Source organism: Actinoplanes sp. NPDC049681 (assembly GCF_044465265.1).
Taxonomy (GTDB): Bacteria; Actinomycetota; Actinomycetes; order Mycobacteriales; family Micromonosporaceae; genus Actinoplanes.
In genome coordinates this window covers 266147-322614 of sequence record NZ_JBITLP010000001.1, presented here as the reverse complement: position 1 = coordinate 322614, position 56468 = coordinate 266147, and the positions used below count along the sequence as shown (strand labels likewise).

Annotated in this window: 57 protein-coding genes and 1 pseudogene; 42 read left to right on the top strand and 16 right to left on the bottom strand. The window is 71.1% G+C overall.

All coding sequences use genetic code 11. The features are described 5' to 3' along the window. Nucleotides 1-41: 41 nt before the first annotated feature. Nucleotides 42-1136 (bottom strand): PLP-dependent aminotransferase family protein, encoded by a 1095-nt coding sequence (locus tag ACIBO8_RS01485; RefSeq protein WP_396113121.1) that lies wholly within the window; start codon nt 1134-1136, stop codon nt 42-44. 40 nt (nt 1137-1176) lie between these two features. Here ACIBO8_RS01485 and ACIBO8_RS01480 point away from each other — a divergent pair, with 40 nt between their 5' ends. The 4 genes from ACIBO8_RS01480 to ACIBO8_RS01465 all read left to right on the top strand — a co-directional run bounded on the left by ACIBO8_RS01480 (nt 1177) and on the right by ACIBO8_RS01465 (nt 4321). Beyond that, entirely contained in the window at nt 1177-1614 is a 438-nt protein-coding gene (locus tag ACIBO8_RS01480) for an NUDIX hydrolase (protein WP_396113120.1), read from the top strand. Nucleotides 1615-1666: 52 nt separating this feature from the next. Further along, nucleotides 1667-2398 (top strand): sugar phosphate nucleotidyltransferase, encoded by a 732-nt coding sequence (locus tag ACIBO8_RS01475; RefSeq protein WP_396113119.1) that lies wholly within the window; start codon nt 1667-1669, stop codon nt 2396-2398. Beyond that, complete coding sequence (locus tag ACIBO8_RS01470) at nt 2386-3447, top strand: iron-containing alcohol dehydrogenase family protein (RefSeq protein ID WP_396113118.1); 1062 nt, start codon at nt 2386-2388, stop codon at nt 3445-3447. Before ACIBO8_RS01475 ends, ACIBO8_RS01470 begins: the two co-directional genes overlap by 13 nt. Nucleotides 3448-3613: 166 nt before the next feature. Continuing rightward, on the top strand, nt 3614-4321 hold the full coding sequence (locus ACIBO8_RS01465) for a CDP-alcohol phosphatidyltransferase family protein (protein ID WP_396113117.1): 708 nt from the start codon (nt 3614-3616) through the stop codon (nt 4319-4321). Nucleotides 4322-4324: 3 nt separating this feature from the next. On the opposite strand, the gene ACIBO8_RS01460 is transcribed toward ACIBO8_RS01465, so the two are convergent. Together ACIBO8_RS01460 and ACIBO8_RS01455 are read right to left on the bottom strand one after the other, a co-directional pair. Next, on the bottom strand, nt 4325-5821 hold the full coding sequence (locus ACIBO8_RS01460) for an arylsulfotransferase family protein (protein ID WP_396113116.1): 1497 nt from the start codon (nt 5819-5821) through the stop codon (nt 4325-4327). Beyond that, entirely contained in the window at nt 5818-7023 is a 1206-nt protein-coding gene (locus ACIBO8_RS01455; protein WP_396113115.1) for a glycosyltransferase family 4 protein, read from the bottom strand. Before ACIBO8_RS01455 ends, ACIBO8_RS01460 begins: the two co-directional genes overlap by 4 nt. Before the next feature lie 25 nt (nt 7024-7048). Here ACIBO8_RS01455 and ACIBO8_RS01450 point away from each other — a divergent pair, with 25 nt between their 5' ends. The 12 genes from ACIBO8_RS01450 (at nt 7049) to ACIBO8_RS01395 (ending at nt 20856) form a co-directional block, all read left to right on the top strand. Further along, nucleotides 7049-7909: an Fpg/Nei family DNA glycosylase gene (locus ACIBO8_RS01450; RefSeq protein ID WP_396113114.1), complete on the top strand. Its 861-nt coding sequence runs from the start codon at nt 7049-7051 to the stop codon at nt 7907-7909. A 196-nt stretch (nt 7910-8105) separates the two neighbouring features. Continuing rightward, nucleotides 8106-9665, top strand: a complete 1560-nt coding sequence (locus tag ACIBO8_RS01445) for a sugar transferase (protein WP_396113856.1) — start codon at nt 8106-8108, stop codon at nt 9663-9665. A 48-nt stretch (nt 9666-9713) separates the two neighbouring features. Further along, nucleotides 9714-10925: a sensor histidine kinase gene (locus tag ACIBO8_RS01440; RefSeq protein ID WP_396113113.1), complete on the top strand. Its 1212-nt coding sequence runs from the start codon at nt 9714-9716 to the stop codon at nt 10923-10925. After that, entirely contained in the window at nt 10922-11665 is a 744-nt protein-coding gene (locus ACIBO8_RS01435; RefSeq protein ID WP_396113112.1) for a LytR/AlgR family response regulator transcription factor, read from the top strand. Before ACIBO8_RS01440 ends, ACIBO8_RS01435 begins: the two co-directional genes overlap by 4 nt. 204 nt (nt 11666-11869) lie before the next feature. Next, a complete protein-coding gene (locus tag ACIBO8_RS01430; protein ID WP_396113111.1) occupies nt 11870-12598 on the top strand; it encodes a response regulator in 729 nt (242 codons plus the stop codon). Further along, nucleotides 12595-13623, top strand: coding sequence for a sensor histidine kinase (locus ACIBO8_RS01425; RefSeq protein ID WP_396113110.1), 1029 nt, complete (start codon nt 12595-12597; stop codon nt 13621-13623). Before ACIBO8_RS01430 ends, ACIBO8_RS01425 begins: the two co-directional genes overlap by 4 nt. A gap of 381 nt (nt 13624-14004) precedes the next feature. Continuing rightward, the gene (locus tag ACIBO8_RS01420; protein WP_396113109.1) at nt 14005-15450 is read left to right on the top strand and encodes a DUF4153 domain-containing protein; all 1446 of its coding nucleotides are present in this window, start codon (nt 14005-14007) and stop codon (nt 15448-15450) included. 31 nt (nt 15451-15481) lie between these two features. Next, nucleotides 15482-15871 carry a hypothetical protein gene (locus ACIBO8_RS01415; RefSeq protein WP_396113108.1) on the top strand — a complete coding sequence of 130 codons (390 nt, stop codon included), beginning with the start codon at nt 15482-15484 and terminating at the stop codon, nt 15869-15871. Then, nucleotides 15868-17493, top strand: coding sequence for a cation acetate symporter (locus ACIBO8_RS01410; protein WP_396113107.1), 1626 nt, complete (start codon nt 15868-15870; stop codon nt 17491-17493). The genes ACIBO8_RS01415 and ACIBO8_RS01410 overlap by 4 nt, the downstream gene beginning before the upstream one ends. A 93-nt stretch (nt 17494-17586) precedes the next feature. Beyond that, on the top strand, nt 17587-18408 hold the full coding sequence (locus ACIBO8_RS01405; protein WP_396113106.1) for a hypothetical protein: 822 nt from the start codon (nt 17587-17589) through the stop codon (nt 18406-18408). Nucleotides 18409-18490: 82 nt separating this feature from the next. Continuing rightward, nucleotides 18491-19267, top strand: a complete 777-nt coding sequence (locus ACIBO8_RS01400; RefSeq protein ID WP_396113105.1) for an ABC transporter ATP-binding protein — start codon at nt 18491-18493, stop codon at nt 19265-19267. After that, a complete protein-coding gene (locus ACIBO8_RS01395; RefSeq protein WP_396113104.1) occupies nt 19258-20856 on the top strand; it encodes an ABC transporter permease in 1599 nt (532 codons plus the stop codon). Before ACIBO8_RS01400 ends, ACIBO8_RS01395 begins: the two co-directional genes overlap by 10 nt. Here ACIBO8_RS01395 and trpS read toward each other — a convergent pair. Continuing rightward, the gene (trpS, locus tag ACIBO8_RS01390; RefSeq protein ID WP_396113855.1) at nt 20850-21860 is read right to left on the bottom strand and encodes a tryptophan--tRNA ligase; all 1011 of its coding nucleotides are present in this window, start codon (nt 21858-21860) and stop codon (nt 20850-20852) included. The genes ACIBO8_RS01395 and trpS overlap by 7 nt on opposite strands. A 119-nt stretch (nt 21861-21979) precedes the next feature. On the opposite strand from trpS, the gene ACIBO8_RS01385 reads away from it, so the two are divergent. The 10 genes from ACIBO8_RS01385 (at nt 21980) to ACIBO8_RS01340 (ending at nt 32256) form a co-directional block, all read left to right on the top strand. Continuing rightward, the gene (locus ACIBO8_RS01385; protein WP_396113854.1) at nt 21980-22567 is read left to right on the top strand and encodes a flavin reductase family protein; all 588 of its coding nucleotides are present in this window, start codon (nt 21980-21982) and stop codon (nt 22565-22567) included. A 137-nt stretch (nt 22568-22704) separates the two neighbouring features. Further along, nucleotides 22705-23091 carry a DUF485 domain-containing protein gene (locus ACIBO8_RS01380; protein ID WP_396113103.1) on the top strand — a complete coding sequence of 129 codons (387 nt, stop codon included), beginning with the start codon at nt 22705-22707 and terminating at the stop codon, nt 23089-23091. Beyond that, nucleotides 23088-24758 (top strand): cation acetate symporter, encoded by a 1671-nt coding sequence (locus ACIBO8_RS01375; protein WP_396113102.1) that lies wholly within the window; start codon nt 23088-23090, stop codon nt 24756-24758. Before ACIBO8_RS01380 ends, ACIBO8_RS01375 begins: the two co-directional genes overlap by 4 nt. Nucleotides 24759-24827: 69 nt before the next feature. Further along, the gene (locus tag ACIBO8_RS01370; protein ID WP_396113101.1) at nt 24828-25820 is read left to right on the top strand and encodes an NAD-dependent epimerase/dehydratase family protein; all 993 of its coding nucleotides are present in this window, start codon (nt 24828-24830) and stop codon (nt 25818-25820) included. A gap of 184 nt (nt 25821-26004) precedes the next feature. After that, nucleotides 26005-27270 (top strand): LCP family protein, encoded by a 1266-nt coding sequence (locus ACIBO8_RS01365; RefSeq protein ID WP_396113100.1) that lies wholly within the window; start codon nt 26005-26007, stop codon nt 27268-27270. A gap of 161 nt (nt 27271-27431) precedes the next feature. Next, nucleotides 27432-28628, top strand: a complete 1197-nt coding sequence (locus ACIBO8_RS01360) for an LCP family protein (protein WP_396113099.1) — start codon at nt 27432-27434, stop codon at nt 28626-28628. 16 nt (nt 28629-28644) lie between these two features. Next, nucleotides 28645-28980 carry a rhodanese-like domain-containing protein gene (locus ACIBO8_RS01355; RefSeq protein ID WP_396113098.1) on the top strand — a complete coding sequence of 112 codons (336 nt, stop codon included), beginning with the start codon at nt 28645-28647 and terminating at the stop codon, nt 28978-28980. After that, on the top strand, nt 28977-29777 hold the full coding sequence (locus ACIBO8_RS01350; protein WP_396113097.1) for a glycerophosphodiester phosphodiesterase: 801 nt from the start codon (nt 28977-28979) through the stop codon (nt 29775-29777). The genes ACIBO8_RS01355 and ACIBO8_RS01350 overlap by 4 nt, the downstream gene beginning before the upstream one ends. Nucleotides 29778-29862: 85 nt before the next feature. Beyond that, nucleotides 29863-31269, top strand: coding sequence for an ATP-binding protein (locus ACIBO8_RS01345; protein ID WP_396113096.1), 1407 nt, complete (start codon nt 29863-29865; stop codon nt 31267-31269). A gap of 99 nt (nt 31270-31368) precedes the next feature. Further along, complete coding sequence (locus tag ACIBO8_RS01340) at nt 31369-32256, top strand: DUF5926 family protein (RefSeq protein ID WP_396113095.1); 888 nt, start codon at nt 31369-31371, stop codon at nt 32254-32256. Nucleotides 32257-32507: 251 nt separating this feature from the next. Here ACIBO8_RS01340 and ACIBO8_RS01335 read toward each other — a convergent pair whose 3' ends face one another. Continuing rightward, nucleotides 32508-33710 carry an arginine deiminase gene (locus ACIBO8_RS01335; protein ID WP_396113094.1) on the bottom strand — a complete coding sequence of 401 codons (1203 nt, stop codon included), beginning with the start codon at nt 33708-33710 and terminating at the stop codon, nt 32508-32510. 326 nt (nt 33711-34036) lie between these two features. Here ACIBO8_RS01335 and ACIBO8_RS01330 point away from each other — a divergent pair, with 326 nt between their 5' ends. From ACIBO8_RS01330 to ACIBO8_RS01320, 3 genes are all read left to right on the top strand, one after another. Continuing rightward, nucleotides 34037-34762, top strand: a complete 726-nt coding sequence (locus ACIBO8_RS01330) for a hypothetical protein (RefSeq protein WP_396113853.1) — start codon at nt 34037-34039, stop codon at nt 34760-34762. A gap of 146 nt (nt 34763-34908) precedes the next feature. Continuing rightward, a complete protein-coding gene (locus ACIBO8_RS01325) occupies nt 34909-35379 on the top strand; it encodes a hypothetical protein (RefSeq protein WP_396113093.1) in 471 nt (156 codons plus the stop codon). Between the two features lie 65 nt (nt 35380-35444). Next, nucleotides 35445-35834, top strand: coding sequence for an ACT domain-containing protein (locus tag ACIBO8_RS01320; RefSeq protein WP_396113092.1), 390 nt, complete (start codon nt 35445-35447; stop codon nt 35832-35834). A gap of 140 nt (nt 35835-35974) precedes the next feature. Here ACIBO8_RS01320 and ACIBO8_RS01315 read toward each other — a convergent pair whose 3' ends face one another. Then, nucleotides 35975-36745, bottom strand: coding sequence for a hypothetical protein (locus ACIBO8_RS01315; protein WP_396113091.1), 771 nt, complete (start codon nt 36743-36745; stop codon nt 35975-35977). On the opposite strand from ACIBO8_RS01315, the gene ACIBO8_RS01310 reads away from it, so the two are divergent. Beyond that, entirely contained in the window at nt 36735-37136 is a 402-nt protein-coding gene (locus ACIBO8_RS01310; RefSeq protein ID WP_396113090.1) for a hypothetical protein, read from the top strand. The genes ACIBO8_RS01315 and ACIBO8_RS01310 overlap by 11 nt on opposite strands. A 44-nt stretch (nt 37137-37180) precedes the next feature. Then, complete coding sequence (gene pheA / locus ACIBO8_RS01305; RefSeq protein WP_396113089.1) at nt 37181-38137, top strand: prephenate dehydratase; 957 nt, start codon at nt 37181-37183, stop codon at nt 38135-38137. 159 nt (nt 38138-38296) lie between these two features. On the opposite strand, the gene ACIBO8_RS01300 is transcribed toward pheA, so the two are convergent. The 3 genes from ACIBO8_RS01300 to ACIBO8_RS01290 form a co-directional block, all read right to left on the bottom strand. Further along, nucleotides 38297-39031 (bottom strand): AIM24 family protein, encoded by a 735-nt coding sequence (locus ACIBO8_RS01300; protein ID WP_396113088.1) that lies wholly within the window; start codon nt 39029-39031, stop codon nt 38297-38299. Between the two features lie 54 nt (nt 39032-39085). Continuing rightward, nucleotides 39086-39427, bottom strand: coding sequence for a metallopeptidase family protein (locus ACIBO8_RS01295; RefSeq protein ID WP_396113852.1), 342 nt, complete (start codon nt 39425-39427; stop codon nt 39086-39088). Nucleotides 39428-39490: 63 nt separating this feature from the next. Next, a complete protein-coding gene (locus ACIBO8_RS01290) occupies nt 39491-39919 on the bottom strand; it encodes an OsmC family protein (protein WP_396113087.1) in 429 nt (142 codons plus the stop codon). 66 nt (nt 39920-39985) lie between these two features. On the opposite strand from ACIBO8_RS01290, the gene ACIBO8_RS01285 reads away from it, so the two are divergent. From ACIBO8_RS01285 to ACIBO8_RS01270, 4 genes are all read left to right on the top strand, one after another. Continuing rightward, the gene (locus tag ACIBO8_RS01285) at nt 39986-40648 is read left to right on the top strand and encodes a hypothetical protein (RefSeq protein WP_396113086.1); all 663 of its coding nucleotides are present in this window, start codon (nt 39986-39988) and stop codon (nt 40646-40648) included. Nucleotides 40649-40696: 48 nt separating this feature from the next. Further along, nucleotides 40697-41959, top strand: a complete 1263-nt coding sequence (gene serS, locus ACIBO8_RS01280; RefSeq protein WP_396113085.1) for a serine--tRNA ligase — start codon at nt 40697-40699, stop codon at nt 41957-41959. A gap of 108 nt (nt 41960-42067) precedes the next feature. Continuing rightward, entirely contained in the window at nt 42068-42880 is an 813-nt protein-coding gene (locus tag ACIBO8_RS01275) for a Cof-type HAD-IIB family hydrolase (RefSeq protein WP_396113084.1), read from the top strand. After that, nucleotides 42880-43689 (top strand): Cof-type HAD-IIB family hydrolase, encoded by an 810-nt coding sequence (locus tag ACIBO8_RS01270; protein WP_396113083.1) that lies wholly within the window; start codon nt 42880-42882, stop codon nt 43687-43689. Before ACIBO8_RS01275 ends, ACIBO8_RS01270 begins: the two co-directional genes overlap by 1 nt. Here ACIBO8_RS01270 and ACIBO8_RS01265 read toward each other — a convergent pair. Continuing rightward, nucleotides 43684-44250, bottom strand: coding sequence for a bacterial proteasome activator family protein (locus ACIBO8_RS01265; RefSeq protein WP_396113082.1), 567 nt, complete (start codon nt 44248-44250; stop codon nt 43684-43686). The genes ACIBO8_RS01270 and ACIBO8_RS01265 overlap by 6 nt on opposite strands. A gap of 37 nt (nt 44251-44287) precedes the next feature. After that, complete coding sequence (gene ddaH, locus ACIBO8_RS01260; protein WP_396113081.1) at nt 44288-45115, bottom strand: dimethylargininase; 828 nt, start codon at nt 45113-45115, stop codon at nt 44288-44290. A 67-nt stretch (nt 45116-45182) separates the two neighbouring features. Here ddaH and ACIBO8_RS01255 point away from each other — a divergent pair, with 67 nt between their 5' ends. Then, nucleotides 45183-45641 (top strand): Lrp/AsnC family transcriptional regulator, encoded by a 459-nt coding sequence (locus ACIBO8_RS01255; protein WP_396113080.1) that lies wholly within the window; start codon nt 45183-45185, stop codon nt 45639-45641. A 36-nt stretch (nt 45642-45677) separates the two neighbouring features. Next, a complete protein-coding gene (locus ACIBO8_RS01250) occupies nt 45678-47525 on the top strand; it encodes a beta-propeller domain-containing protein (RefSeq protein WP_396113079.1) in 1848 nt (615 codons plus the stop codon). Between the two features lie 96 nt (nt 47526-47621). On the opposite strand, the gene ACIBO8_RS01245 is transcribed toward ACIBO8_RS01250, so the two are convergent. The 3 genes from ACIBO8_RS01245 to ACIBO8_RS01235 form a co-directional block, all read right to left on the bottom strand. Further along, the gene (locus tag ACIBO8_RS01245; RefSeq protein ID WP_396113078.1) at nt 47622-48707 is read right to left on the bottom strand and encodes a T3SS (YopN, CesT) and YbjN peptide-binding chaperone 1; all 1086 of its coding nucleotides are present in this window, start codon (nt 48705-48707) and stop codon (nt 47622-47624) included. A 164-nt stretch (nt 48708-48871) separates the two neighbouring features. Next, nucleotides 48872-49309: a DUF6457 domain-containing protein gene (locus ACIBO8_RS01240; RefSeq protein WP_396113077.1), complete on the bottom strand. Its 438-nt coding sequence runs from the start codon at nt 49307-49309 to the stop codon at nt 48872-48874. Continuing rightward, complete coding sequence (locus ACIBO8_RS01235) at nt 49306-49905, bottom strand: molybdenum cofactor guanylyltransferase (protein WP_396113076.1); 600 nt, start codon at nt 49903-49905, stop codon at nt 49306-49308. Before ACIBO8_RS01235 ends, ACIBO8_RS01240 begins: the two co-directional genes overlap by 4 nt. Nucleotides 49906-50067: 162 nt before the next feature. On the opposite strand from ACIBO8_RS01235, the gene fdhD reads away from it, so the two are divergent. Next, nucleotides 50068-50895 (top strand): formate dehydrogenase accessory sulfurtransferase FdhD, encoded by an 828-nt coding sequence (gene fdhD, locus ACIBO8_RS01230; protein WP_396113075.1) that lies wholly within the window; start codon nt 50068-50070, stop codon nt 50893-50895. Nucleotides 50896-51140: 245 nt separating this feature from the next. Here fdhD and ACIBO8_RS01225 read toward each other — a convergent pair whose 3' ends face one another. Next, complete coding sequence (locus ACIBO8_RS01225) at nt 51141-52529, bottom strand: DUF4192 domain-containing protein (RefSeq protein ID WP_396113074.1); 1389 nt, start codon at nt 52527-52529, stop codon at nt 51141-51143. A 203-nt stretch (nt 52530-52732) separates the two neighbouring features. Further along, a complete protein-coding gene (locus ACIBO8_RS01220; protein WP_396113073.1) occupies nt 52733-53236 on the bottom strand; it encodes a GNAT family N-acetyltransferase in 504 nt (167 codons plus the stop codon). Nucleotides 53237-53292: 56 nt separating this feature from the next. On the opposite strand from ACIBO8_RS01220, the gene ACIBO8_RS01215 reads away from it, so the two are divergent. The 4 genes and pseudogenes from ACIBO8_RS01215 to ACIBO8_RS01200 all read left to right on the top strand — a co-directional run. Continuing rightward, nucleotides 53293-54174: a fructosamine kinase family protein gene (locus ACIBO8_RS01215; protein ID WP_396113072.1), complete on the top strand. Its 882-nt coding sequence runs from the start codon at nt 53293-53295 to the stop codon at nt 54172-54174. Between the two features lie 509 nt (nt 54175-54683). After that, a complete protein-coding gene (gene moaA, locus ACIBO8_RS01210; RefSeq protein WP_396113071.1) occupies nt 54684-55742 on the top strand; it encodes a GTP 3',8-cyclase MoaA in 1059 nt (352 codons plus the stop codon). Nucleotides 55743-55749: 7 nt separating this feature from the next. After that, complete coding sequence (locus tag ACIBO8_RS01205; RefSeq protein WP_396113070.1) at nt 55750-55992, top strand: MoaD/ThiS family protein; 243 nt, start codon at nt 55750-55752, stop codon at nt 55990-55992. Between the two features lie 2 nt (nt 55993-55994). Further along, a pseudogene (locus tag ACIBO8_RS01200) lies at nt 55995-56468 on the top strand (hypothetical protein); the annotation flags it as partial.

The following is a 56468-nucleotide window of genomic DNA, read 5'->3' as shown; positions in this document are numbered from 1 at the left end:
GTTGGGCCATGAGTGTCGGAAACCCGACAGTCGGGCAGGTATCAGGCGCGCGTCTCGTCGATCGCCTCGGCCAGCCGGCGTACACCCTCGTCGATCTGGTCGACCGTCACGGCCGAGAAGGCCAGGCGTACGGAGTGCTTGCCGCCGTCGAGCAGGAAGTCGCTGCCCTTGACGACGGCGACCCCCTTCTTCATGGCCACCGGGAACAGCGCATCCACGTCGACGTCCTCGGGCAGGTCCACCCAGAGGAAGTAGCCGCCGTCGGGCTCGGTGAAGGTCGCGCCCGGGATGTGCGTGCGGATAGAGGCCGCCAGCACCTGGGCCCGCTCGGCCAGCGCCGCGCTGACGGTCTGGATCGAGCGGTCGATGTCACCGGAGACGCAGAACTGGTGCACGATCGCCTCGGACACCATGCCGGGCGAGATGTACAGGTTGGTGGCCTTCTTGGCGATCGCGTCGATGAGCGCGGCCGGGCCGACCAGGTAGCCGACGCGCACGCCCGGGCACACCGTCTTGGTGAAGCTCGACGCGTGCACCACCGAGTTGTTCTGGTCCAGCGAGAGCATCGAGGGCAGCGGCTCGCCGCGGAAGCGGATGTCGGCGTACGGGTCGTCCTCGAAGATCGTGAAGCCGTACTCGGCGGCGAGCTCCAGCAGCGTCCGGCGCTTCTCCAGGGAGAGCGTCACACCGGCCGGGTTCTGGTAGTTCGGGATGATGTGCGCGAGCTTGGGGCGCAGGCCGTTCTGCAGCAGCCCGCGCAGTTCCTCGACGTCGATGCCGTCCGGCTCGATGGTCACCTGGTGCACCTTGCCGCCCAGGTTCTGCAGGCTCAGCAGGGTGCGGTCGTACGTGGGCTTCTCGACGACCACGTCGTCGCCGGCCTGGACCAGGTGATTGAAGAGGAACGCGTCCGCCTGCAGCGAGCCGTTGGTGACGATGACCTGCTCGGGGGAGACGCCGTGCTTCTCCGCGATCCACTTTCGCAGCGGGATGTAGCCGACGGAGGTGCCGTAGGCGGTCACCCCGGCCGGGTCGGCATCGAAGGCCCGGGCGGCCGCGGCCTTGAGGCCGGCGACGTCGACGATGTCCAGGGAGGGCGCGCCCCTTGCGAATGAGATCAGCTGCTCAGCGGTCATGCCCACAAGCTTACGAGCAGGCTCTATATCATTTTTTCTCGTGTCCGATGACCCCTTGCCCGTCGCCGGTGCTCTCGTCGTGGACGACGACGGCCGCATTTTCTTCCAGCTTCGTTCGCCACAACGCAAGCTTTTCCCGAACACGTGGGACATCGTCGGCGGTCATGTGGAACCGGGCGAAACGGTCATCGAGGCGCTGGGCCGGGAGGTGTTCGAGGAGACCGGATGGCGGCTGAGCGCCGTGCTGAGCGTCGTCGGCGAGTACACCTGGACCGGGGATGACGGGCTGGACCGGCACGAGACGGACTTCCTGGTCAAGGCCGACGGGGACCTCTCCCGGCCGCGGCTCGAGGAGGGCAAGCACACCGAGTTCCGCTGGCTGGGCCCGGACGAGCTGGCGGTGCTGGACCAGGGCGACGGAATGATTCGCCGGATCGCCGAGGACGGCTTCGCAGTCCTGCACACTCTCGGTATATGAACGCACCGCTATCCTCGGCAGGCACCCCCCTCGACTCGGAAGGAACCACCCCATGATCGGTCTGGTACTCGCCGCCGGCGCCGGACGCAGACTGCGTCCGTACACGGACACGCTGCCGAAGGCGCTCGTCCCCGTGGACGGGGACACCACGATCATGGACATCTCGCTGCGCAACCTCGCGGCCGCGGGCCTCACCGACGTCGTCATCGTGGTCGGCTACTGCGCCGACGCGGTCGAGGAGCGCAAGGACGCCTTCGAGCAGAAGTACGGCGTCAAGATCACGCTCGTGCACAACGACAAGGCCGAGGAGTGGAACAACGCGTACTCGCTCTGGCTCGCGCGTGACCACTTCGCGCAGGGCGCACTGCTGGTCAACGGCGACACCGTGCACCCGGTGAGCGTCGAGCAGACCCTCCTCGCCAATCGTGGGCCGGGCATCCTTCTCGCCGTTGACAATGTGAAGAAGCTTGCTGACGAGGAGATGAAGACGATCTTCTCGGAAGATGGCCGGCTGACGAAGATCACGAAGCTGATGGACCCGGCCGACGCCTTCGGCGAATACATCGGTGCCACGATCATCGAGGCGTCCGCGGCCGCCGAGCTCGCCGACTCGCTCAAGACCACCTGGGAACGCGACCCCAACCTCTACTACGAGGACGGCTACCAGGAGTACGCGAATCGCGGCGGCGAGATCCGCGCGGCGACCATCGGCGACATCCCCTGGGTCGAGGTGGACAACCACGACGACCTGGCCAAGGCCCGGGACATCGCATGCCGTTACTAGCCCGCAGCGTCCAGACCCCGCTGCACATCGACGTACGCCGCGGCGCGGTGAGCGACCTCGGCGCGATCCTCGCCGACGGCCGCATCTCCTCCGGCGGCGACGTCGCGGTGGTGGTCGGTCCGGGCCAGGGCGAGAAGATCGCCGACCTGATCCGCCCGTCCCTGGGCTCGGCCGACGTCTACATGACGGCCGGCGGCACGCTGGACGCGGCGATCGAGCTCGGCGCCAAGCTCCGGTCCCGCGCCTACGACGCGGTGGTCGCCATCGGCGGCGGCAAGACCGTGGACACGGCCAAGTACGCGGCCACCCGTTACGCCCTGCCGATGGTCTCGGTCGCCACGAGCCTGGCCAACGACGGCGTCGCCTCGCCGGTCGCCAGCCTCATCAACGACGGCATCAAGGGCTCGTACGGCGTCCACATCCCGATCGCCGTCATCGTCGACCTCGACTTCGTCGAGAACGGCCCGGAACGCATCAACAGGTCCGGCATCGGCGACGTGATCAGCAACATCAGCGCCCTGGCCGACTGGGAACTGGCCCGCGAGGTACGCGGCGAGCCGGTGGACGGCCTCGCCGCCTCCCTGGCCCGCATGGGTGCAGAGGCGGTCCTGAACATGCCGGGCGACATGACCGACGACGCCTTCGTCACCGTGCTCGCCGAGGCCCTCATCTCCAGCGGCCTCGCCATGGCGGTGTGCGGCAGCAGCCGCCCGTCCAGCGGCGGCTGCCACGAGATCATGCACGCCACCGACTCGCTGTTCCCGAACACGGCGTCGCACGGCGAGCTCGCCGGAATGGGGGCGTTGTTCTGCACGTTCCTGCGCGGCGACGAGCGGCGCTTCGCGCAGATGTCCGACTGCCTGGCCCGGCACCAGCTGCCGCGCACCCCGGCGGACGTCGGCCTGGAGCCGGACCAGTTCGTCGAGGTGGTGGAGTTCGCGCCGCGAACCAGGCCGGACCGCTACACGATCCTCGAGCACCTCGCGATGTCCCCGGACGAGACCCGCAGGAAGCTGGCCGAGTATGTCGACGCCGTCGCCGACCGCTGATCCGAGGGGCTCCGCCCGGTCCGCCCCGATCCCGGGCCGCGGTCCGGGGGGCAGCTCCGGAACCGGACCCGTCCTGGGCCGCGACGGCACCGTCGGCGGCCCGGGCCGAGGCGACGCCAGCGGTGCCGTCCCGGGTGGGGCGGAGGGTGGTCCCAATGCGACCACGGTGGCGGGCGCAGCACCGACGGCCGCCGACTATTACGCCGTCAACCGTGGCGGCGGCCTCTTCAGCGAGGCGATCAGCCAGCGCATCGGCGCCCGGATCTCGGTGTTCGCCCACAAGCGCCGGCTCGCACCGACGGTGCTCACCGTCGCCAACCTCGGGCTGAGCTGCCTGGTCTCGTTCGTCGTGGTCGCGGCGGCGGGCCCGGTGGCCGACGGCCGCGTCTGGGCCTGGCCGGTGGGGCTGCTCGCCCTGCTCGGCTGGCAATTCGCGTACGCCCTGGACTGCGCCGACGGCCAGCTCGCGCGAGTCACCGGTCAGACCAGCCCGGCCGGCGGACGGGTCGACGTGCTCTGCGACGTCGCCGGGCAGATCGCCCTGGTGGCCGCGCTGTCGGCGACGGCGGAGGCGCAGGTGCCCGCCACCCCGGCGTGGCTGGTGGCGGCGTTCGCCGGCACCTGGATGGTCAACCTGGTGACCTCCGTGATGCAGACCGGCTCGCAGGCGGCCAGCATGGTGACCAGCCGGTCCTTCCCGGTCCGAGTGGTCAAGCTGGTCCGCGACTACGGCGCGGTGATCGCCCTGGCGGGCGTCGTGCTCACCGTCGCTCCGCATTGGACGATCTTCGTCATCGGCGCCTTCACCCTGATCAACGGGGCGTTCCTGGCAGCCAGCATCGCGTTCGCCGGCCGCCAGTCCCTCCGCGGCTGACCCTCAGACCCGGACCGGGACCGCGGACGACGTGCCCAGCACCTTCCCGGCCCCGTCGAGGGCGTCGACCACGACGTACTCCGGCGTGCCAGTGACCGTCAGCGTCGTCTCGAAGCCGGTCCGGGCCGCCGTGGCCGCCTGGGCCAGCGCGCCCGGCTGACCGCCCGCGCGGGCCCGCCACTTCGCCACCTGCGTGCTGCCGTTCCAGCTGGCACTCACCACCACGTTCCCGCCCTCGACGCGCAGGCCGAGCGCCGGCTGGTCGAGCGGGACGCCGGTCCACTCCGCCCGGTACGCCCGGTACGACTGGTTGTCGAGCGGCAGGTGCCCGTCGAGCCGGACGGTGCCGTCGGGGGCGTACTCGGTGAAGTAGGGCATCTGTCCCCAGCCGATGAACGAGCCGCCGTCCGCGAGCTCGCGGAAGCTGCCCTGTGTCGGCGCCGAGAGCTTCTGCGGATGCAGGAACTCCCGCACGAACGTGACTCGGCGGGCCTGCTCGTCGACCTTGAACACCAGGCCGCGCGACTGGTCCCGCTCCTTGGTGACGCCGGCGCCGTTGTCGAAGACGCTGTACGAGCCGTCGCGCCGCCGGCGGAAGTCGTGCTGCCAGCTGAACCGCGCCCGTTCCGCCACGGCGAAGTCGGACTTCTTACCGCCGATGCGCCACATCACCTGGCCGGTCCGGCGATGAATCTTGTACGTGGTCCAGGTGTGCCGCGACGACACGAGGATGTGGCCGTCCGCGTCGAGGCCGACCGAGTTGGCGTGGAAGTAGTCGTACGGCAGGTGCGCGGAATCTCCCTGCGGCAGCGGCGCGTACGACTCGTCGGGGCGTACGTGGTCGCGCGCCCGCCACTCGAACAGGCGCTTGCCCGTACGGATGTCGATCTCCTGGATCACCCCGTCGTGCAGCACCCCGTCCTTCGGGCCGCCGAGCGCTGACAGGTCGTACGGGACCGGGTCGTACACCCAGAACAGCGCGGTGTCCCGCGGGGTGATCACGAAGTCGTGCTGGTCGGCCTGCTCGCTGCCGGCCGCCCGCACGCGGGTGATCTCCCGGTACGAGGTGTCGACGACGACGAACTCGCCCTGCCCCACGCCCTGCCCGCCGGTGCCGCCGATGGTCCCCTCCCACCAGGTCAGCACCGGCTGATTCCGGTACTGCTGCACCTTGAAGTCGATGGCGACGGTGGCCGGGTCGGGAACCTTGCGGAACCAGACGGGCGAGCCGGTGTCGTCGACCATCAGCGGTCCCCACAGGCCGGTGCCGGAGGCCGGGGTGAGAAGGATGTGACCGGGCGCCGTCGCGTTCGCCGGCGTGGTGATAGTGACGTCCGGCAGTGTGCGCAGGTCGGGGCGGGACCGGTATTTGGGCGGTGGGGCGGCGGGTGCGGGTTCCGCCGCGGGTTCCGTGTGCTCGCTGTGCCCGACGGCGTAACCGGCGCCGCCGGCTGCCACGGTGAGGACGGCGCCCAGGAGGACGGCCCGACGTGTCGTCATGCCGGCGAGCATTCCCCGCTTCGACTGTCGTCTACCTTCGCCAGGCCGGTGTAGATGTCGATGAGCTGCCGGGTGACGACGGCCGGATGGAAGGCGCGCAGGTAGCGGTCGCGCGCGGCCGGGGCGAACCGCGCGGCTTCCGCCCGCGCGATCGGCAGCGCCGCGGCAAGCGTCGCCGCGTCCGGGTGCACCGCCCACCCCGCCGGAGCCGTGGTCTCCTCGAGGCCCAACAGGTACGGGATTCCGCCCACGTCCGTGCCGAGCACCGGGCGGCCTGCCGCCATCGCCTCGAGGATCACCGTGGGCAGCACGTCGTTCCAGGTCGGCACGGCGACGATCACCGCCGCGTCGCGCCGGGCGGCCACCATGCCGTCGCGGTCCAGGGCACCCAGGTACGTCACGTCGCCGCGTTCCGCCGCCGCTTGTTCCGCCAGCGGCCGCAGTTCCCCGTCGCCGGCGATGCGCAGCGGGCCGAGGGCGCCGTCCGGGTGGCGCCGCCAGGCGTCGAGGAGCAGGGCCAGACCCTTCTCCGGGGACAGGCGGGCCGCGTACAGGAAACCGTCGCCCAGCGGGGCCGGCTCACCCGGGTCCGGCAGCCCGTTCGGTTTGATCACGATCCGGTCGTCGGGAATGCCGTAGTCGCGCAGGTGCGCGGCGATTCGCCCGGTGAGCGCGATGTAGCGGTCCACGGAACGCCAGGTGGGCCGGTGCACGGCCAGCGTGGTGGCCATCAGCGCGCTCTGCGCCGCCGAGCCTCGGTAGCACTTGTGCTGGATCCCAGGCCAGCCCACGAATTTGCCGCGGCAGTCCGTGCAGTTGTGCCCGTCGCGGAAGTACAGCCCCGACGAGCAGACCTGGCGATAGTTGTGCACCGTCTGCACGACCGGCACGCCGTGGGCGTGCGCGGTGCGGATCACCCAGGGCGAGAGCAACGGGTACGGGTTGTGCAGATGCACCAGATCCGGCTTCTCCCGGCGCAGCAGCTCGGCCAGGTCCCGTTGCGCGGCCCGGCCGAAGATCGGCGAGACGGGCAGCAGCAGCTTCTGGCTCGCCGGCAGGTCCGCGATCGAGTCGGAGGCGCGCTGGAACGGCAGCACCTCGATGCCCGCCGCGGTGAGCTGGGCGATCTCGGTGTCGACGATGACGTTCTCCCCCGAGGGGATGGCCTCGCGATACCTGTTGTGCGCAACGACGACCTTCACGGCGACAAACGCTACCGTTGGGGGCGTGCCTGAGCTGCCCGAGGTCGAGGCGCTCGCCGCATACCTGCGGGAGCGTGCGGTCGGCCATACCGTGGAGCGCTTCGAGGTCTCCTCGTTCAGCGCGTTGAAGACGTACGACCCGGCGCCGAGCGCGGTGGCGGGTCTGCCGGTCACCGGCGCCGGCCGGCACGGCAAGTTCCTGGACGTGTCGTTCGGCGACGATCTGCACCTCGTCGTGCACCTCGCCCGGGCGGGCTGGCTGCACTACCGCGACTCCTTCAAGTCGCCCGCCCCGCTCAAGCCGGGCAGCGGGCCCATCGCGCTACGGGTACGCCTCGACGACGGTTCCGGCTTCGACCTGACCGAGGCGGGCACCCAGAAGTCGCTCGCCGCGTACCTGGTGCGCGATCCGGCCGAGGTGCCCGGCGTCTCCCGGCTGGGCCCGGACGCCCTGGCGGTCGACCGCGACGAGTTCGCCGAGCGCATCCGCAGCCGCAACGGGCAGATCAAGGGCGTGCTGACCGACCAGGAGGTGCTCGCCGGCATCGGCAACGCCTACTCGGACGAGATCCTGCACGTTGCCAAGCTGTCGCCGTTCGCGCTGACCGGCAAGCTGACCGACGAGCAGCTCACCACCCTGTACGAGGCGACCCGTCAGGTGGAGACCGACGCGGTCGCCCGTTCGGTGGGGCAGAAGGCCGCCGAGCTGAAGGGCGAGAAGCGCGCCGGGATGCGGGTGCACGCCCGCACCGGCCTGCCGTGCCCGGTCTGCGGCGACACCGTGCGCGAGGTCTCGTTCGCCGACAAGAGCCTTCAGTACTGCCCCACGTGTCAAACGGGTGGTAAGCCCCTGGCCGATCGACGGCTGTCCAAGTTGATCCGGTAGTAACGCAGGGTAGGCGGGTCGTTTCCCGGGGGAAAGCGACCACAACGTCCCCTTCTTCTGCGTCGTTCCATCGGTATAGTGGCCCGGTCCCGTGCTTCGTCGGCGGCGCGCAGGGGACCGGCGACCCCGCCGGAGGTCAGGGGGTCGTGGCGGTGCGTAATGTTCTCGGTGTGGGCGGTACGTGATGCGGGAGGACATAGGCGAGGTGACCACGAGCCTCCAGCGCCCGGCGTCCAGTGGCAGCAAGAGCCGGAGCGGCATGCCGTACGACAGCTTCGAGTGGCAGCAGGAGCCGCCGCCCAGTAACGGCGTGCCGCGGTCCGCCTGGACCAGGTCGCACCGCCGGCTGTCCCGCTGGCACCGGCCGTACACGGCGATCCTCGTCCTTCTGGATTTTCTCTCCGCGATGCTGGCGAGCTGGCTGGCCGTCGAGTTCATCGAGAAGGCGAACTCCGGCTTCCAGGGCCGGGAGGAGATCTTCTACCTGGTCGCCTTCGCCGGCCTGCCGCTCGGCTGGCTGATCATCCTCTGGGGCAACGGCAGCTACGACCGGCGTTACCTGGGGCTGGGCAGCGAGGAGTTCAAACGGGTCGTCCGCGGCTTCGTCACCGTGGTGGCCTGCGTGTCGCTGCTGTCGTTCGCCACCAAGACCCAGCTGTCCCGCGTCACCATCGCCTACGTCACGACCGCGTCGCTGATCTTCATCCTGTTCTGCCGCTACTCGGCCCGGCAGATCCTGCACGTCGCCCGGAAGAAGACCGGTCACGGCGCGCACCGGATGATCCTCATGGGCACGCTGCCGGAGGCGCTCGAGGTCTACACCGCGGTCACCCGCAGCCCCGCCGCCGGCCTCATCCCGGTCGCCATCCACATCACCGACGGCTACGCGGCGGCCCGGGGCATCGAGACCCCCGTCCCCGTGTACGCGGCCCGCGACGTGCTGACCCTGGTCCGAGAGGTCGGCGCGGACACGATCGCGGTCTGCGGCTCGGCCAGCGCGGAGCCCGGTGAACTGCGCCGCCTCGCGTGGCAGCTCGAGGGCACCGGCGTCGACCTGGTGGTGGCGCCGCAGCTCACCGACATCGCCGGCCCGCGGGTGCACATCCGCCCGATCGAGGGCCTGCCGCTGCTGCACGTCGAGGAGCCGACCCTCTCCGGCCCCGGATGGCTCGCCAAGAACCTGCTGGACCGGGTGGCCGCATTCTTCGGCCTGCTGTTCCTCGCACCGGTGCTGGCGCTCATCGCGATCGGCATCCGGATGTCCGACCCCGGCCCGGTGTTCTTCCGGCAGCCCCGCGTCGGCCACGAGGGCCGCACCTTCTGGGTGTGGAAGTTCCGGACCATGTACGTCGACGCCGAGGAGCGCAAGGCCAGCCTCGAGGAGCTCAACGACTCCGACGGCATGCTCTTCAAGATGAAGAACGACCCGCGGATCTTCTCCTTCGGCAACAAGCTGCGGGCCACGTCGCTGGACGAGCTCCCGCAGCTGATCAACGTGCTGAAGGGCGAGATGTCGCTGGTCGGGCCGCGCCCGCTGCCCGCCGACGACGGCGACTACCTGGGCGACGTGCGGCGCCGGCTGCTGGTCCGGCCCGGCATCACCGGCCTGTGGCAGGTCTCCGGGCGCTCCGACCTGTCGTGGGACGAGGCGGTCCGGCTCGATCTCTACTACGTGGACAACTGGTCGCTGACCTACGACCTCAGCATCATGTGGCGCACGATCTGGGTGGTTTTGAAGCGCAAGGGCGCTTATTAGAAGCGGCCCGACCTGGCGTTCCGGGGCGGTTCCGGACAGGATGCGTGCGTGAGCGGTCAGGCCGGGAGCGTCCTAGCGGTCCTCGCCGTGCTCGCCGCCCTGGTCGGTGCCGTCGTGGCGGTGCTGCGGCTGCGCGCCCGCCGGGGGATCGCCACAGCCGGTCAGCGGGCCACGTACGAGGTGCTGCACGCCGCCTCCCTCGCCGCCGAGCCGCTGCGCAGTGGGCTGACCGCCGCCTCGGCCGGCAAGGCCGTGCGGCACCTGCGCCGGCTGGTCGGCGCGCCCGGCCTGGTGGTCAGCGACGGCAAGACCTGCCTGGCCTCCGACGGACCGGCGAGCCACCACCTCGACCAGCTCGTGGCGGCGGCCCGCCGGGCGGTGACGAGCAACCGGTCGATCGTGCTCGGCGCGGGCGAGCTGCCCTGCGACCGGATGGACTGCGTGGTGCGCGGCGCGGTGGTGACGCCGCTGACCGGCGCGGACGGGCAGGCCCTCGGCGCCCTCGTGGCGGTGGCCGACGACCAGCCGGCGCCCGGGCTGGTGCAGGCCACCATGGAGACCGCCCGGTGGGCGGGCTCGCAGGTCGCGCTCGCCGAGCTGGAGTCGTCCCGGGAACGCCTGGCCCGCGCCGAGGTTCGCGCACTGCGGGCCCAGATCAGCCCGCACTTCATCTACAACGCGCTCACCGCCATCGCCTCGTTCGTGCGTACGGACCCCGAACGTGCCCGTGAGCTGATCCTGGAGTTCGCCGAGTTCACCCGCTACTCGTTCCGCGCGCACGGCGACTTCACCACGCTGGCCGAGGAGCTGCGCTCGATCGACCGCTACCTGACCATCGAACGCGCCCGGTTCGGTGACCGGTTGCAGGTCCGGCTTCAGATCGCGCCCGAGGTGCTGCCGGTCGGCCTGCCGTTCCTGTGCCTGCAACCGCTGGTGGAGAACGCCGTCCGGCACGGCTTGTCCCGCAAACCGGGCGTCGGCATGGTGAGCATCGAGGCGCGGGACGCCGGGGCCGAATGCCACATCACGGTCGAGGACGACGGCGTGGGCATGGATCCGGCGGCGCTCGCCGAGGGGGTGGCGGAGGCCGCCAACGGCACGGGCGACGACGCCGGCCGGCACGTCGGGCTCTCCAACGTGGATGAGCGGCTGCGGTCCGTCTTCGGCGACCATTTCGGCCTGGTGGTGGAGACGGCGCCGGGGGCCGGGACCAAGGTCAGTATGCGAGTGCCGAAATTCCACCCGGGGGTACGAGCGTGAGTCTGGTCGTTCTGGCTGTGGATGACGAGCCGCCGGCGCTGGACGAGCTCGCGTACCTGCTCAACGCCGACGGCCGGGTCGCCTATGTGCACCGCGCCGGCGATGCCACCGAGGCGCTGCGGGTGCTGCGGGACACCGAGGTCGACGCCGTGTTCCTGGACATCCGCATGCCGGGGCTGGACGGGATGGAGCTGGCCCGGATCCTGCGCCGGTTCGCGCGGCCGCCGGCGATCGTGTTCGTGACCGCGTACGACGACGGCGCCGTGGACGCCTTCGACCTGGGCGTCACCGACTACGTCCGCAAGCCGGTACGGGCCGAGCGCCTCGCCGAGTCGCTGCGCCGGGTCGCCGGGCTGCGCGCGGCACCGCTGCCGGCGCCCGCCAAGCGAGCAGAGGAGCCGAGCATCCCGGTCGAGCTGGCCGGCACGACGCGGATGCTGCCGCGCTCGTCGGTGCGCTGGGTCGAGGCGCAGGGCGACTATGCCCGGCTGCACACCGCGGACGCGTCCCACCTCGTCCGGGTCTCGCTGGCGACGCTGGCCGAGCGCTGGGCGGATGCCGGCTTCGTCCGGATCCACCGGTCGTACCTGGTGCAGCTGCGGCTGGTCGCGGAGCTCCGGCTCACCCAGTCGGGGTACGTGGTGACGATCGACGGCACGGAGCTCCCGGTCAGCCGCCGGCACACCCGCGAGCTCAAGGACAAGCTCATCCGCGCGGCGAAGAACGACTGGACCCGCTGACATCCACAGCGTTTTCCACAGGTCTACAGCGTTGTCCCCAGAGTTATCCACAGGCTGCCGGTGATCTTCACAAGTCGTCCACAAGTCCACCGCCGCTGCTGCACGCCTGGTCAATAGGCTGCGAACGCGCGGCGGAGATCGGCGGCGACGGGGGTGCGCCGGTTCTGCTGCCGCCGAGCAGGATGCGGGCTGGAGGGCAGCGAGATGACTGGCAGCACGGGCACGGGGACCTCGGGCGCGACGGCGGGCGGGCCCGCACGCCGGGTGCTCGTCGTGGAGGACGAGCGCACGATCGCCGAGGCGGTCGCCGCTCGGCTGCGCGCCGAGGGGTTCGAGGTCTCGTTCGCCGCCGACGGCCCGACGGCCGTGGAGACCGCCCGCCGGGTCCGGCCGGACCTCGTCGTCCTCGACGTCATGCTCCCCGGCTTCGACGGCCTCGAGGTCTGCCGGCGCATCCAGGCCGAGCGGCCGGTGCCGGTGCTGATGCTCACCGCCCGCGACGACGAGACCGATCTGCTGGTCGGGCTCGCGGTCGGCGCGGACGACTACCTCACCAAGCCCTTCTCCATGCGGGAGCTGACCGCCCGGGTGCACGCCCTGCTGCGCCGGGCGAGCCGCGTTCCCACGCCGGATCCCGAGCCGGAGCTGCTGCGGCTCGGCGACCTGGAGATCAACGTCGCCGAGCGCCGGGTGCACCGGGCCGGCCGCGAGGCCCACCTGACCCCGACGGAGTTCGACCTGCTGCTGCACCTGGCCACCCGGCCCCGAACGGTGCTGCCCCGTGAGCGCCTGCTCGCCGACGTGTGGGGCTGGGCGGACGCCTCGGGCACCCGTACTGTCGACAGCCACATCAAGGGCCTGCGCCGCAAGCTCGGCGCCGACTTGATCCGCACGGTCCACGGCGTCGGGTACGCCCTGGAGGTAGCCCGGTGAGGCTGCTGACCCGGCTCCTCGGCTGGCTGCCGCGGCCGCTCGACCCCGTACGCTCGATCAAGGCGAAGCTGTCCCTGGCGCTCGGCCTGGCCGGCGGGGTCGGCCTGCTGATCTTCTGGTGGAGCCTGGACTGGGTCCGCGTGGAGCTGTCCTGGTTCGCCATCGCCGTGGCCCTGGGCCTCATCACCCTCCAGGTCATGGCGCACGGCGCGACGGTCCCCCTGCGCGAGATGACCGTCGCGGCCAAGGCCATGGCCCGCGGCGACTACACCCGGCGGGTGCGCGCCACCTCCCGCGACGAGGTGGGCGAGCTGGCCGCCGCGTTCAACCAGATGGCGGCCGACCTGGCCGCCGCCGACCGGCAACGCCGCGAACTGATCGCGAACGTCTCCCACGAGCTGCGTACGCCGATCACCGCCCTGCGCGGTCTGCTGGAGAACATCGTCGACGGCGTCTCCGGCGCCGAACCGGAGACCATGCGGACCGCGCTCGCCCAGACCCAGCGCCTGGGCCGCCTCGTCACCGAACTGCTCGACCTCTCCCGCCTGGACGCCGGCGTGGTGCCGCTGGCCCGCAGGCCGATCGACCTCCACACCTTCCTCGAGGAGGTGGTCCGGGAGGCACGCGTCACCGCTGACGGCGCCGGTCACGACGTCCGCTTCGAGGTCTCGACACCGCAGATCCGCCTGACCGGCGACCGCGAACGCCTGCACCAGGTCTTCGCCAACCTGCTCGACAACGCCGCCCGCCACAGCCCGCCGGGCGGCACGGTGACGGTCCGCGCCGAACGTCACGACGACCACGTCCTCATCGCCGTGGCCGACGACGGCGAGGGAATCCCGGCGGCCGACCGGGAACGCGTCTTCGAACGCTTCACCCGCGGGGAGCGGGCCCAGGACGGCGGCACCGGCCTCGGCCTCGCCATCGCCCACTGGGTCGTCCAGCTGCACCGCGGCACGATCGCCGTCGCCGACCGCGGGCCTGGCTGCCACATCCACGTGACCTTGCCGCTCTCCGCTACCTGACGCCTCTTCTCCAGCATTCGGCCGGCCTGCCACATCCAGCCGAGCCGCTGCCTCTTGCTGCCCTTTTTAGGAGGATATTTCATGTCGTCGACCAGCCCCACGCCGCCGCCGGGTCAGCCGTCTACTCCGCCGCCCGCTCAGCCGGCCCGGCCCGCCCCTCCGTCGGCCGAACGGCCCTCTGCTCCGCCGCCGGCTCAGCCGGCGCGGACCCCTTCTCCGACGCCCGGGCCGGCAGCCACCGCCCCCGCCGCGCCGCCGCCGGCCGGTTATCGGCCGCCTCCCGGCGGTCCTCCGGTCGCGCCGCTGCTCGGTCCCTGGGCCGACCCCTCGCTCTTCGGCCGGCGCTGGCCCGGCCCCGGCCGCCCCGCCACGATCGCGACCGTGTCGGCCGTCCTGCTCGGCGCCGTCGTGGCGGCACTCAGCATCCCGCTCGACCGTCCCGGCGTCGGATGGGCGATCACCGTCGTCGCGGGAGTCATCGCGCTGATCATCGCCCGGGCCGTGCCGGGCAGGCCGTCGCCGACAGCCCCGCGACCGTTGGTCGCCTGGCAGCCGAAAAGACTCGGCAATGAGCGTTTCGGCTGGTCGGTGGCGACCGTCGCGCTGCTGAGCGTCGGGACGTTCCGCGCGGCCGGGTGGCTGTTCCTGCTCTGCCTCGCCACGTCGCTGCTCACCGGTGCACTTGCCGTCGCGGACGGCCGGTCGGCCCGGGGCATTCTGCTGGCGGCATTGATGGCCCCGTTCGCCGGGCTGCGCGCGCTGCCGTGGCTCACCCGTGGGGCGACCACTGCGCGCCAGGGCGGCGGCAGCGGCGCGCGGATCGCGGCGACCGTCGCGGTGTCGGCGGCCCTCCTCCTGGTGTTCGGTTCGCTTTTCGCCTCCGCCGACGCCGCCTTTGCCGACGTGATCAGTGCGGTCGTCCCGGACGTCGATGCGGGCACCGTGACCCGCTGGATCTTCGTCTTCGCCGTGGCGGTCTGCGTGCTGGGCGGGGCCGCTTACCTGCGGGCCGCGCCGCCCGACCTGTCCGGACTGGACGGACCGGGACGGCGGCGGGTGCGCCGGCTCGAGTGGGCCGTACCGCTCAGCCTGCTCGTGCTGCTCTTCGGGCTCTTCGTCGGCGTCCAGCTCACCGTCCTGTTCGGAGGCTCGAAGCATGTCCTGGACACCGACGGCCTCACGTACGCCGAGTACGCTCGCGGCGGCTTCTGGCAGCTGCTGATCGTCACCGGGCTCACGCTTCTCGTCCTGGCGGGCGCCGCGCGGTGGGCGCCGCGGGGTACGCGTACCGACCGGGTGCTGATCCGCGCGGTGCTCGGGGCGCTGTCCGTGCTCACCCTGGTCATCGTGGCCTCGGCACTGCACCGGATGGACCTCTACGCCGACACGTACGGGCTCACCCGCCTGCGTGTGCTGGTCTCGGTCTGCGAGATGTGGCTGGGCGTGGTGTTCCTGCTGGTCCTCGGCGCGGGTCTGCGGCTGAAGGCGTCGTGGCTGCCCCGGACCGTCGTGGCGGTGGGCGTGCTGGCCCTGCTCGGCCTCGCCGCCGCGAACCCCGATCACCTCATCGCGGACCGCAACGTGGCCCGCTACGAGCAGAGCGGGCGCATCGACACGGCGTACCTGTCACAGCTGTCGGCCGATGCGGTGCCGGCGCTCGACCGCCTGCACGGTGAACAGCGGGACTGCGCGCTGGAACCGGTCTACGAGGACCTCGACGAGAATGTGGACGACTGGCGGGGCGCGAACCTCGCCCGCGAGCACGCCCGCGAGGTGCTGGCGAAGAATCCGCCCGCGTACCACTCCACCTGCATGACCACACCTTGACTTTGCGGCCCGAGCCGCCAGACTGCCGGTCATGAGCGACGTGACCGGTGCCGCGCCGAAGCGCACCCGGGTCGTGCTCGGCGAGGCCGCGGCCCGGCGCCGGCCGGCGGACCCGGCCCGGGCCGACCTGGCGGAGGGGACCGCGGTCGGGGAGGCGCTGGTCAAGGGACTGGTCCGGGCCCAGCTCGCGCTCGCCGTCCGGCTGGGCCTGGTGGTCGTGACCGGGCTCGGGGCGCTGCCGTTGCTCTTCGCGGTGGCGCCCGCGGTCGGCCGGGTCACGGTGCTCGGGATCAACCTGCCGTGGCTGCTGCTCGGTTTTCTGTCGTTCCCGTTCCTCGTCGGGGTGGGCTGGGCGTACGTGCGCTGGGCGGAACGCAACGAGCAGGACTTCATAGCCGTCGTCCGCAGGCCCGAAGCGTGAACCCGTACGTCGTACCCGGGCTGGTCGTGGTCGTCCTGATCACGGTCGGCATCGGCGCGTACGGCCTGCGCTTCGCGCGGACCACCTCGGACTTCCTGGTCGCCTCGCGGTCGGTCAGCCCGTCATGGAACGCCGCCGCGATCAGTGGCGAGTACCTGTCCGCGGCGTCCTTCCTCGGGGTCGCCGGGCTGGTGCTGCGCTACGGGGTCGACGTCCTCTGGTATCCGGTCGGATTCGCCGCCGGCTACCTGGCCCTGCTGCTCTTCGTCGCGGCGCCGCTGCGGCGGTCCGGCGCGTTCACCCTTCCCGACTTCTGCCAGGTGCGCCTGCGGTCTCCGGTGCTGCGCAGGCTGGCGACCGTCTTCGTCGTCTTCATCGGCTGCCTCTACCTCGTGCCCCAGCTCCAAGGCGCCGGGCTCACCTTCACGACCGTCACCGGCGGCCGGTACGAGTGGGGCGCGCTACTGGTCGGCCTGGTCGTCACCGCGAACGTGGCGCTCGGCGGGATGCGGGCCATCACCTTCGTCCAGGCGTTCCAGTACTGGCTCAAGCTGACGGCTCTGGCCGTACCCGTGATCTTCCTCGCGCTGCAGTGGCAGGCGGACGGGCGCCCGGCTGTCACCCCGCCGGCCGGCCCGGTCTTCGCCACCGCGACCACCGTCGTCGTCGAGCAGGACGCGGTGCTCGACGGCGCCGTCCGGGTGCGGACCGGCGACGAGCTGTCGTTCGCGCCGGGTGAGCGAGTGCCCGAGGTGAGTGCCGTCGACGAGAACCGCGGCGACTCGTGGCTGCTGCCGGGCGGCGACTCGAGCCTGTTCGCCACGTATTCGCTGATCCTGGCGACGTTCCTCGGCACGATGGGGCTGCCGCACGTCCTGGTCCGCTTCTACACCAATCCGGACGGCGCCTCGGCGCGCCGCACCACCCTCGTCGTGCTGGCGCTGGTCGGCCTCTTCTACCTGCTCCCCACCCTGTACGGCGTCCTCGGCCGCATCTACACCCCGCAACTTCTGATGACCGGGCGTACGGACGCAGTCGTGCTCGTGCTGCCCGAGGCGGCGCTCGGCGGCGGCCACCTCGGCCAGTTCCTCGGCGCCCTGGTCACCGCGGGTGCCCTGGCGGCGTTCCTGTCCACGTCGTCGGGGCTGCTGACCAGCGTGGCGGGCGTGGTCTTCACGGACGTGCTGCACGCCGAGCGGGGCGGATCGGTGCGGGACTTCCGGGTCGCCACGGTGCTGGCGGCGTCCGTACCGCTGGCTCTGTCCGTGTACGTGGCCAACATGGACGTGTCGCGGGTGGTCGGGCTGGCGTTCGCGGTAGCGGCGTCCAGCTTCTGCCCGTTGCTGGTCCTCGGCATCTGGTGGCGCGGTTTGACCGATGTGGGAGCGGCGGCCGGAATCGTCACCGGTGGGGGAGCCGCAATGGCCGCTGTGCTACTCACCGTCATGGGGCCGCCGCTGAGCGGGTGGCCGGCTCAGCTCGTCGGGCAGCCTGCCGCGTGGACAGTGCCGCTCGCTTTCACGGTGATGGTGGCCGGTTCGCTGCTGACAAAGCGCCGCATTCCCTCGGATATCGGTGCGACCATGCTCCGGCTGCACGCCCCGGAATCCCTGCGGCTCTAAATTTTTAGGAGTCTTTGCTGAACCCTTCGGCACCCACCCTCCGTAGATAACGATGCTGCAACGGGGCAGCTCGTCGAGACGAAGGAGCGGTGCATGTACCGGAGAAGCAGGATGACCGGCCGGACCCGCAAGGTGCTGATCGGCGTGGCGGCCGCGGCCCTCGCCGGCGGCGCTTTCGCCGTCAGCACGGGAATGAGCAGTGCGGGCGAGAGTTGCGCCGGTCTGGACACCGCCCTGCAGAACAATCTGACCTTCATCGCCGGGCAGAAGGCGAACCCGGATGCGCTGTCCGAGGCGCGTATCGCGAACCGGCAGGCCGTCGTCGACCTGATCAACCAGCGCCGGGCGGCCGCCGGCTGCACCGCCGACGTCCAGGCTCAACCCCCGGCCCAGGGACAGGGCCAAGGTCAGGGCCAGGGCCAAGGTCAGGGCCAGGGCCAGGGCCAGGGCCAGGGCCAGGGCCAGGGCAAGGGCCAAGGTCAGGGCAAGGGCCAAGGCCAGGGCCAGGGCCAAGGTCAAGGTCAGGGCCAGGGCCAGGGCCAGGGCCAGGGTCAAGGCCAGGCCCAGGGACAGGGTCAAGGCCAGGCCCAGGGACAGGGTCAAGGCCAGGCCCAGGGTCAAGGCCAGGGACAAGGCCAAGGCCAGGGCCAGGGACAGGGCGGCGCCGGTGAGGTCGTCTGCAAGGGCTCGACGGTGACCCTCTCCGGCGAGGGCGGCGCCCCGGCCGCCTCGAGCGGCACCTTCCCGATCGGTACCACCCTCAAGGTGACCAACCTGGACAACAACAAGAGCACCACCGTCAAGGTGGCCAGCACCTCCGGCAGCTGCGTCCTGCTGAACAACGCCGCCTTCGAGCAGGTTCGCGAAGCGGGCAAGTTCCTCATTCGACGTGCCGTGATCGAACGGGTCCAGTAAGACCCCGTAACGACGGGACCAGCGGCCCGGGCCTCCCACGGGGGGTGGCCCGGGCCGCTGCATACCCGGTAGGTTGCGCGCCATGGTCGTACCCCATCAGCGCTCGAGCGCCGATCCGGCACTCGCGCTGCAGGGTCTCGTCAAGCGATTCGACACGAAGGTCGCGGTTGCCGGGATCGACCTGGAAGTGCCCGCGGGCTCCTTCTTCGGTCTGCTCGGCCCGAACGGCGCCGGGAAGACCACCACGTTGTCCATGGCGGTCGGCCTGCTGCGGCCCGATGCGGGCCAGGCCAGGATCCTCGGGTACGACGTGTGGGCCGACCCGGCCGCGGCGAAGGCGCGGATCGGGGTGCTGCCGGACGGCGTACGCCTCTTCGACCGCCTCACCGGCACGGAACTGCTGGCCTACCACGGGCTGCTGCGCGGCATGGACACCGAGGTGGTCGACCGGCGCAGCATCGAACTGATGGACGTGCTGGAACTCGGCGCGACCAACCGCACGCTCGTCGTCGACTACTCGGCCGGTATGAAGAAGAAGATCGGCCTCGCCTGCGCGATGCTGCACGCGCCGCGGCTGCTGATCCTCGACGAGCCGTTCGAGGCCGTGGATCCGGTGTCGGCGGCGCTGATCCGCGACATCCTTCACCGCTATGTCGCCGGTGGCGGCACGGTCGTCTTCTCCAGCCACGTCATGGCGGTCGTCGAGCGGCTGTGCAGCCACGTCGCGATCATGGCGGAGGGCACCATCCGCGTGCGCGGAACCCTGGCCGAGGTACGCGGCGAGCGGTCGCTCGAGGACGTCTTCGTCGAGGTGGTCGGCGGGCGTACGGCGACCGGCTCGGAGCTCGCGTGGCTCTGAGCGTCCGCCACTTCGTCCGCCTCAAACTGCGCCTCACCGCCAACGGCCTGCGGGCCCAGACCTGGCGGGTGGTCCTGTTCGTGGTCGGCGCCGTGCTCGCCGCCTGTGCGGCCGTCGTCGGGTACGCCGCCTTCGCCGCCCCCGGCCTGCTGGAGGAGCGACGCGCCGCGGAGGTGCTCCTGCCCCTGGGCGGGGCGGCGATCGTGCTCGGCTGGCTGTTCCTGCCACTGGTGTTCTTCGGGGTGGACGAGTCGCTCGATCCGGCACGGTTCGCGCTGCTGCCGCTTCCCCGCCGTACCTTGATCAAGGGTTTGCTCGCGGCGGCGCTGGTCGGGGTGCCGGCGGTGGCGACCTTCGCCGCGACGCTCGGCATGGTGCACTCGGCGGCCCGGCTCGGCGGAGCCGGCGCCGCCGTGGTCGAGCTGGCCGGGGTGATCGTCGGTCTGGTGTTGTGCGCGGCCGTCAGCCGGGCGGTGACCAGCGCGTTCGCCACCGCGCTGCGCAGCCGCCGGGCCCGCGACCTGGCCACGGTCCTGCTCGCCGCCACCGCCGCGCTGCTCGGTCCGCTGCAGCTCGCCGCGCTGGCCGGGGCTCAGCACGCGGACTGGGATCGGGTGGGCGGCGTGGCCGACGTGGTCGCGTGGACGCCGCTCGGCGCGCCGTACAGCATGGGTCTCGATCTTGTCGCGGGCCGGGCCTGGGCCGTCCCGGTCAAGCTTGCGCTGGTCCTGGCCTCGATCGGGCTGCTGCTGCGATGGTGGTCCGCGACGGTGGAGCGCGCCATGATCGGCACGGCGGCGAACGCCCGGCCCCGGCAGCGGGCGGCCACGAACCGGAAGCCGGTGGCGCAACTGGTGCCCCGCTGGCTACCGCGGAACCGGTTCGGCGCGCTCGCCGCCCGCGAGGTCCGCTACTGGTGGCGCGAGACCCGCCGGCGAGCCAGCCTCATCACCTTCACCGTGGTCGGCGTCTTCCTGCCCACCTTCGCCGCGATCGCCGGCGGCGGCACGGCGGCACCGACCGGCATGCTCGCCCTGGTCGGCGCGCTGGCGGCGATCAGCCTGGCCAACCAGTTCGGCTTCGACGGCAGCGCCTGCGCGGCCAACCTCGTGGCCGGGGTTCCGGGGCGCGTCGAGCTGGCTTCGCGGGTCGCCGGGTTCTCCGCTTACGCCGGACCGGCCCTGCTTGGGATCGCGCTGGTCGCCGGCCTGGTGACCGGCCGGCCGCAGAGCATCCCCGTGCTGGCCGGCACCCTCCTGGCCGCGTACGGGGTGGGCCTCGCCATCGTGCTGCCCGTCTCGGTACGCGCGGCGTACGCCCTGCCCGACACCGTCAACCCGTTCGCCATGTCGTCGGGCGGCGGCCTCGCGAAGGGCCTGCTCGGCCTCGGCGCCCTGCTCGGCGCGGCCCTGGCCACCGCACCACTGCAGCTCTGCGCCCACCTGCTCGGCGACGTCTGGCTGTGGATCGGACCGCCGATCGCCGTCGGTTACGGCGTGGGTGCCTTCGCGCTGGGGCTCCGGCTCGCCGGCCCGATGCTGGACCGGCGGGGACCCGAGCTGCTTGCGACCGTGAGTGCGGCTCAGTAGACCGTGCCCATCGCCTCCCGCACCTCCCGCAGCGTCTGATCCGCCATCTCGCAGGCCCGGGCGTTACCGGTTCGCAGCACGTCACGGACGAAACCCGGGTCTTTCGCGTACGCCGCCCGCCGCTCCCGCATCGGCGCCAGGAACTCGTTGACCGCCTCGGTGACGGTCCGCTTGAGCGCGGCGGCCCCCGCGTTCCCGATCTCGGCCGCGACGTCCTGCGGGTCCCGGCCCAGACACAGGGCCGCGAGGTGGACCAGCCCGGACACCCCCGGCCGGCGCTCGGGCTCGTACGTGATGTGCCGGTCCGCATCGGTCGTGGCCGCCCTGATGAGCCGCGCGGTCTCGTCCGGCGTGGCGGACAGCGCGATCGCGTTGCCCCGGCTCTTGCTCATCTTCCGCCCGTCGGTCCCGGCCAGCACCGGGGCGTCGCTGAGCAGCCCCTCCGGTACGGGGAACACCGGCCCGTACCGCTCGTTGAAGCGCCGGGCGACCGTACGCGTCACCTCGATGTGCGGCATCTGGTCCTGCCCGACCGGGACAAGGTTTCCCTTGCAGAACAGGATGTCGGCGGCCTGATGGACCGGGTACGTGAACATCAGCCCGCTGACCGCACTCTGCCGCGAATGCGCGATCTCATCCTTGACGGTGGGGTTGCGCTGCAGCTCGGGCACGCTGACCAGGCTGAGGAACGGCAGCAGCAGCTGATTGAGGGCCGGCACGGCACTGTGCGCGAAGATCGTGGCCCGGTCGGGATCGAGCCCAGCGGCGAGGTAGTCGAGCAGCAGGCCGTCGACGGTCTCGACCAGCCGGTCGGCGACGTCCCGGTCGGTCAGCACCTGGTAGTCGGCCACGATGACGAACATGTCGACCCCGCGCCGCTGCAGCTCCACACGGTTGCGCAACGTGCCGAAGTAATGGCCGAGGTGCAGCGGTCCGGTCGGCCGGTCCCCGGTCAGCACCCGGAAGTCGTGGGGCGCGACGCGGATGCGCTCATCGAGCGGCATGGTGGTAGTGATCATTTCGGTCTCCTCAGGGTCGCGGACAGCCCTGCGGAAACAAAAGGGCCGTCCGAACGGACGGCCCGAGCGCGATGGGGTAGCCGTCCCTAGGACAGCCACCAGCCCTGCACGCGCGCGCTATTCACGCCCACAAGCGTACCCGTGATGGCGGCAGAATGTTTCACGTGAATCCTGACACCGGTGGGCACATCCACTCGACGGATCCGTTCGCCACGCCCGAGCCGGACAAGTCTCCGGTGCGGCGGCTGCGGGGGCGGCTCGCCGCTCCTGTCACGCTGTGGACCGCTCCCGGGCCGGCCGGGCTCACCGTCTCCTCGATGCTGGTCGCGGACGGCGACCCCGGGCGGGTTCTCGGCCTGGTCGATGAGGAGAGCGACTTCTGGGACGCGGTGGCGAGCGCCAAGCGCTTCGCCGTCACGCCGCTCGGGCCCGGCGATCAGCAGCTGGCCGACCGGTTCGCGGGGCTCATGCCGGCACCCGGCGGGCTCTTCGCCACCGGCGACTGGGTGGAGACCGACTACGGTCCGGTGCCCGGGGGCACCGGCACCTGGGCGGGGTGCCGGCTCGACGGCGAGCGCCCGTACGGGTGGGCCCTGCTGATCGAGGCCACGATCGAGAGCGTGGTCATCGGCGGGGGCGACCCGGCGCCGTTGCTGCACTTCCGGGGGCGTTACCGCAAGTTCGACCGATGAGCGCACGCTGACTGCCGCTCGGCGCACCCGCTGACCGGCGGTCAGTGATCGACGCCACTGCTTCGTACGGTGCCGGGAGACCCGCCCCACGAAGACGGTGCGGGAAAGACCCGCCCCCACGAAGGTGGTGAGCCCCGTTGACGACCGATGCGACCCCGACCGACAGGTACCTCGAGGTCCAGCAGTCCGCCGAATTCGCCGGGTTGCGCCGCAAGCTGCGCAACTTCGTCTTCCCGATGACGATCGCGTTCTTCGTCTGGTACGCGCTCTACGTCCTGCTCTCCGCGTACGCCCGCGGTTTCATGTCCGTGAAGCTCGTGGGCAACATCAACGTCGCGCTGCTGCTCGGCCTGCTGCAGTTCGTGACGACGTTCCTGATCGCCTGGTACTACTCGCGCTACGCCGCAAGGGAGCTCGACCCGGTGGCCGACAGGATCGGCGCGGACCTGGCCGGCGGCGCGGCCGTACCCGCCGCTCGTGAGCCGCAGGAGACCGCCACGACGGACACGGAGGCGGCCAAGTGATCAACGTAGCGGCCGAGGCGACCACCTCGACGAGCCGGACCCTGACGATCACGCTCTTCCTGATCTTCGTGGCGATCACCCTCGCCATCACCGTCTGGGCCAGCCGGCAGACCAAGACCGCCACCGACTTCTACGCCGGCGGACGGCAGTTCTCCGGGTTCCAGAACGGCATGGCGATCGGCGGCGACTACATGTCGGCCGCGTCCTTCCTGGGCATCGCCGGCCTCATCGCCCTGTACGGCTACGACGGCTTCCTCTACTCGATCGGCTTCCTGGTGGCGTGGCTGGTGGCGCTGCTGCTGGTCGCGGAGTTCCTGCGCAACTCGGGCCGCTACACGATGGCCGACGTGCTGGCGTTCCGGATGCGGCAGCGCCCGGTGCGGACGGCGGCGTCCGTCTCCACCATCGTCGTGTCGATCTTCTACCTGATCGCTCAGATGGTCGGCGCCGGCGCGCTGGTCAGCCTGCTGCTCGGCATCAAGCCGGGCACGACCTTCCTCGGCATGGATGCCGACACCGCGAAGGTCGCGACGATCATCCTGGTCGGCGCGCTGATGATCGTGTACGTCGTGGTGGGCGGCATGAAGGGCACCACGTACGTCCAGATCGTCAAGGCTTTCCTGCTGATGACCGGCGCGCTCGTGATGACCGTGCTGGTGCTGGCGCACTACAAGTTCAACCTGTCCAGCCTGCTCGGCGACGCCGCCGCGCAGTCCGGCAAGGGCGACGCGTTCCTGGAACCCGGCCTGCGGTACGGCGTCGAGACGGCCGGCGACGCCGCGAAGACCTTCTACAGCAAGATGGACCTGCTCTCGCTGGGCATCGCGCTGGTGCTGGGCACGGCCGGCCTGCCGCACATCCTGACCCGCTTCTACACGGTGCCGACCAGCCGGATCGCCCGTAAGAGCGTGCTCTGGGCGATCGGCATCATCGGCACGTTCTACCTGTTCACCCTGGCGCTGGGCTTCGGCGCGGCGGCCCTGGTGGGCGGCAAGGCGATCACCGCGCAGGACAAGGCGGGCAACACGGCGGCACCGCAGCTGGCCCGCGCGCTGGGCGTCGACTACCTGGGCGGCGACACCGGCGGCGCGGTGCTGCTGGCGATCATCGCGGCCGTCGCCTTCGCCACGATCCTCGCGGTGGTGGCGGGCCTGACCCTGGCGTCGTCGTCGAGCGTGGCGCACGACTTCTACGCCAGCGTCGTCAAGCGCGGCCAGGCGGGCGAGCGCGACGAGGTACGGGTGGCCCGCATCGCCGCCTTCGTCATCGGCGCGATCGCGATCGTGCTGTCGATCTTCGCGCAGAGCCTCAACGTGGCGTTCCTCGTCGCGCTGGCGTTCGCGGTAGCGGCATCGGCCAACCTGCCGGCGATCCTCTACAGCCTGTTCTGGCGGCGGTTCAACACCTCCGGCGCGCTGTGGTCGATCTACGGCGGCCTGATCGCCGCGGTGGTGCTGGTGTTCTTCTCGCCAGTCGTCTCCGGCTCCGCCACGGCCATGTTCCCGGACTCGGACTGGCACTGGTTCCCGCTGAACAACCCGGGCATCATCTCCATCCCGATCGGGTTCCTCTGCGGCTGGATCGGCACGGTCCTGTCCAAGGAGAGCGACGCCGACAAGTACGCCGAGCTCGAGGTCCGGTCGCTGACCGGGCACGGGGCGCACTGAGCACGCGCGTGCGGCAACGGGGCCGATCCGGAAATTGCGGGTCGGCCCCGGTCGCCTAGAGTGACCCTCATGGCGGTGCAGCAGCGGTTCGGCGAGGGACATCGGATTCTGGTCAGCGGCGGGGCCGGCTTCGTGCCGTCCCACGTGGTCGACGCCCTGCTCGCCCGCGGCTGCACGGTGGTCGCCATCGACAACTTCGTGACCGGTACGGCCGACAACGTCGCCCACCTCGCCTCGGAGCCGCGGTTCACGCTGATCGAGGCCGACGTCACCGACGGGCTGCCGGCCCACCCCGCGATGGTCGAGCGTTTCGACGCGATCCTGCACATGGCCTCGCCCGCCAGCCCCACCGACTTCGCCAAGCTGCCGGTGGAGATCCTCAAGGTGGGCTCGGCCGGCACGCTGGCGCTGCTCGACCGCGCCGTCGCCGACGCCGCCCGCTTCCTGATGGCTTCGACCTCCGAGGCGTACGGCGACCCGGCCGTGCACCCGCAGCCGGAGAGCTACTGGGGCAACGTCAACCCGATCGGCGTACGCGCGGTCTACGACGAGGCGAAGCGGTTCTCCGAGGCCGCCACGATGGCGTACCACCGGTTCCACGGGCTCGACACCGCGATCGTGCGCATCTTCAACACGTACGGTCCGCGCATGCGCCCCGACGACGGCCGCGCGATCCCGACCTTCATCTCGCAGGCGCTGCGCAACGCCCCGATCACCGTGCACGGCACCGGGGCGCAGACCCGCTCGATCACGTACGTCGACGACCTGGTCCGCGGCATCCTGCTGCTGCTCGACTCCCGGGAGACCGGCCCGATCAACTGCGGCACCGAACACGAGATGACCATGCTGGAGCTGGCCGAGCTGATCGTGAAGCTGGCCGGCAGCGACTCCCGCATCGAGCTGATCGAGCGTACCGCCGACGACCCGGAGAAGCGCCGCCCCGACCTCACTCTGGCCCGCACGCTCCTCGGCTACGAACCGCAGGTGGCGCCCGAGGAGGGCCTGCGGCGCACGATCGAGTTCTTCGCCAATGGGGTACCGCGTTCTTCGCCAAGTGAGTAATTGATCGCAGTAGTGAACGTTGCACGAACGGTAATTGTCTCCCTCCTTCGTGCCGAGCCGGTGTCGATGCACGCTTTGCCTGGTTGCCGGTACGTAACCTGAAGTCATGTCTGCGACTTCGTCCTCTTGGGGTAGCCCCGCCGGCCGGGCTTCGGTGCCGGGCTCGGCGGGTATGCCGGGCGCCATGAACCGCGCCTCGGTACCCGGGTCATCCGGCCGCGTGGGCACCAGCCGTCCCGGCTCGGGCCGCACCTACGGAGATCGCCCGCCGGGTGGCCAGCGCCCCGGAGGCCGGGCGTACGGCGGCACCGACCGGCCCGCCGGCCGCGCGTACAGCGACGGCGCGGAGGACTGGCCGCCGCGGGGCGCCGGTGGGGGACCGGGTGGACCGGCGGGACCGCCGCGGGGCCCCGGAGGCAGGCCGGGCGGGCGGCCGTACAAGGGCAAGCGCAAGCCGCACTGGGGCCGCATCGCCCTGGTGGCGGGCGTCGCGGTCCTGGTGATCGGCCTCGTCGCGGCGATCTCGATCTACGGGTACGCCAACGGGCTCAACGGCGACCTCAAGCGCACGGACGCGTTCTCGGACCTCACGAACGGCCGGCCGGTCAAGGAGGTCGAGGGCGCGCTGAACATCCTTCTGGTCGGCAGCGACTCGCGGGACCCGGACGCGACCAAGGAAGCGCAGAACGCCTGGCGCGCGGACACGCTGATCGTGATGCACATCCCCAAGGACCACAAGTCGGCGCAGCTCGTGTCGATCCCGCGGGACCTGTGGGTGAACATCCCGTCGGCCAACGACGCCGACTGCAACAACGGCAGCCGCAACAAGATCAACGCCGCGTTCGCCTTCGGCGGGTTGCCGCGGGCGGTGCACACCGTCGAATGCATGACCGACGTGCACCTGGACCACGTGCTGGCGATCGACTTCGGCGGCTTCAAGGAGGTCACCGACGCGCTCGGCGGCGTCGACCTCAAGGTGGAGCAGAGCATCACGTCGATCCACAAGCCGCACCGGAAGTTCACCAAGGGCACGATGCACATGGACGGGGCCCAGGCCCTGGACTGGATCCGCCAGCGCAAGCAGTTCGCCCGGGGCGACTTCGCCCGGATGCAGCACCAGCAGGAGTTCCTGAAGGCGCTGATGGACAAGGCGGCCAGCGGCGGCACCCTGAGCAACCCGGCGAAGCTCAACGACTTCCTCAAGGCGGTCACCAAGGCCATCACCGCCGACAAGGACTTCTCGCTCACCGACATGGCGCTGCAGTTCCGCAACCTGCGCGGGGAGAACCTCACCTTCCTCACCAGCCCCAACAAGGGCAGCGAGACCATCGCCGGACAGAGCGTCGTGGTTTCGGACCGGGAGAAGGCTTTGGCTTTGTACCAGGCGATGTCTGCCGACAAGATGACCGAGTGGATGGCGGCGAACACCTCCAAGGCGGCGAACGGCTGATCTCGCAGAATCAGTCAAACGGCGCGGGTCGGCGGTAATCGCCACCCGCGCCGTTTGGGTTAACGGTGCGTGTATCCCTGCGGAACAGATGAGACCTCGCACGAGATCGAAGTTGAACGTAGAGTGACTTGCGCCGTTGACCCCTATCGCTTGGAGAGCCCGTGACCGTCCAGACCACCCGGCGCCCCTCGCCGCCGGATCGGAACGGCAGTCGTGGTCCTCAGCGAAACACCCGGCCGCCGATCGTCGCGGCGCCGCCCACCACGAAGAAGAAGCGCAAGGACCCGCTCTGGGCCAAGCTCATCGTCGTGTTCGGCGCGCTGCTGATGATGGCCAGCGGCGCGGGCGTCGTCGGCACCAAATGGCTGGTGCGCAACGCGACCAACTCCGTGACGCAGGACGATCTGCTGGGCGGCACGAAGAAGAAGGCGGCCGACGGCGGCGGCGACATCAAGGGCCCGGTCGACATCCTGCTCATGGGCGTCGACGCGCGGAAGCGCTGGGCCGTGGACGACCTGCGGTCGGACACCATCATCGCGCTGCACATCCCGGCCAGCCACGACCAGGCGTACCTGGTCTCGATCCCGCGTGACACCGAGATGAAGGTCCCGGCCTTCCCGAAGGCGAAGTACGCCGGCGGCACCGCCAAGGCGACCGAAGTCTTCTTCCACGGCGCGCAGAACGGCGGCGGGTGGGCCGGCGGCGCCCAGCTGATGGCACAGACCATCAAGGAAAACACCGGCATGACCTTCGACGGCGCGGCGATCATCGACTTCAACGGCTTCAAGAGCGTGATCGACGCGCTCAAGGGCGTGCACATGTGCGTCGACGAGCGGGTCAAGTCGCACCACATGCAGCTCGTCAACGGCAAGCCGATGTATCTGGCCGAGGCGCGCAAGACCGCCGGCGTGCACAAGGAGATCTGGTACGAGAAGGGCTGCCGGGACATGGAGGGCTGGGAGGCCCTCGACTACGCCCGCCAGCGGTACGGCCTGAAGAACGGCGACTACGACCGCCAGCGCCACCAGCAGCAGCTCATCAAGGCGATCGCCAAGAAGGCGGCGAGCAGCGGCGTCCTGACCAACCCGGTCAAGGTGAACAACCTGATCAAGGCGGCCGGCAAGGCCTTCGTGCTGGACACCGGCGACGTACCGGTGGCCGACTTCATGTTCGGGCTCAAGGGCGTGGCGGCCAACGACATGGTGCTGCTGCGGACCAACAACGGCACGTTCGCCGGCAACGCGAACGGCCGGGAGACCATCACGCCCAAGAGCATGGAGATGTACAACGCGGTCAGGCAGGACAAACTCTCCGAGTTCATCCTGGCCAACCCGGACGTCGTCGCCAACGAGAAGTAGTTCTACGCTGAGGGGCGTGTTCGGACCACAGGTACCCAGCGTGACGCCCGCCCAGGTCGAATCCTCGGCCTACCTGCTCGACGTGCGCGAGCCCGAGGAGTGGCAGGCCGGTCACGCGCCGGACGCCCACCACATGCCGATGATGGAGGTCCCGGCGCGCCTCGGCGAGATCCCGAACGACACCGAGGTCGTCGTCGTGTGCCGCTCCGGCGGGCGGTCGGGTCAGGTCGTCTCGTACCTCATGGGCAACGGCTGGGACAACGTGCGCAACCTCGACGGCGGCATGCAGGCGTGGGCCGGCGAGGGCCGCGAGGTCGTCAGCGAGAACGGGCAACCGGCCCACATCCTGTGAGACCCGGTCGGCCCCTGGTCCTCGCCCATCGCGGCGGTGCGGACGCGTTGCCCGAGCACACCCTGGCCGCGTACCTGCGGGCACTCGACGAGGGTGCGGACGGCGTGGAGTGCGACGTCCGGCTGACCCGCGACGGGCACCTCGTCTGCGTTCACGACCGGCGCCTCGACCGGACCAGCAACGGCCGCGGACGGGTCAGCGCGAAGACGCTCGCGGAGCTCGACGCTCTCGACTTCGGCTCGTGGCACGCCGCGACGGCCGAGCTGGACGAGCCCGTGGGCGACCACACCCGGCTGCTGACGCTGGACCGGCTGCTGGAGGCGCTGCGCGACAGCGGGCGGCAGGTCCGGTTACTCATCGAGACCAAGCACCCGTCACGCTACGGGGCGGAGGTCGAGCGCACGCTGATCCGGACGCTGCGCCGGCACGGGCTCGCCGAGCCGGGGCCGGATGTGCCCGTACAGGTGACCGTCATGTCCTTCGCGGCGCTGGCGCTGCGGCGGGTCCGGGCGCTGGCACCCGGCATCCCGACCGTGTATCTCCTGGAGATCCTGCCGCCCGGGGTGGGACGGGGACGGCTGCCGTTCGGCGCCCGGATCGCCGGGCCCGGCATCGGCCTGGTCCGTTCCCGGCCGGGGCTCGTGCCCGCACTACGGGCGGCCGGACTCCAGACGTACGTGTGGACCGTCAACGACGAGCGCGACCTCGACCTCGTGCTGGCCCAGGAGGCGGACGGAATCATTACCGACCGCCCACGCTTCGTGATCGACCGACTCGAGAACGCACCGGGTGTGTGACGCGGGACACTCCTGCGCCGAATATTGGCAAGATCGACACCCGCCGCCCTGCCCAAACCGGCGGAAGCGAGGCAGACTCGCAGACATGCCGGACGGACCCGACTACGCCGCGCTGACGCGGGGGCAGCTCGCGCTCCTCGACCGGGTCAACGCGGGCGAGACCGGCCTCGCCGTCCTCGACGACATCGTCCGGCTCGCCCGGGACGTGCTCGGCGCCCTCGGCGCCGGCTTCGTGGAATACAGCCCCGGCCACGGGCGGATCATCGCGGCCACCGGCACCTGCGCCCGGGCCCTCGGCAGGCGCGTGCCCCGGGGCACCGTCGACTCCTGCAACGACGTGTTCTCCGGCCACATCGAGGGCGGTGGCGGGCACCGCGTGCTGGGCGCGCCCTGCGAGCTCGGCGGGCTCACCGTCGGCTCCCTGCACGTCTCGTACGGCGACGACTCCGGCGAACCCACGGCCGAGCACCGGGCGGTGTTGCAGCTGCTCGCAGCCGGCGTCGGCCACATGTACGGCAACCAGGCGGGACTACCCGTGCACGGCGACGGCCCCGTCGTGGCGGCCCTCGCCGACGGGCTGGCCGTCATCGACCGCGACGGCGTCGTCCAGCTCTGGAACCCGGCCGCCGAGCGGCTCACCGGGCGTACGGCCGACGAGACGCTGCACCGCGACCTGCCCTTCCCCGCCCCGCCGCCGGGCCAGGTCCTCGTGCACCGCCTCCCCTCCGGCCGGCGGCTCAAGGTGACGGCCGGCGACCTGCCGCGCACCCCGGGGATGCGGGTGGTGACCTTCCGCGACTCCACCGACCAGGACCGCCGGCACGAGGACCGGGACCTGTTCGTCGCCGTCACCAGCCATGAGCTGCGAACGCCGGTCACCGTGATCAAGGGGTACGCCGACACGCTCACGAACCACTGGGACTCCCTCGGCGCGGACGGGCGCCAGGAGGCCGTACGGGTGATCGGCGCCCGGGCCGGGGAGCTTGCCCGCCTGGTGGACCGGCTGCTCTCCGCGACCAGCGACGACGGCGGCGACGTCGGCAGCCCGCCCGGCCCGTTCGACCTGGTGGAAGCGTTGCGCGCGGCGGCTGCCGAGCTCCCCGCCGACCTGCGCGGCCGGTTGGTCCTCGCCGATCTGCCGGGCGAGCTGCCCAAGGCGTTCGGTGACCGCGACTCGCTCGCCACGATCCTCACGGAACTGGCCACCAACGCCGACAAGTACTCGCCCGGCGAGACCGAGGTGACCGTGACCGCTGCCGCCGACGAGGCCACGGTCACGTTCCGGGTGGCGGACCGCGGCATCGGCGTCAGACCCGAGCACGTCGAGCGGGCCTTCGAGCGGTACTGGCAGGGCGACAACGGGCGGCTGCCGGGCGCGGGCCTGGGCCTCTATCTCGTCCGCCGGATCGTCGAGCGGCAGCAGGGCTGGGTCTCGCTGCGCCCCCGCGAGGGCGGCGGCACGGTGGTGGAAGTACGGCTGCCCCGCGCCTGACGACGCCGGGGGGACTCCCGCACGCCTGAACCATGATCGATGTGGACACGGCGAGCCGGGTGCCGGGGATCCGGCCGGCACCGCCTAGGCTGGATCGCCGTGAGCAAGCGTCGAAAGAACCCCCGAGCCGCCGCCGACGCGGCGCCCAAGCGCCAGAAGGTGCGTGACATCTTCGTCGCCCGGCCGTTCGAGGGCCTGGCCGACGAGACCGAGTGGATCGCCCTGCGCGAGCTGGTCCCGGCCGCGTCCGCGCCGCTGACCCTCAAGCCGGAGATCGTCGAGGAGTACGGCGACCGCCCGGTCACCCTCTCCACGGTCCTGCCGATGGCCTGGCCCGCGATGACCCGCCAGGACGGCCGCATCTTCGTCGGCCTGCAGCGCCACATCCAGTCCGGCGACGTGTCCCGTGACATCGCCGAGGCCGTCCTGTGCGCGCTGCGGACCGCGCCGGGCGACACCGTGGCGGTGCCCGCCCTGCCCGGCGAGGGTCCCCGGCTCCAGGACATCCTGGTCGACGGGCCGCTCGAGATCGAGATGCACGAGGGCTTCGAGTACTGGCTCGACGCCGAGCAGGCCGAGGACGCCAACGTGAAGGCGTCGCTCGAGCGCGCGAACTCGTCGATCTACCCGACGGCGCGGTTGTCGGCGGCGCACGCGGCGTACTGGTGCCGGGTGCCGGACAAGGCGCATGTGCGCTGGGTGCTGCCGGAGGCCGAGGACACGGCGCTGGACGCCCTCGCCCGGCTCTCCGCCGCCGGCGACCTGGTGCTGGGCGAGGGCACCAAGTTCGCGGGCATGTTCCGTGCCCACGGGCTGCTGGTTCCGGTCTGGGACCTGCCGGGCGAGCCGGACGCCGCCGACTGGGAGGCGCCGCTGGCCGACTTCGCCAAGCGCTACGCGGACACCCTCGCGGAGACGGGTCCGCTGGACGGGGCCGCTCGTCGCGCCAAGCAGGGCCTGGTGGGGCGCCAGCTCACGCTCCGCTGAGCCGCGGTCGGCCGAACCGAGCCAAGCGCTGGGGGCGGCTCCCGCTGCGCCGGTTCGGTGAGCTGGCTGCCGCTGTGCGGGGTCGGCTGAGCTCAGCCGCCGCGCTGGGGCGGCTCCCGCTGCGCCGGCTCCGGTGCGCCGCGACGGACCACCGCTTCCGCCCGGATGGCGGCGCGGTGAGGTCGGGACGGCACCGCTCCATGGCGTGTGTCACGGGGCGGTGCTGTGCCCGTACCTGAATGAAGAGCTCGTCAAAGAGGGCGCCGCTGCACCGGGCAGGACATGCAGCGGGGGCCGCCGCGGCCGGAGCCGAGCTCCGAGCCGCTGATCGCGATGACCTCGATGCCCGCCCGTTCCAGCTGGGCGTTGGTCTCGACGTTCCGCTCGTAGGCGACGCACAGGCGCGGTGCGAGGGCGAGCGTGTTGTTGCCGTCGTCCCACTGCTCGCGCTCAGCGGTCACCGGGTCGAGGCCGGTGTCGATGACCCGCAGCCGGTCGATGCCCATCGCCTCCGCGGCGGCGACCAGGAACGGACGGGCCGCGCCCACCACGGGTTCACCATCGAAACCCGAGGTGACCGGGTACGCCTGGAGCGTGTCGGCGACGTTCGGGTACATGACCACGGCATCGGCGTCGACCATCGTGCACACGGTGTCGAGGTGCATCGTGGCGCGCTCCTGCGCGATCGGGACCGCGAGGATCGTGTGGGCCAGGCCGGCCGCGAACACCCGGCGCGCCAGCCGTTCGGCGCCGGCCGGGGTGGTGCGCTCGCCGACGCCGATCGCCAGGACGTTCGGGGCGAGCAGGAGTACGTCGCCGCCCTCCACGTGCTCCAGGCCCGGGGTGTAGAGCAGCTCCGTGCCCGCGAACCGGGGGTGGTGGGTGTAGATCGCGCGGGTCAGCGTTGTCTCGCGGCCCCGTGCGGGCATGGCGAGGCTGGTGACCGCCACGCGGTCGCGTACCCACACCGACGAGTCCCGGGTGAACAGCAGGTTGGGCAGCGGATCGATGACGAAGTCGTGCCGGTCCATGAGCTCGTAGACGAGCCCGCCACCCTTGCCCGGCCCGGGCTTCACCTCCTCGTGGGCCAGCCCGGCCATGAGCACGTGGGCGAGCTCGCCGGGGCCCAGGTCGGCCAGGTGCGCCGCGACCCGTTCCCGGAGGCTGTCGCCCAGCCGCGGGCCTTTCAGGACGCCCTGCGTCAGCTCGGCGCGGGCCTCGGGCACCTCGAGTGTCTGCTCGAGCAGCTCGCCGAGGTAGAGCACCTCGACACCGCGGTCGCGCAGCGCCTGGGCGAACCGGTCGTGCTCCTCCTGGGCGCGCCCGACCCACGGGATGCCGTCGAAGAGCAGGGAGTCGTTGTTCCTCGGAGTCAGCCTCGCGAGCTCGGCGCCGGGGCGGTGCAGCATGACGGTGGCGAGCTGGGCGACTTCACTGTCCACGTAAGGAGGCACGCTCCGAGCCTAGGACCTCGCGCGCCTCGCGGCCCGGCGAGCCGATTTTGTCCCTACTGTCCGCATCCGTGCTGTGACGTTGCGCCAAGATTCGAGACATGGATGCGCTTCAGCTAAGGGCACGCTAACTTGACTGAGGACGTTTCGGATCCCAGGGGAGTCCTAGGTCGCGTGATGCACCATACGGAAAAAGAGCTTGTGCGTGAATGCGGCATTCATCCCCACTCATTCCGCTTTCTTTCCGGTCCGATGGCTTGCTTCTGTACCGGGTCCAACACCTACCGTAGTGGAAAGAGAGCCCGATGGACCTTTTGCCGGAGGTCGCAGTGACTGTCTTCCCCGCACGCCCCGCCCTGCCCATGCCCCATCGCCCGCAAGCCCCCGCCATCGCCGCCCCGCCCACGGCGCTCGAACCGGTCCGCCCCAGCCCCGTCGAGTGGGCCCGCCGCCGCCGCGCCGAACGTGACGCCCGCCGCCTCGAGGCCGCCGGCGCCCGTGCGCTGACCCGGCTCGACCGCCTCGGACCCGCGTGGCACATCGTCGACTGGCCCCGTACCGACTCGCTGGGCTACGAGCACGACCCGAGCGACGACCGGGCCGGCTTCCTCGCAATCGGCCCCGGTGGCGTCTACGCCGTCACGGTCGCCGACCACGGGCGGGCCCGCGTCCTCATCGCCGGCGACGTGGTGCAGATCAACGGCAAGCGTCCCGCGTACGTGGCAGACGCCCGCCGCGACGCCAAGCGGGCCGGCCGTGCCATGAGCTCCGCCGTCGGTCTGACCGTGCCGGTGACGCCCGTACTGGCCTTCGTCGGCTCCGGCGTCATCAGCGTCCACGGCCTGCCGAAGGACTGCCTGGTAGCCACCCACAAGGAGCTCGACCGGCTGCTCATCGCCGGCGGTGCGCGCATCTCGCCGGCCACCGCCAGCAAACTCTCAGCCGTGGCGCAGCACCCCGGCACCTGGGCGAACGCCCCGTACCGCCCGGCCGGCGACTACCGGTGGTACCCGGGCGACCAAACGGCCGCTGACAAGCGCGCGACCCGCCGGTAACGTTCCTTCCAGTGCTCCGCTCGCCGTCGAGGCTTGACGCGAGCGCCGACGGCCGGACACTCGAGGTATGAGACCGTGGGTCTCGGGCCTCGTCGGTCCGGCCGCAGTCGGGTCCGCCGGACGGCACTGATGACAGGGAGGTGCGGGTGGCGCACGTCGAGCTCTCACTCTCGGGAGCGTTCGTGCCCCAGGCGCGTACGCCGGACGAATCGGAGTTCGTCTCGAACATCGACCGGTGGGCCGCGACGGTCTGGCAGGCCGTCGAGCCCTGTCTCGTGATCGACGTGAGTTCCACCATCGTCGCCGTGTCCCCCTCGGCCAGCGACCTGCTCGGCCTTGGCAAGGGAGCAGACGTGGTCGGCCGCCCGCTGCTCGGCGGCGAGGGCGCCCTGCGCCTCATCGACTTCACCGCCGGCGGCGGTGACCTGACCGAGCAGGAGATCGAGAAGATCCCGCCCCTGCTGGCGCTGACCTCGGAACGGCTGGCGCGCGGGCTGATGCGGATCCAGCCGCCCACCGAGGAGCGGCACGTGACCGTCGACGCGATCGCGACACCGATCCTGGAGAACGCCCGGGTCGTCGCGTCCCTCACGTTCTTCTCCGCGATCCGCTACTGACGTGTGGCGATCAACGCACCGGTAACCCATTGGGGTGAACGGGGTCCGGCCCGTAGGGTTCCCTCATGCTCGATCTAGACCTGCTGCCGGAGGAGTACGCGGTGTGCCGGCTGCCGGCCGGATCACCCCTGCCCGCCTCGCTGAGCGGCGGTCCGGACGACAAGGGCGTCATCTCGGTGACCTGGGCGCCCGACGAGCTCTCCGTCATCTGCGCCGCCGACCGCATCCCGGACGGCGCCACCGTCGAAGCCGCCTGGCGCTGCCTGCGCGTGGTAGGACCGCTCGACCTCGCGCTCACGGGCGTGCTGGCCTCGCTGGTCGGGCCGCTCGCCGACGCGCGGGTGAACCTCGTGGCGTTCTCGACGTACGACACGGACTACCTCCTGGTGCCGCAGGTCCGGCTGACCGAGGCGATCGACACGCTCACGGCCGCCGGTCACCGCATCAATCCCTGAGCTCGCCCACCAGCCGTCGACCGCGGCACTTGTCCGAGTGCGCGGCGCGGGGTCGCGCGGTCCTTGCCGTAGGTGCCATTTCGGGCAATGCGATGGGATGAGTGCGGCCAAATCGAGACGATTGTCCGACCTTTGACGTCCTAGCATGGGCGCGTGCTGCGTGATTCCCGCCGCCGGGCCCGCGGGCTGCCGCCGACCGCAGATGGGTCGCCGCTGCCGGTGAGTAGGTCGCTGCGCCGGGCGGGCGCGTTGCCCCTGTCGGCGAGTGCATCGCTGCTCCCCACGGGGTCGCCGCTCCCCGTGGGCACGATGCCCCTGAGCTCGCTGGCGGGTAGGCCGCTGCGCCCGGCAGGCACGAGGGCCCTGCCGGCGAGTACACCGTTGCCGCCGGCGGCGGGGATCGCGTCTGGGTCGGTCCACCGCAGCCCGGGCCCGTTGCCACTGCCGGCGAGAAAGTCGTTGCCGTCCGCCAGCGCGTTGCTGCGGTCGGCGGGTGCGTTGCTCAAGTCCGCGGCTTCCTGGCTGACGGCCGCGAAGGTGACGCTGCCAACCGCCAGAGCGACGCTGCCAACCGCCAGAGCGACGCTGCCAACCGCCAGAGCGACGCTGCCAACCGCCAGAGCGACGCTGCCAACCGCCAGAGCGACGCTGCGGTCGACGGGTGAGGCGCTGCGGGCCGCGAGGGGGTTGCTTCCCGCGGCGGGCGGGATGGTGTTGTCCGCGGGTGGGTTGTTGCTGGTGGGCGGGTGCGGAGCGCCGCCCGCGCCGCCGTTGACTTCTCCGCCCGGGGTGACCGGCAGTCCCGCCGCGTCGTCGTTTGCTTCCGGTTTTCCGGCCGTCGTGCCGACCGTGCCGGCGACGGCGCCGACAGCGGGAGGGCTGCCGGGGGTGCCGCCCGGGGTGCTGCCCACCGCGGCCCTGCCCACCCTGCCGTACACGCCGCCGGTCGGCGCCACGACGGGTCCGGCCACCACGGCGCCCGGGGCGACGGGGCCTTCGCCCGCGCCGAAGTGCACGGGTGGGCCGACCACCGCGCAGGTCGTCGGGGTGGTCGAGGGGACCGCCGGGATTCCGGACCGGCAGCTGAAGGTCATCGACGGGCCTTTTTGCTCGGGTAAGTGGCAATTCGCCACGATCGAGATCGTGGCGAAGGACTCCGAGGACAAGTACGAGCCGCTGTTCGTGGTGACCACCGGCGAGCCGGCCGCGTTGCAGCTCGTCGAGGCCGGCACCGACGTGTGCAGCCAGCGGGTACGGGCCGAGGCGCCCGCCGGGATCCGGGTTCGGGCCTGCGGCGCCTGAGGGCGGATACGCTCCGGGACCGGCCGGGGCCTTAGGGTGGGGGAATGCCCGGTACGCCACCGACCCGTTTCGTCTATCTGGGACCCGAAGGGACCTTCACCGAGCAGGCGCTGCGGACGATTCCCGCCGCCGAACGGGGGATCCGGACACCGGCCCGGAGCGTCCCGGAGGCGCTTGAGGCGGTACGCGCCGGAGAGGCCGACGCCGCGCTCGTGCCGCTCGAGAACTCGGTGGGCGGTGCCGTGCCGGTGACGCTGGACGAGCTGGGCACCGGCAGCCCGCTGGTCATCACGCGCGAGGTGGTGCTGCCGGTCGAGTTCGTGCTGGCCTCCGCCTCGCTGACGCCGCTGGCCGCGATCCGCTCGGTGGCCGCGCACCCGCAGGCGTCCGCGCAATGCCGGAACTGGCTGCGGGCCAACCTTCCGGATGCCGTCGTGGTCGATGTGCTGTCGAACTCGGCCGCCGCCATCGCCGCGGCCGCCGGGGAGTACGACGCTGCGATCTGTGCGCCGATCGGGGTGCCGAAGAACAATCTCACCGTGCTGGCGGAGAAGATCGCGGACCATGCCGATGCGGTCACCCGGTTCGCGCTGTTGTCCCGCCCCGCCCCGCCGGCGCCGCCGACCGGGGACGACGTGACGTCGCTGGCCGTCATGATCGCGCATGACCGGGTCGGTGCCCTGCTGTCGGTGCTGACCGAGCTGGCCGTGCGGGGGATCAACCTGTCCCGGATCGAGTCGCGCCCGACCGGTGAGCAGCTCGGGGTGTACGTGTTCTTCCTCGACTGCACCGGCCACGTCGCCGAGCCGCGGCTGGGGGAGGCACTGCAGGGGTTGCGGCGGATCTGCGCGGAGGTGCGGTTCCTGGGCTCGTACCCGCGTCACCGCTGGTCGAAGAAGGCGCGGGAGGAGTCCGCACCGTCGCAGCCGGGACTGACCAACGAGGACTTCGCGGACAGCGCCGCCTGGCTCAGCCGGCTGCGCGCGGGCGACCCCTACTGACGCCGAGGCGTAGCGAGGCGGGGTCGCCACTCACGCAGAATGAAGGGCCCGGGGATCCGCTCATGAGCCGCTAGGCGATTGGATCTCCGGGCCCGGCCTCGACGGGAGTTGCGGTCCGCACCACCCACCGAGCTACGACATGAAGCCCTTGATCTTGATCTAGTTGCCGAGCAGGTTGCCCAGGATGCCGCCCTGCTGCTGCTGACCGTGGGCGACGCCGGCGAGACCGCCCGGCGGCTCCTCGGAGGGCTGGACCACGACGAAGCCCTGGCCGGCGAAGCTCATCGTGAAGCGCTCGCCGGTGGTGCGGCCCAGCAGCGTGCCGAGGCCGAGCTGCTCGGCGCGGTGGTAGCCGGTCTGCAGGTTGGCCGACCAGCAGATCGCGGCCTGCGGGTCGACGTAGGTGGGCTGGTCGACGGTCAGCACCACCGGGCTGCCCTTCGTCGTCACGGCGATGCGGCCGTAGCCGGTGAAGACGCAGTTGAAGAGGCCCGCGTTGGAGAGCGCGCCGGCGCCCTGGACCATCTTGATGTCGTAGTTGAGGGTCGAGTCGAAGGCGAGGACGTTCGCGCCGTTGATGGAGAGGCCGTCACCCGGCTCGAGGTCGATCAGGTGGATGTCGGCGGCGTTCTCCGCGAGGAAGACGTCGCCGCGGCCGCTGACCTTCATCAGGGGTACGCCCTCGCCGGTCAGCTTCTGCTTGAGGAACTTGCCGAGGCCGCCGGAGCCGAGCGCCTCGAACTGGACCTGGCCCTGGTACGCGACCATCGAGCCGACGCGGGCCATGAACTCGCCGTTCAGCTCCGCCTTGAGCAGCTTGGAATTCTGGAGCCGCAGGCCCGGCTGGGTCGACTCCTTCTCGAGGTTGTCGGCCGAGAACAGATCGCTGCGCATGAGGTCCTCCTGTAGGCGATGACTCAGCAGAGAGTAAGGCCTCGCAGCAAGGTTTCAACCCCAGCCCAGCTCGTGAAGTCGCTGGTCATCGATGCCGAAGTGGTGGGCGATCTCGTGCACCACCGTGATGGCGACCTCGTCGATCACGTCGGTCTCCGTGTCGCAGACGGCGAGCGTGGGGAGCCGGAAGACGGTGATCCGGTCGGGCAGCACGCCGGCGTAGTCCCAGCCGCGGCGGGTCAGGTCGGTGCCCTCGTAGAGGCCGAGCAGGTCCAGAGAGCCGTCCGGTGGCAGGTCCTCGACCAGGATGACCACGTTGCTCATCATGTGGAGCAGCTCGGGAGGCACCTCGTCGAGGGCCTCGCCGACCAGTTCCTCGAAGCGTTCACGGCTCATCTCGACCGGCACGCGCCCATTGTGCTCCACCCGCCCGGGAGCGGGTGGAGCACGCGGCGTGGGTCAGGAGAGCGTGGCGTTCAGCGTGATCTGCGCGCCGGGCGAGAGCAGGCGGGAGATCGGGCAGTTCTCCTTGGCGCCCTCGGCGATCTTCTGGAAGGTGTCGGCGTCCACGCCCGGGACGTCGCCGACGGTCTCGAGGTCGATGCGGGTGACGGAAAAGCCCGCGTCGGTCTTGTCCAGGTGGACCTTGGCGGTGGTCTCGACCGAGGTCGGGGTGAAGCCCTCGTCGGCGAGCGCCTTCGAGAACGCCATCGAGAAGCAGCCGGCGTGCGCGGCGCCGATGAGCTCCTCGGGGTTGGTTCCCTCGCCCTCTTCGAAGCGGGACTTGAAGGAGTAGTTCCCCTCGTACCCGCCCTTTCCGGTCTTGACGGTGCCGGAGCCCTCGGTGAGGTTGCCCGACCAGCGGGCAGAAGCAGTGCGAATAGGCATACCCGTGACGCTAGTCCATATCCGGCAAGGCTGGCCGGTGGACGGCCCGCGGGCAATGATGGGTGCATGTCCGAGCCTGCCGTGGTCGAGTTCGGCCCCGAGCCTCCGCCGGCGCGCCGGGCGAGCTTCCTGGCGGGGCTGTCGGGCGACCGGCGGATCGGGCCCCTCGCCGCGGCCCTGGGCGGGCTGGCGCTGTTCGCCTCCCTGGTGTCGGAGTGGCAGGTCACCAAGATCGACGCCACCGTGTTCCGGGACGTGCAGACCGGCACCCGTACGTTCGGAGCCACCGTTGCGGAGCTCGACGGGTGGGGAACGGCGTATCTGGTCGGGCTCTTCTTCCTGACGGCGGCCGTGGTTCTCACCCTCTTCGGCCCGGCCGCCGGGCGCGGGTATGCCCGGCTGGCCGCCCTGAGCACCGGCGGCGTCATGCTGGCCCTGGTCGCGGCGGTGTGGTCGTCGCTCGACGAGACGACCTGGATCGCCGGGCAGCTCGACGTCAGCGGGCTCGACGACGACCAGATGCAGCTCACCATGGGCCGCGGGCCGTGGTGCGCGGCCGTGGGGATCGCTCTCGTCCTGCTCGCCATGTACTTCACCGGGCGAGGGGACCCTCGACGGCCGCCGCCGCCCGAGGAGGAGGAGCAGCTGCCCGACGCGCCGTTCGAGCTGACCGTCACGCCGGCCCAGACGTGGGCCGCGTCCGACGAGAGCCGGGACAAGCCCAGCTAGGCATATCGAGGTGAAGACCGGACACCGGCGCCGGTAGGCTCATCATTCGTGATTGACCTGCGCCTGCTTCGCGAAGACCCCGAGCTGTTCCGTGCCAGCCAGCGCCTGCGCGGGGAGTCCCCCGACAAGGTGGACGAGCTGCTGCGCGCCGACGAGGAGCGGCGGGCCGCCACCCAGCGGTTCGAGGCGGTACGCGCGGAGCAGAAGTCCCTGGGCAAGCAGGTCGCGAAGGCGTCCGGCGACGACCGGGCCGCACTGCTCGCGCGTACCAAGGAGCTCGCGGCCGAGGTCAAGGCGCTCGAGGTAGCGACGAGCGAGGCCGACGAGGCGCTCCGGCGCGCCCACCTGGCCGTGCCCAACGTGGTGCAGGACGGCGTGCCGCCCGGCGGCGAGGACGACTTCGTCGTGCTGCGCGAGGTCGGCGAACGGCCGGCGATCGAGAAGCCGCGCGACCACCTGGAGCTCGGCGAGGCGCTCGGCGCGATCGACACCGAGCGCGGCGCGAAGGTGTCGGGCTCGCGGTTCTACTTCCTGACCGGCGTCGGCGCCCTGCTGCAGCTCGGCATGCTGCAGCTGGCGATCGCCCAGGCGGTGGAGCACGGCTTCACCCCGTCGATCACCCCTTCTCTCGTACGCCCCGAGGCCATGGAGGGCACCGGCTTCCTCGGCAGCCACGCCAGCGAGGTCTACCGGCTCGAGGCCGACGACCTGTTCCTGGTGGGTACCTCGGAGGTGCCGCTGGCGGCGTACCACTCGAACGAGATCCTCGACCTCGACGGCGGGCCGGAGCGGTTCGCGGGCTGGTCGTCGTGCTACCGCCGGGAGGCCGGCTCGCACGGTAAGGACGTCCGGGGCATCCTGCGGGTGCACCAGTTCGACAAGGTGGAGATGTTCTCCTTCTGCAAGCCCGAGGAGGCCGAGGCCGAGCACCTGAAGCTGCTCGCCATGGAGGAGGAGATGCTCGCCAAGGTGGAGGTGCCCTACCGGGTGATCGACGTCGCCGCGGGTGACCTGGGTTCGAGCGCCTCGCGCAAGTTCGACTGCGAGGCGTGGGTGCCGTCGCAGGAGCGCTACCGCGAGGTGACGTCCACGTCGAACTGCACCACGTTCCAGGCCCGGCGCCTCAACATCCGCTACCGGGACGCCGACGGCCGGCCGCAGACCGCGGCGACGCTCAACGGCACGCTGGCCACGACCCGTTGGCTGATTCCCATCCTGGAGAACCACCAGCAGCCGGACGGCTCGGTACGCGTACCCAAGGCGCTGCAGCCGTACCTCGGCGGCCGGGACATCCTGGAACCGGTTCGCTAACCGGTAATACACCGTCCGGCTACCAGAAGTCATAGCAGCTGGTAGCCGGGCCGGTGTAACGTTTTCCTTCCGCCCTCCGCGGGGGTTGCCGCACCCTCGGAGGTTCAGATGGCCAAGCCCGGTCTGCCGAAGCTCATCGCGACCGACCTCGACGGCACTCTCGTGCGCAGCGACGACACCGTGTCCGCGTACACCCATGAGGTGTTGCACCGGGTGCGGGCCGCCGGCATCCGCATCGTCGGCGCCACCGGCCGCGGACCCCGGCTCACCGAGCTGACCCGCAACGACATCCGCGCCGCCGACTTCCTGGTGCTGGCACAGGGTGGCTGGGTCCTCGACCAGAACGAGTCCGCGCTGCTCAGGAGCGCGCGCCTGCCCGGCCGGGACCTCGAGAGGTGCCTGGCGAACCTGGAGGCCGAGGTCGGTCCGCTCTCGGTCATGGTCGAGGCGCTGGAGCACGACGACGCCCCGCTCTGGGGCGACTACGACCCGACCTGGCGCTACCCGGTGACGGTCGAGCCCCGGACCCGCGCCGAGTGCCTCACCGGCGACGTGATCAAGGCGTTCGCGCGATCGTTCGAGCGCGACGTCGACGACCTGCTCGCCGCGGCCCAGCGCATCGTGCCCCCGCATGTGGCAACGGTCACCCAGGCGGGCCTGGACTACGTCGAGATCTGCCCGCCGGACGTCGACAAGGGCACCGGCCTGGCCGTGGTCGCGCAGGCCGTCGGCGTGGACCCCGCGGACGTGCTGGTCTTCGGCGACATGCCCAACGACCTGCCGATGTTCGCCTGGGCGGGCTGGAGCCGGGTGGCCGTGGCCAACGCGCACCCGACGGTGCTGGCGGTCGCCGACGAGGTGACGCTCACCAACGACGAGGACGGAGTGGCGGTGTACCTCGACCGGCTACTGTCGAGGTGATGCATTCGCAATTCCGCCTCGTCGCCTCGGACATCGACGGCACCCTGATCCGCGACGACGGCACGCTCAGCCCCCGTACCATCGACGTCCTCGACCGGCTGCACCGCCGCGGCATCCCGACCGTCCTGGTCACCGGCCGCCCGGTGCGCTGGCTGCGCCAGCTCTACGACCAGATGGCGGAGCCGCTGCCGGCGATCTGCGCCAACGGCGCCGTGGTCTACGACCCCGACACCGACGAGATCCTCCGGGCTGCCCCGCTCTCGGTCGATCTCCTGCTCGACGTGACCAAGCGGCTGCGCGAGGCCGTGCCCGACGTCACCCTCGCGGTGGAGGTCGAGGACGGCAGAAGCTTCTGGTACGAGGAAAAGTGGCCGTTGCACTGGGACGGCGACGACAAGGCCATCCGGATGATCAATACGCCGGATGATCTGACGTCGGCGCCGGCGGTGAAGCTGCTGGCCCGATCCGCGAACCACGGCCCGGACGAGTTCGCCGAGCTGGTCAGCCGCACCCTGGGCGAGCTGGCCGAGGCGACGCACTCGTCCTCGTCCGCGCTGGTGGAGATCTCCGCGGCGGGCGTGACGAAGGCCGCCGGGCTGGCCTGGTTCTGCGAGCGCGAGGGCGTCGAGGCGGCGCAGGTCGTCGCCTTCGGAGACATGCCGAACGACCTGCCCATGCTCGCGTGGGCAGGCCGTTCCGTGGCGATGGGCAACGCCCACGTGGCCGCCAAGGAGATCGCCGACGAGGTGGCGCTCACCAACGACGAGGACGGCGTAGCGGCGTACCTGGAAGAGCTGTTCGGGCTATAGGTACTGGCCGGTGCGACCGGTGCCGTCGCCCTGACCCGGCATGCCGGGAATGATGCCGTTGGGACCCATCGGCAGGGCCGGGCGCCCCTGACCGCCGCGCATCTGCTCGAGCTGGAGGCGGGCGGCCATCTGCTGGGCGACCAGCGCCGCCTGGATGCCGTGGAACAGGCCCTCCAGCCAGCCGACCAGCTGAGCCTGCGCGATGCGCAGCTCGGACTCGCTGGGCGGCGTCTCGGACTCGAAGGGCAGGGAGAGCCGCTCCAGCTCCTCCTGCAGCTCCGGCGCGAGGCCGTCCTCCAGCTCCTTGATCGAACGCTGGTGGATCTCCCGCAGCCGGCCCCGGCTCGCCTCGTCGAGCGGCGCCGCCCGGACTTCCTCGAGCAGCTGCTTGATCATGCTGCCGATGCGCATGACCTTGGCGGGCTGCTCGATCAGGTTGCCCGGCTCCTCGGCCTTCATCGTCCCGTCGGACTCCACCGTGCCCAGCGGGCGGCCGTCGGGGCCCACCACGATGACGGAGCCATCTTCCTGCTTGTCTTGGGTCTGGGTGTCGTCGGTCATGCGATCCATCTTCCCTCGCACGAGCCACCCACCCACATCAGGGGCGCAGCTCGGCCACCGCGCACTTCACGCTGCCACCGCCGCGCTTGAGTTCGCTCAGCTCGACGTGCACCGGGGTGTAGCCGGCCGCGCGGATCTTCTCGCCGAGCGCCGTCGCCTCGGTGTTGAGGACGACGTGCTTGCCGTCGCTCACCAGGTTGAGGCCGAAGGCCAGCGCGTCGGCGCGGTCGGCGATGACCGCGTCCGGGAAGAGCTGGGCGAGAACGCGCTGCGACGACTCCGAGAAGGCGCCCGGGTAGTACGTGACGTTCTCGTCGTCCAGCGCCGCGAGGGCGACGTCGAGGTGGTAGAACGCCGGGTCGACCAGCTTCAGCGAGATCACCGGCCGGCCGAGCACCTCCTGCGCCTCGGCGTGCGCGGCCGGGTCGGTGCGGAAGCCGTAGCCGGCCAGGATGAGGCCGCCGTGCGCGTCGGGCAGGTAGGCGAAGTCGCCCTCGCCCTCGTTGACGTGCTCGGGGTCGGCGAAGGTCCACGGGCCCTCGACATAGAAGGCTTTGTGAGCGGCGGCCTCTCCGACCCGCTCGGGGTGCTTGAAGCGGGCGCCGTAGACCCTGCCGTCGACGGAGAATGCACCGTTGGCGGCGTACACCATGTCGGGCAGGCCCTCGACGGGCTCCAGCACGTGGACCGTGTGGCCCAGGTCGGTCAGGGTGTCACGAAGCATCTGCCACTGCTTGAGCGCGAGAGCAGCATCGACCGGGACGGTGGTGTCCATCCAGGGATTGATGGCGTACTCAACCGTGAAGTGTTCCGGGGCACACATGAGGTATGTCCTGATTCGCGGCAAGCGCTCCGAGTAGCTCATGTTGTAAAGGGTAGGTAGGGTAGGACGGACGAAACAGCTCGATCCCTTGCTCGTCGGAGGCGAATCGTTGCACATGGACGCCGTAGACAAGCGAATCATTGCACTGCTGGTGGCGGACGCCCGGGCCTCGTACGCCGACATCGGCGCCAAGGTCTCCCTCTCCGCCCCGGCGGTGAAGCGGCGGGTCGATCGGCTGCGCGCCAGCGGCGTCATCAAGGGATTCACGACCGTCATCGAGCCGGCCGCGGTCGGCTGGACCACAGAAGCCTTCGTCGAGCTCTTCTGCACCGGGCGCACCACGCCCGCCCAGATCACGGTCGCGACCCGGCGGCACCCCGAGGTCGTGGGTGCGTACACGGTCTCCGGGCAGGCCGACGCGCTGGTGCACCTGCGCGCCGCCGACATCGCCCACCTCGAGCAGGCGCTGGAGCGGCTGCGGGCCGAGCCGTTCATCACCTCCACGCGCAGCATGGTCGTGCTGTCCCGGCTGGTCGAGATGCCCACGCCGGTGCCCACGACGAATTAGCCGGAACCCAGGACCGGCCGACCGCGTCCCACCCCCATGTCACGCCGTCTGGTCCTCTGCGCCGCCCTCGCCGCCACGTTGCCGCTCGCCGGGTGCACGGCCACCACCACCACTACACCTCCCCGATCGCCCTCCATGCGACTTGTCGCTTTCGACTCGTGCGCGCAACTCGAGGCCGAGCTCAAGCGAGCGGCGAAGGAGAACGTCGGCCCGTACGGCTTCCCCGGCAGCGCGATGATGCCCGAGGCGGTAGCCCTGGGCGGCGCGCGGACGATGGCAGACGGCGCTGCCGGCAAGGCCCCGGCGCCGGCACCGGCGTACTCCGGCACCAACAACCACGAACAGGACGCCGACGAGCCCGACATCGTCAAGACCGACGGCCGCCGGATCGTCACCGTCGACCAGGGCACGCTGCGGGTCGTGGACGCCGCCACCCGCCGGGAGACCGGCCGGCTGGCCCTGCCGCTGGAGACCGCCGGCGGGCCGGTGGAACTCCTGCTTTCCGGAAATGTCGCGCTGATCCTCGCCCCGGGTGGCATGGGACGGTACGTGATGCACAAGCGGATGCCGATGAACGAAGGCCCGCAGGTGCTCTCGGTCGACCTGACGGACAAGCCGCGCATCGTCAGCCGGTACAGGGGTGAGGGCAACCTCGTCGACGCCCGGCTCACCGGCGGCACAGCACGGATCGTGCTGCGTACCTCGCCACGGATAACCTTTCCGGCGACCGCGCGCTTCGACGACGAGAAGGACCTGGTCAACGCCAACCGGTCGGCGATCGACCTGGCCGATGTGAACGCCTGGCTGCCCTCCTGGGAGGTCACCACCGCAAACACGACCCGGAAGGGGCGCGCCGACTGCGGACGCGTCAGCCGGCCCACCGACTTCTCCGGCGGCTCCCTGGTCAGCGTGCTGACCTTCGACCTGAGCAAGCCGGAACTGGGCAGCGGCGACCCGGTGACGGTGGTCGCCGACGGTGACACCGTCTACGCCACCGGAAACAGCCTCTACCTGGCCAGCGACCAGCGCTGGCGGCTCGACCGTTTCCCGGGACGGGCCGCGCTGCCGGTCCGGCAGGAGACCGACCTCTACCGCTTCACGGTCACCGGCCACCAACCCCCGGTGTACGCCGCGGCCGGCACGGTCCCCGGCTTCCTGATCAACCAGTACGCGCTGTCCGAATGGGACGGTCACCTGCGCGTCGCCACGACCAACCAGGAGGCCGGGAAGTCGGCCATACGCGTACTCAGCCAGGACGGCGACAAGCTGAAGCAGACCGGGGTGGTCGACGGTCTCGGCAAGGGCGAGCAGATCTACTCCGTACGCTTCATCGGCCCCCGCGGGTACGTCGTGACCTTCCGGCAGACCGACCCGCTCTACAGCCTCGACCTCTCGGACCCGGCCGCCCCGAAGGTCACCGGCGAACTGAAGATCACCGGCTACTCGGCGCACCTCCAGCCGGCGGGCGAAGGCAGGCTCATCGGCATCGGCCAGGAAGCGGACGGCACCGGACGCGTCCAGGGCACCCAGGTGTCACTCTTCGACGTGTCCGACCCGGCCAAGCCCCGGCGGCTCGCCCAGCACCGCATCCCCGGCGGTCAGTCTGAGGCCGAGTGGGACCCGCACGCGCTGCTGTGGTGGCCGGCGACGAAGCTGCTGGTCGTGCCCGTGTCGGCGTACTCGATCGAGGGCGGGACCATGACGGACGGGGCCCTGGCGCTGCAGGTGGGGGACGGCGGGGTGACGCAGGTCGCGATGCTGCAGCAGCCGGCGATCCGGCGGTCGCTGGTGATCGGCGATGTGCTGTGGACGCTTTCGGACAGCGGGTTGCGGGCTTCTCAGCTGTCCACGATGGAGAAGATCGCCTGGCTGCCCACTAGGTAGAGATGCATGCCGGCCCTTCGCGGGGCCGGTTTGCGTCTGCCTTCGCGGGGCCGGCTTCCCCTCGGGGCCTTCGGCTTCGGCGTCGCCGGCTTGTCGTCAGAGGTACATGCCGGTGCGGTGGTCGTCGCCGTCCTTGGATTTGGCGGGGGCCGGCTTGTCGGCCTCGCCGAAGAAGCGCTTGCCGCCGAACTCGCCGTGCAGCCGGTCGTCGAGCTCGTCCGCGAGCCCGGTCATGACCTGGACCGCCAGCATGAGGTGGGTGGCCTGGAAGTTACGGCCGAAGACCGGGATGGAGGCCCAGACGGTGTCCTGCGCGCAGTAGAGCCGGCCGATCGGCATGCGGTTGGTGAGCTCGGACAGCTTCACGTACAGCTGCTCGGTCGGCTCGACCTCGGTCAGGATCGGTGAGAAGACGTCGACGAGCGGCGGGTTGTCCCGTACCCGGACGAAGACCATGGCGGAACCGGCCCGGATGCCGATGTCTCCGTCGGTGTCGACCTGCAGTTGGTCGACGGTGGTCTTGGACATCGTCGCGACGACCGTGCGCACCCGCTCCTCGAGCGGGACGACCTCGTCCGCGGCACCGGCCAGCGCCTCGGACAGCACCCCATCCTCGTCGAGGTCATCGAGGCTGAGCTCCTCATCGATCGAGGGCTCGTGCCGCGCGGTGGCCAGCGGCGTCGTCTCGATCGGCTCGTCGTCCTCGTCGTGCACGAGGTAGACGAGGAAAGCGGGGTGCGGCGCGCCATACACGTCACGCAGCGTCCGCGAAACGACGGTGGCCAGCTGCTTCACGGCATCGGCGGTGGTCCGCAAGCCGAACGAGTCACGCGAACCCGGCAGTACGCCCGGCGGCGACCAGCCCAGCGCGACCAGGTCGGCCACGGCGGCCCGGTCCATGCGGAAGCCCTCGGGAAGACCAGCGTTGCCGACGGCGAGCGCCTCGACGACCCCGTCGGGCAGGACGCGGATGCTCACGGAGTAGACCGCGTCACCGGTGCCGGAGGCCGTCGGGTCGAGGGTGATGTCGACATGCGCGCCGGGGCGCAGGGTGGGCAGAAGGGCGGCAAGCGCCGCGGCGAACTCCCGCCACGCCTCGGTTACCTTGGCGCGCAGATCGGCCGTGGTGGGCTCGTCGAGCAGGACGCCCTCGGGCTGGTCAGCAGTGTTCTCCGCCGTCATGATCGTCACCTCCGCCCCGCCACCCTATCGAGACCCCGGCCGACGCCGCGGGCGCGTCCCATTCCCGACCGTTGTTTCGCGGGGTCAGCCTCGGGCGGCGCCTTTCGTGCCGCCCTTTTTGTCATCGTCGGCGTTTCCGGTCTCACTCGGGGCGGGCTTGTCGGTCACGGGGTCTTACCGGCCGGGGCGGGCTTGTCGGCCGGCTTACCGCCGCGGGCCGCCTTGTCGGCCGGCTTACCGCCCCGGGCCGGCTTGTCGGCCGGCTTGTCTGCTCCGGCGGGCTCGTCGGCCGGTCTGTCCGCTCCGGCGGGCTCGTCGGCCGGCTTGTCTGCTCCGGCCGGCTTGTCTGCTCCGGCGGGCTCGTCGCCTGCGGCGACGTTCCATTCCAGCGCGAGTCGGCTGAGCCGGGCGGCGGCGTCCCCGGCATCTGCTCCGCGGCCGACGGCTAGCCCCATCAGGTACGCCGAGACAGGCGCACCCGGACGCACGACGTTGTGCGCGACATCGCGAGCCACGTCGAGTACCGAATCCCGGGGCACGTCGTCCGGCCCCAGCCCGAGCTCCGCCGACGCCGCCTTGATCCACTCCTCGAGCACGTTCACCGGGCCCATTCCTCCGCGGTCCGCAGGTCGTCGTCGGTGTCGCAGTCGAACCAGGGCGGCGGCCCGGGGCGGCGCCACGAGACCTCGATGAAGCGCAGGTGGTCCAGCAACGCGTGCATGGAGGCGCCGCGCAGATCGCCGCGCTCCTCGGCCAGCTTCCGGACGGCTTCGCGGAGGGCGGCCGTACGCCAGACCCCGCAGAGCGTCTGCCGACGTCCCTCGGCGTCCCGGTAGACCGCACCCTGCAACGGCGCCGACTCGACGGTCAGCCGCAGGACGTCGATCGCCTCGCCGGTCAACAGCGGAAGATCGGCGGCGAGCAGCGCGGTGAAGCTGACGTCCTCGGGCACCAGGGCGAGCCCCGCCGCGGTAGCTGCCACGGGACCCCCGCCGCGCGGTTCCTCGCTCGTGGAGGCGACCTGGACGGGCAGGCCGGGAGGTACGCGCCCGACCACGACCTGAGGATTGGCGTCGTGGACGGCGGCGAGCACCCGGGTCAGCATCGACTGCCCCGCCACCGGGATGGCAGCCTTGTCCGCCCCACCCATCCGACGCGCCGCACCGCCGGCCAGCACCACCGCCGCGAATCCCCCCACGTACGTACCGTATCCCGCCGAGCCCGCGAGCGTGACTGTGCGGAGCCTGACAGCCCGGAGAAGGGGCGGTTCGCCCTGATTGCAAGAGGGTGGTGAGGCTCGTACGGGAGCGGCTGATCGGCTCGGCGGGGCGTTTCCCTCGGACAGGCCTACGCTGGCGGCATGGCGCGGACGATGCATCGGCGACCCGTGGTGAAGATCGACCTGGACGGGACCGCCGAACCGCGCCGCCGCCCGGATGACCTCGCCGCCGAGGAGCCGCTCGAGATCCGGCTGCGCAGGGAGCCGCTCGCCGTCACGATGCGCACCCCCGGGCAGGACATCGATCTGGCGATGGGCTTCCTGCTCACCGAGGGCGTCATCCGCACAGCCACCGACGTCGTCACCGCGCAGTTGTGCGCGGGCACCGACGCGCCGAACACGTACAACGTGGTGGATGTGGTGCTGGGCGCTCACGTCCCGCCGCCGGTCACGGATCCGAGCCGCAACTTCTACACGACCAGTTCGTGCGGCGTGTGCGGCAAGGCCAGCATCGATGCGGTCCGGACCCGGTCGCCGTTCGACCTGAGCACCGACGAGACGTCGGTCACTGCCCGGATGCTGGCCGAGCTTCCCGACAAGCTGCGCGCTGCCCAGCGGACCTTCGACCGTACGGGCGGACTGCACGCAGCCGGGCTCTTCACGCCCGACGGGGAGCTCGTCGTCATGCGGGAGGATGTCGGCCGCCACAACGCGGTCGACAAGGTCGTCGGGTGGGCGCTTCGGGAGGGCAGGCTGCCCCTGAACGGTCATGTGCTCCTCGTGTCGGGTCGCGCGAGCTTCGAGTTGACGCAGAAGGCGTGGATGGCGGGGATTCCGCTGCTCGCGGCGGTTTCGGCACCGAGCACGCTCGCGGCGGAACTGGCCGATGAGGCGGGCATGACCCTGGTCGGATTCCTGCGCGGCCGGTCGATGAACGTCTACACGGGATCGCAGCGTGTGACCGTCTGAGTTCATCGGTTCTTGGACGCGTCCATGCGAGTCGGACAGTCATTCCCAGTGCCCTCGTCCTACCCGCGGCGGAGGCCTTCGCTCGAGGCGCAGTCGTCTCGCTCAGCCGCGCCGGCGGGGTCTTCCACGAACTTACGGCGGGTGGGTGCTTTCCCGCGGATGCCACCGACCCCAGGGCCGCGGGAGCTGCCACGAGCTCACGGCGGCGCGTGCGACCGATTCGCGGCCGGGTGGGGTAGGGCGGGTCATGTGCGGCGGCTGCGGTGGCCGGAATGCCAGCCTCGGCCGGAATGCCCGGCGCTTGGTCTGGCGCGGCCTCCGGCCGGGCGGTTGTCTCCGGCCCGGCGGTTGTCTCCGGCCTGGGGTTTGTCTCCGGCCGGGCGTTTGTCTCCGGCCCGGCGGTTGTCTCCGGCCTGGGGTTTGTCTCCGGCCGGGCGTTTGTCTCCGGCCCGGCGTTGTCCGGTCTCCGGGCAGGCGACGGTCTTCCCGCCGGGAAGTCGCGCAGGACTACCGACGGGCATGGGCCAGCCGTCCACCGACGACGGCGGAATCGCCAGGAACAGCGCGGCATTGATCGCGCAGGCGAGGGCGCAGCCAGGGTCGGCATCCAGGGCGCGATCCACGGCGATGGACGCGAGCGGGCCCCGGCCGGTGCGCCAGGCGATGAAGGCCAGCAGGGATGCCGGCGCCGGGACACGCTGAGGGTGGACCCGGCGAACGATGTCCGACCAGAGGGCGGCCTGCCAGTCGTCCACGCCGCTGCGGATCCAGGCGTAATCGCGGACGGCAACGGACTCGAGCAGCAGGCCGAGCCAGGCAACCTCGTCATCGGTCAGGCGCCCACCGGTCCGGTAGCGTCTCTCCGCCTCTCGGACGGCGATGCGGCCGGCCCGGAGCCTCAACCGCTCGTCCCATCCCAACGGCTGCGCCGAAGGCTCGAAGACCGAGGGGTCGAACAAGGACAGGGTGAAGTGCCGTGTTGCGGTTGATGACACACGGGCTGGAGCGGAGGCGCCGGCGTCCGTGATCGGGGGCGGCGGGGAAGGGCGTTCCTTGCCGCGCCCGCCTTTCAGGAGCTCGGCCATCCGCCTCTGCGCGCGTACGTCGGCCTCGTCCATCGCCGTGCGGTCGTCGCCGGTGACTGGCGCGAGCTGGGACTCCAGGTCCTTCCGACTCGGCAGGGCGACCGCCCCCGCGAACGTCGCCTCGGTCGCCACCACGCTGTCCGGCGGGTCGCAGGGCGTGCCCTCCACCGGGCAGCAGGACGGGTTGGTGCAGAGGTACGACCAGAACCGCCCCTCGGCAACGCGGAACTCGTCGATGATCCGAAGGCCGGCCGACGTCAAGGCACGGGACAGGTGGTGGAGGGAGGGCGTCACGCGGGCGCTGTCGCCGTACCCGATCAGGACGATGCCTTCCGGTGCCTGTTCGGCGATGAGTGTGGCGAGATGGACGACCGGAGCTCGCGCCTCGAGGTCGGGGACGCCGGGTTCCGGCAGGTCGATGCGCGCCGCGAAGGCGAGCCTGGCGCCCTTCACCGCGGCGGCGACCAGGCTGTCCGCCGGGTGGAAGCCGATGAGGAACGGTACGGCCGAAATGAGCTCGGCGGGCGTGCGGACTTTCAGCTTCGTCATGCCGGAGACGGTGGCCGAAAGCGGCCGGCGGATGCGTGCCGAAAGCTGCTGCCTGTGGATAACGGCGCGTTGTGGATAACCCGCCGGCGATCTCCAGCCCGTGGAAGGCTGGCGTCCTCAGCGCACGGACAGCCGTCTTCAGCGCGAGGCTTCCCAGCCATCCGGGTCATAGAGCGGCCGGAGCACCGCCCGCACGCGAGAGGTCAGGAGCGGAATTGAAGTTCATGCAGTTCGAGAGCATCCTGCTGCCACTCGTGTGTGTGGCGGTCCAGGTCCATCGTCAGCTCGATGGACGACACCACGTCGTAACCGGCCGCGTGCAGGCTTCGGATCGCATCCACGTTGCGGGAGGCGGGCGAGATGGTCAGCGACTGCATGTTGCGCTTCTTGGCCTCCTGCGCGACGTGTCGCAGCAGCTTGCGGCCCACGCCCTTGTGCCGGTGGGTGGCGGTCACGACGACCGGCTCCACCTCGCCCGCGCGCCCGCGCATGATCAGCCCGACCAGGCCGATCACACCGTCGTCCGCGTGGTCGGCGACCCAGAGACCGCCCAGGTCGAGGCGGGTGAGGTATTCCTCGAAGCCAGCACCGCCGTCGTCGGACGCGTCGCCGTACATCCGGTTGTGCTGCGCCGTCAGCTCGGCCCACAGGCGGCGGCCGGCACTGTGGTCGCTCGGCCGGTACGAACGCACAGCGACAGGTGTCATGCCGACATTTTGACTCCGAATCGGGCACGCCGTAACCCGAAGTGGAAGATAAGGCGGTGGATCTGCCGTATCTGCGCGCGCACCCGCAGCATCTCCCGACATTTCTCACCCATCAACGGATCCGTGAGACGCCTGTCGGAGGGGGTGATGTCTGCCGCGCATTACGCCTGACCTTGGATGACGGGTTCTCGCTGTTCGCGAAGACGTGGCCCGCGGGTACGCCACCTGAGGACTTCTTCGCCACCGAGGCGGCGGCCCTGAGGTGGTTGCGGGAGGCCGGGGCGGTGCCGGTCCCAGAGGTGTTCGTGGCGCTGGACGACTTGCTCGCGCTCGAGTGGGTCGAGCCGGGCGCGGCGAGCCGGGCGGCTGCCGAGCGGTTCGGGCGGGAGCTGGCGGAGCTGCATCGTGCCGGGGCTGCGAGCTTCGGTGCCGACTGGACGGGGTTCATCGGGCCGTTGGCCCAGGACAACATGCCGTCGGCCGGGCCGTGGGGGGAGTGGTTCGCCGAGCGGCGGCTGCGGCCGTACCTGAAGATCTCGGCAGATCGCCGTGCGCTCTCGGCGGCCGATGTTGCGCTGGTCGAGCGCATTCTTGCCCGGATCGACTCGTACGGCGGGGACGAGGCGCCCTCACGGATACACGGCGACCTGTGGCCGGGGAACGTGCTGTGGGCAGCCGACGGGCGAGCGTGGCTCGTGGACCCCGCGGCGCACGGCGGGCACCGGGAGACCGACCTGGCGCAGCTGGCGCTGTTCGGTGGGGCGCCGCACCTGGAGACGATCATCTCCGCGTACGGGGAGGTGTGGCCGTTGAGCGAGGGATGGCGCGAGCGGGTGGCGTTGCACCAGCTCCATCTGCTGCTCGTCCACACGGCGGCTTTCGGCGAGTCGTATCGGGGGGCTGCGCGAGCGGCTGTGGACGCGGTGCTGGGTCGGTAGCGGGTCGCGCATCGAGCCAGGGTGGGGCCGAACTTCGCCGTTGTCACCGTCTCGTCGGCCGTACGCGCGCCGCCGCAGCACGCGCTGGGCGGCTTGCTCGGCGTTGGGGCGGCAGGGCCGCGGGAGGCCACGAGGTCGAGCAGCTGGTCGAGGCCGAGCCGGTGGGTCCAACCAACCTCAAGACGCCGAGCAATCGGATCCCAGCCCCGCCCTGCCGGCCCGCGCCGGGCTCAAGTCGAAGCCCACGTCGACTCCGTCCCTTGTCCAGCCGCCCGGCGGCCGGTGGCCGGCGGCCGGTGCCCGGTGGCCGGTGCCCGGTGGCCGGTGGCGGGTGCCCGGCGACCGCGTGCCCGGCGACCGCGTGCCCGGCGGACGGCGGACGAGTCCTGTCCGGGAAGGCGAGCTTCCGCTGTCCACCCGGGCAGCGCCAGATACCGGTATGGAGTGGGTTGTACCGCACTGCGGTACGCGGAGAAGCAATTGTCGTATCCAAGCGCTAGGTTCGATCAGTGACCGAGCTCGCCCTGCCCACCGTGCCGACGCGGGGATCCGCGCGTGCCGGGGGGCCGCTTGCCGACCGGTTCGGGCGGGTGGCGACCGATCTCCGGGTGTCGCTGACGGACCGCTGCAATCTGCGGTGCACCTATTGCATGCCCGAGGAAGGGCTCGCCTGGATGCCCCGGGAGCAGCAGCTCACCGACGGCGAGGTGGAGCGGCTCATCCGGGTCGCGGTGGAGCGACTGGGTGTCACCGAGGTGCGGTTCACCGGCGGGGAGCCACTCATCCGGCGCGGGCTGCTGAAGATCGTCGCGGCCGCTGCGGCGCTTCAACCTCGGCCGAAGCTTTCCGTCACCACGAACGGCATCGGGCTCGAGCGGTTGGCGCGGCCGTTGCGGGAGGCCGGACTCGATCGGGTGAACGTCTCGCTCGACACGCTGTCCCCGGCCCGGTTCGAGCAGCTCACGCATCGCGATCGGCACGCCGACGTGCTCAAGGGGCTGGCCGGCGCTGCCACGGCCGGGCTTACGCCCGTGAAGATCAACACTGTGCTGATGCGGGGGATCAACGACGACGAGGCGCCGGCTCTGCTGCGGTTCGCTTTGGAACACGGGTACGAGCTGAGGTTCATCGAGCAGATGCCCCTCGACGCCCAGCACAAGTGGGACCGGCACGAGATGGTCACCGCGGCGGCGATCTTGGAGTCGTTGGCGCCGTACGGTTTGCTGCCCGATCCGGTTTCACGTGGAACAGCGCCGGCGGAGACCTGGCTCGTTCCCGGGTATGTGGATGCGGCGGGTCAGCCGGCTCGGGTAGGGGTCATCGGCAGTGTGACCAGGCCTTTCTGCGGTGACTGTGACCGTACTCGGCTGACTGCGGACGGCCAGGTGCGCAACTGCCTCTTCGCGACGGGCGAGTCCGACCTCCGCGGCTTGCTGCGCGGTGGCGCTACGGACGACGAGATCGCCGATGCGTGGCGCGCCGCCATGTGGGGGAAGAAGGCCGGCCACGGCATCGACGATCCCACGTTTCTCCAGCCGGCTCGACCGATGTCCGCGATCGGCGGGTGAGATCCGCATGCTTCGGGTTCGCTATTTCGCGGGCGCCCGGGCGGCCGCCGGCGGGATGCGGGAGGAAAGCGTCGACGCTTCGTCGATCGATGAGCTCACCGCGGTACTGAGCGACCGGCATGGGGAGCGGCTCGCCGTCGTACTCAAGGCCGCCAGCTACTTGGTGGACGGGCTCGCCTGCCATGATCGCCAGGCGGCGCTGACCGCCGGGACGACCGTCGACGTCCTGCCGCCGTTCGCAGGGGGTTGAGCTTGTTCGGGTTCGTCGGGCTGATCTTCGTCGTCATCGGCCTGATTCACCTGTACCTCTGGAAGCGCCTCATCCACGACCCCCTCCGCCGCGGGCTTCTCCACCGCCTCGGCGGGATCGCGGCGGTCCTGCTCGCCCTCCTGATCCCGGCCACCCTCATCGGTACGCGCACCGGATACGCCAAGTGGCTCGCATGGCCGGGCTACCTGTGGCTCGCGCTGATGTTCTACCTGCTCGTGATCCTCGGAGTGCTGGAGATCCCCCGCCTCATCGCGTCCCTCTGGATCCGCGCCCGCGCCAAGCAACCCCACACCGGCACAGCGCAAGCCAACGCCGGCACAGCGCAAGCCAACGCCGGCACAGCGCAGACCAAGACCGGCGCAGCGCAGACCAAGACCGGCGCAGCGCAGACCAAGACCGGCGCAGCGCAGACCAAGACCGGCGCAGCGCAGACCAAGACCGGCGCAGCGCAGACC

What these genes read in the sequence shown, in the direction of transcription:
- ACIBO8_RS01475 (WP_396113119.1), top strand. Translation starts at nt 1,667, where the DNA reads ATGATCGGTCTGGTACTCGCCGCCGGCGCCGGACGCAGACTGCGTCCG.
- pheA (WP_396113089.1), top strand. Translation starts at nt 37,181, where the DNA reads ATGCCCGGTACGCCACCGACCCGTTTCGTCTATCTGGGACCCGAAGGG.
- ACIBO8_RS01275 (WP_396113084.1), top strand. Translation starts at nt 42,068, where the DNA reads ATGGCCAAGCCCGGTCTGCCGAAGCTCATCGCGACCGACCTCGACGGC.
- ACIBO8_RS01430 (WP_396113111.1), top strand. Translation starts at nt 11,870, where the DNA reads ATGACTGGCAGCACGGGCACGGGGACCTCGGGCGCGACGGCGGGCGGG.
- ACIBO8_RS01245 (WP_396113078.1), bottom strand. Translation starts at nt 48,707, where the DNA reads ATGACGGCGGAGAACACTGCTGACCAGCCCGAGGGCGTCCTGCTCGAC.
- ddaH (WP_396113081.1), bottom strand. Translation starts at nt 45,115, where the DNA reads ATGAGCTACTCGGAGCGCTTGCCGCGAATCAGGACATACCTCATGTGT.
- ACIBO8_RS01365 (WP_396113100.1), top strand. Translation starts at nt 26,005, where the DNA reads ATGAACCGCGCCTCGGTACCCGGGTCATCCGGCCGCGTGGGCACCAGC.
- ACIBO8_RS01470 (WP_396113118.1), top strand. Translation starts at nt 2,386, where the DNA reads ATGCCGTTACTAGCCCGCAGCGTCCAGACCCCGCTGCACATCGACGTA.
- ACIBO8_RS01250 (WP_396113079.1), top strand. Translation starts at nt 45,678, where the DNA reads ATGTCACGCCGTCTGGTCCTCTGCGCCGCCCTCGCCGCCACGTTGCCG.
- ACIBO8_RS01290 (WP_396113087.1), bottom strand. Translation starts at nt 39,919, where the DNA reads ATGCCTATTCGCACTGCTTCTGCCCGCTGGTCGGGCAACCTCACCGAG.
- ACIBO8_RS01460 (WP_396113116.1), bottom strand. Translation starts at nt 5,821, where the DNA reads ATGACGACACGTCGGGCCGTCCTCCTGGGCGCCGTCCTCACCGTGGCA.
- ACIBO8_RS01220 (WP_396113073.1), bottom strand. Translation starts at nt 53,236, where the DNA reads ATGACACCTGTCGCTGTGCGTTCGTACCGGCCGAGCGACCACAGTGCC.
- ACIBO8_RS01270 (WP_396113083.1), top strand. Translation starts at nt 42,880, where the DNA reads ATGCATTCGCAATTCCGCCTCGTCGCCTCGGACATCGACGGCACCCTG.
- trpS (WP_396113855.1), bottom strand. Translation starts at nt 21,860, where the DNA reads ATGCCGCTCGATGAGCGCATCCGCGTCGCGCCCCACGACTTCCGGGTG.
- ACIBO8_RS01370 (WP_396113101.1), top strand. Translation starts at nt 24,828, where the DNA reads ATGGCGGTGCAGCAGCGGTTCGGCGAGGGACATCGGATTCTGGTCAGC.
- ACIBO8_RS01485 (WP_396113121.1), bottom strand. Translation starts at nt 1,136, where the DNA reads ATGACCGCTGAGCAGCTGATCTCATTCGCAAGGGGCGCGCCCTCCCTG.
- ACIBO8_RS01265 (WP_396113082.1), bottom strand. Translation starts at nt 44,250, where the DNA reads ATGACCGACGACACCCAGACCCAAGACAAGCAGGAAGATGGCTCCGTC.
- ACIBO8_RS01400 (WP_396113105.1), top strand. Translation starts at nt 18,491, where the DNA reads ATGGTCGTACCCCATCAGCGCTCGAGCGCCGATCCGGCACTCGCGCTG.
- ACIBO8_RS01285 (WP_396113086.1), top strand. Translation starts at nt 39,986, where the DNA reads ATGTCCGAGCCTGCCGTGGTCGAGTTCGGCCCCGAGCCTCCGCCGGCG.
- ACIBO8_RS01300 (WP_396113088.1), bottom strand. Translation starts at nt 39,031, where the DNA reads ATGCGCAGCGATCTGTTCTCGGCCGACAACCTCGAGAAGGAGTCGACC.
- fdhD (WP_396113075.1), top strand. Translation starts at nt 50,068, where the DNA reads ATGGCGCGGACGATGCATCGGCGACCCGTGGTGAAGATCGACCTGGAC.
- ACIBO8_RS01225 (WP_396113074.1), bottom strand. Translation starts at nt 52,529, where the DNA reads ATGACGAAGCTGAAAGTCCGCACGCCCGCCGAGCTCATTTCGGCCGTA.
- ACIBO8_RS01345 (WP_396113096.1), top strand. Translation starts at nt 29,863, where the DNA reads ATGCCGGACGGACCCGACTACGCCGCGCTGACGCGGGGGCAGCTCGCG.
- ACIBO8_RS01295 (WP_396113852.1), bottom strand. Translation starts at nt 39,427, where the DNA reads ATGAGCCGTGAACGCTTCGAGGAACTGGTCGGCGAGGCCCTCGACGAG.
- ACIBO8_RS01205 (WP_396113070.1), top strand. Translation starts at nt 55,750, where the DNA reads ATGCTTCGGGTTCGCTATTTCGCGGGCGCCCGGGCGGCCGCCGGCGGG.
- ACIBO8_RS01405 (WP_396113106.1), top strand. Translation starts at nt 17,587, where the DNA reads ATGTACCGGAGAAGCAGGATGACCGGCCGGACCCGCAAGGTGCTGATC.
- ACIBO8_RS01415 (WP_396113108.1), top strand. Translation starts at nt 15,482, where the DNA reads ATGAGCGACGTGACCGGTGCCGCGCCGAAGCGCACCCGGGTCGTGCTC.
- ACIBO8_RS01320 (WP_396113092.1), top strand. Translation starts at nt 35,445, where the DNA reads ATGCTCGATCTAGACCTGCTGCCGGAGGAGTACGCGGTGTGCCGGCTG.